The organism is Aquabacterium sp. OR-4, assembly GCF_025290835.2.
Lineage (GTDB): Bacteria > Pseudomonadota > Gammaproteobacteria > Burkholderiales > Burkholderiaceae_C > Pseudaquabacterium.
In genome coordinates this window covers 1920941-1977280 of record NZ_JAOCQD020000002.1, presented here as the reverse complement: position 1 = coordinate 1977280, position 56340 = coordinate 1920941, and the positions used below count along the sequence as shown (strand labels likewise).

Annotated in this window: 49 protein-coding genes (2 of these 49 only partly in view); 16 read left to right on the top strand and 33 right to left on the bottom strand. The window is 70.1% G+C overall.

Annotated elements, in window-relative coordinates:
* Window positions 1–80: the 3' portion of a hypothetical protein gene (locus N4G63_RS20915; protein ID WP_260786960.1), read on the top strand. The gene continues 304 nt to the left of window position 1, outside the view; 80 of the gene's 384 nt are visible here — the last part of the coding sequence; the start codon falls outside the window, past its left edge; it ends in the stop codon at window positions 78–80.
* A gap of 52 nt (window positions 81–132) precedes the next feature.
* Here the strand turns inward: N4G63_RS20915 and N4G63_RS20910 are convergent, their stop codons facing one another.
* From N4G63_RS20910 to N4G63_RS20885, 6 genes are all read right to left on the bottom strand, one after another.
* Window positions 133–1152, bottom strand: coding sequence for a glycosyltransferase family 2 protein (locus tag N4G63_RS20910; protein ID WP_260786961.1), 1020 nt, complete (start codon window positions 1150–1152; stop codon window positions 133–135).
* Window positions 1152–3575, bottom strand: a complete 2424-nt coding sequence (locus tag N4G63_RS20905) for a glycosyltransferase family 4 protein (protein WP_314600152.1) — start codon at window positions 3573–3575, stop codon at window positions 1152–1154. Before N4G63_RS20905 ends, N4G63_RS20910 begins: the two co-directional genes overlap by 1 nt.
* Before the next feature lie 31 nt (window positions 3576–3606).
* Entirely contained in the window at window positions 3607–5364 is a 1758-nt protein-coding gene (locus tag N4G63_RS20900) for an asparagine synthetase B family protein (RefSeq protein WP_314600151.1), read from the bottom strand.
* Between the two features lie 25 nt (window positions 5365–5389).
* Window positions 5390–6385 (bottom strand): glycosyltransferase, encoded by a 996-nt coding sequence (locus N4G63_RS20895; protein WP_260786964.1) that lies wholly within the window; start codon window positions 6383–6385, stop codon window positions 5390–5392.
* Window positions 6386–6446: 61 nt separating this feature from the next.
* The gene (locus N4G63_RS20890) at window positions 6447–8138 is read right to left on the bottom strand and encodes an asparagine synthetase B family protein (RefSeq protein ID WP_510182767.1); all 1692 of its coding nucleotides are present in this window, start codon (window positions 8136–8138) and stop codon (window positions 6447–6449) included.
* A 250-nt stretch (window positions 8139–8388) separates the two neighbouring features.
* Entirely contained in the window at window positions 8389–8640 is a 252-nt protein-coding gene (locus N4G63_RS20885) for an acyl carrier protein (protein ID WP_260786966.1), read from the bottom strand.
* A gap of 155 nt (window positions 8641–8795) precedes the next feature.
* Between N4G63_RS20885 and N4G63_RS20880 the strand changes: the two genes are divergently transcribed.
* The gene (locus tag N4G63_RS20880) at window positions 8796–10406 is read left to right on the top strand and encodes an acyl-CoA ligase (AMP-forming), exosortase A system-associated (RefSeq protein ID WP_260786967.1); all 1611 of its coding nucleotides are present in this window, start codon (window positions 8796–8798) and stop codon (window positions 10404–10406) included.
* Window positions 10407–10429: 23 nt separating this feature from the next.
* Here N4G63_RS20880 and N4G63_RS20875 read toward each other — a convergent pair whose 3' ends face one another.
* Window positions 10430–11437: an NAD-dependent epimerase gene (locus N4G63_RS20875; RefSeq protein WP_260786968.1), complete on the bottom strand. Its 1008-nt coding sequence runs from the start codon at window positions 11435–11437 to the stop codon at window positions 10430–10432.
* Between the two features lie 170 nt (window positions 11438–11607).
* Here N4G63_RS20875 and N4G63_RS20870 point away from each other — a divergent pair, with 170 nt between their 5' ends.
* The 3 genes from N4G63_RS20870 to N4G63_RS20860 all read left to right on the top strand — a co-directional run bounded on the left by N4G63_RS20870 (window position 11608) and on the right by N4G63_RS20860 (window position 15030).
* Window positions 11608–12960: a UDP-glucose dehydrogenase family protein gene (locus N4G63_RS20870; protein ID WP_260786969.1), complete on the top strand. Its 1353-nt coding sequence runs from the start codon at window positions 11608–11610 to the stop codon at window positions 12958–12960.
* A 26-nt stretch (window positions 12961–12986) separates the two neighbouring features.
* A complete protein-coding gene (locus N4G63_RS20865) occupies window positions 12987–14252 on the top strand; it encodes a pyridoxal-dependent decarboxylase, exosortase A system-associated (RefSeq protein WP_260786970.1) in 1266 nt (421 codons plus the stop codon).
* Between the two features lie 82 nt (window positions 14253–14334).
* The gene (locus N4G63_RS20860; protein ID WP_314600149.1) at window positions 14335–15030 is read left to right on the top strand and encodes a hypothetical protein; all 696 of its coding nucleotides are present in this window, start codon (window positions 14335–14337) and stop codon (window positions 15028–15030) included.
* A gap of 67 nt (window positions 15031–15097) precedes the next feature.
* Here the strand turns inward: N4G63_RS20860 and N4G63_RS20855 are convergent, their stop codons facing one another.
* The 5 genes from N4G63_RS20855 to N4G63_RS20835 all read right to left on the bottom strand — a co-directional run bounded on the left by N4G63_RS20855 (window position 15098) and on the right by N4G63_RS20835 (window position 20407).
* Window positions 15098–16267, bottom strand: a complete 1170-nt coding sequence (locus N4G63_RS20855; RefSeq protein WP_260786972.1) for an ABC transporter permease — start codon at window positions 16265–16267, stop codon at window positions 15098–15100.
* A gap of 13 nt (window positions 16268–16280) precedes the next feature.
* Window positions 16281–17438 (bottom strand): ABC transporter permease, encoded by a 1158-nt coding sequence (locus N4G63_RS20850; protein WP_260786973.1) that lies wholly within the window; start codon window positions 17436–17438, stop codon window positions 16281–16283.
* Between the two features lies 1 nt (window position 17439).
* A complete protein-coding gene (locus N4G63_RS20845) occupies window positions 17440–18168 on the bottom strand; it encodes an ABC transporter ATP-binding protein (RefSeq protein ID WP_260786974.1) in 729 nt (242 codons plus the stop codon).
* Window positions 18165–19490 (bottom strand): efflux RND transporter periplasmic adaptor subunit, encoded by a 1326-nt coding sequence (locus N4G63_RS20840; RefSeq protein ID WP_314600148.1) that lies wholly within the window; start codon window positions 19488–19490, stop codon window positions 18165–18167. Before N4G63_RS20840 ends, N4G63_RS20845 begins: the two co-directional genes overlap by 4 nt.
* Before the next feature lie 92 nt (window positions 19491–19582).
* On the bottom strand, window positions 19583–20407 hold the full coding sequence (locus N4G63_RS20835) for a Rossmann-like domain-containing protein (RefSeq protein ID WP_260786976.1): 825 nt from the start codon (window positions 20405–20407) through the stop codon (window positions 19583–19585).
* A gap of 134 nt (window positions 20408–20541) precedes the next feature.
* Here N4G63_RS20835 and htpG point away from each other — a divergent pair, with 134 nt between their 5' ends.
* A complete protein-coding gene (gene htpG, locus N4G63_RS20830) occupies window positions 20542–22437 on the top strand; it encodes a molecular chaperone HtpG (RefSeq protein ID WP_260786977.1) in 1896 nt (631 codons plus the stop codon).
* A gap of 88 nt (window positions 22438–22525) precedes the next feature.
* Here htpG and N4G63_RS20825 read toward each other — a convergent pair whose 3' ends face one another.
* The 3 genes from N4G63_RS20825 to N4G63_RS20815 all read right to left on the bottom strand — a co-directional run bounded on the left by N4G63_RS20825 (window position 22526) and on the right by N4G63_RS20815 (window position 25444).
* The gene (locus tag N4G63_RS20825) at window positions 22526–23584 is read right to left on the bottom strand and encodes a serine/threonine protein kinase (RefSeq protein ID WP_314600147.1); all 1059 of its coding nucleotides are present in this window, start codon (window positions 23582–23584) and stop codon (window positions 22526–22528) included.
* Window positions 23585–23648: 64 nt separating this feature from the next.
* On the bottom strand, window positions 23649–24560 hold the full coding sequence (locus tag N4G63_RS20820) for a DUF2726 domain-containing protein (RefSeq protein WP_260786978.1): 912 nt from the start codon (window positions 24558–24560) through the stop codon (window positions 23649–23651).
* A gap of 146 nt (window positions 24561–24706) precedes the next feature.
* Complete coding sequence (locus tag N4G63_RS20815) at window positions 24707–25444, bottom strand: GNAT family N-acetyltransferase (protein WP_314600146.1); 738 nt, start codon at window positions 25442–25444, stop codon at window positions 24707–24709.
* A gap of 322 nt (window positions 25445–25766) precedes the next feature.
* Here N4G63_RS20815 and rplM point away from each other — a divergent pair, with 322 nt between their 5' ends.
* The 3 genes from rplM to erpA all read left to right on the top strand — a co-directional run bounded on the left by rplM (window position 25767) and on the right by erpA (window position 27168).
* Window positions 25767–26210 carry a 50S ribosomal protein L13 gene (rplM, locus tag N4G63_RS20810; RefSeq protein WP_260786980.1) on the top strand — a complete coding sequence of 148 codons (444 nt, stop codon included), beginning with the start codon at window positions 25767–25769 and terminating at the stop codon, window positions 26208–26210.
* A gap of 9 nt (window positions 26211–26219) precedes the next feature.
* Window positions 26220–26612, top strand: coding sequence for a 30S ribosomal protein S9 (gene rpsI, locus N4G63_RS20805; protein ID WP_260786981.1), 393 nt, complete (start codon window positions 26220–26222; stop codon window positions 26610–26612).
* A 181-nt stretch (window positions 26613–26793) separates the two neighbouring features.
* Window positions 26794–27168 carry an iron-sulfur cluster insertion protein ErpA gene (gene erpA / locus N4G63_RS20800; protein ID WP_260786982.1) on the top strand — a complete coding sequence of 125 codons (375 nt, stop codon included), beginning with the start codon at window positions 26794–26796 and terminating at the stop codon, window positions 27166–27168.
* Window positions 27169–27266: 98 nt separating this feature from the next.
* Here erpA and N4G63_RS20795 read toward each other — a convergent pair whose 3' ends face one another.
* Both N4G63_RS20795 and N4G63_RS20790 read right to left on the bottom strand, forming a co-directional pair.
* Window positions 27267–28382: an anhydro-N-acetylmuramic acid kinase gene (locus N4G63_RS20795; RefSeq protein WP_260787638.1), complete on the bottom strand. Its 1116-nt coding sequence runs from the start codon at window positions 28380–28382 to the stop codon at window positions 27267–27269.
* A 68-nt stretch (window positions 28383–28450) separates the two neighbouring features.
* Window positions 28451–29833 (bottom strand): M23 family metallopeptidase, encoded by a 1383-nt coding sequence (locus N4G63_RS20790; protein ID WP_260787639.1) that lies wholly within the window; start codon window positions 29831–29833, stop codon window positions 28451–28453.
* Window positions 29834–30118: 285 nt separating this feature from the next.
* Here N4G63_RS20790 and tyrS point away from each other — a divergent pair, with 285 nt between their 5' ends.
* From tyrS to dtd, 3 genes are read left to right on the top strand one after another with little or no spacing between them, the layout of a single operon-like run.
* Window positions 30119–31375, top strand: coding sequence for a tyrosine--tRNA ligase (tyrS, locus tag N4G63_RS20785; RefSeq protein WP_260786983.1), 1257 nt, complete (start codon window positions 30119–30121; stop codon window positions 31373–31375).
* Window positions 31376–31403: 28 nt separating this feature from the next.
* Entirely contained in the window at window positions 31404–32309 is a 906-nt protein-coding gene (locus N4G63_RS20780) for a cation diffusion facilitator family transporter (protein WP_260786984.1), read from the top strand.
* A 25-nt stretch (window positions 32310–32334) separates the two neighbouring features.
* A complete protein-coding gene (gene dtd / locus N4G63_RS20775; RefSeq protein WP_260786985.1) occupies window positions 32335–32775 on the top strand; it encodes a D-aminoacyl-tRNA deacylase in 441 nt (146 codons plus the stop codon).
* A gap of 132 nt (window positions 32776–32907) precedes the next feature.
* Here the strand turns inward: dtd and N4G63_RS20770 are convergent, their stop codons facing one another.
* Entirely contained in the window at window positions 32908–33879 is a 972-nt protein-coding gene (locus N4G63_RS20770) for a tripartite tricarboxylate transporter substrate-binding protein (RefSeq protein ID WP_260786986.1), read from the bottom strand.
* Between the two features lie 232 nt (window positions 33880–34111).
* Here N4G63_RS20770 and N4G63_RS20765 point away from each other — a divergent pair, with 232 nt between their 5' ends.
* On the top strand, window positions 34112–36193 hold the full coding sequence (locus N4G63_RS20765) for a hypothetical protein (protein WP_260786987.1): 2082 nt from the start codon (window positions 34112–34114) through the stop codon (window positions 36191–36193).
* 47 nt (window positions 36194–36240) lie between these two features.
* Here N4G63_RS20765 and N4G63_RS20760 read toward each other — a convergent pair whose 3' ends face one another.
* The 8 genes from N4G63_RS20760 to N4G63_RS20725 all read right to left on the bottom strand — a co-directional run bounded on the left by N4G63_RS20760 (window position 36241) and on the right by N4G63_RS20725 (window position 44813).
* Window positions 36241–37488, bottom strand: a complete 1248-nt coding sequence (locus tag N4G63_RS20760) for a phenylacetate--CoA ligase family protein (protein ID WP_260786988.1) — start codon at window positions 37486–37488, stop codon at window positions 36241–36243.
* Complete coding sequence (locus tag N4G63_RS20755; RefSeq protein ID WP_260786989.1) at window positions 37481–37786, bottom strand: hypothetical protein; 306 nt, start codon at window positions 37784–37786, stop codon at window positions 37481–37483. The genes N4G63_RS20760 and N4G63_RS20755 overlap by 8 nt, the downstream gene beginning before the upstream one ends.
* Window positions 37783–38589 (bottom strand): ABC transporter ATP-binding protein, encoded by an 807-nt coding sequence (locus tag N4G63_RS20750; protein ID WP_260786990.1) that lies wholly within the window; start codon window positions 38587–38589, stop codon window positions 37783–37785. Before N4G63_RS20750 ends, N4G63_RS20755 begins: the two co-directional genes overlap by 4 nt.
* 90 nt (window positions 38590–38679) lie before the next feature.
* The gene (locus N4G63_RS20745) at window positions 38680–40014 is read right to left on the bottom strand and encodes an ABC transporter substrate-binding protein (protein WP_260786991.1); all 1335 of its coding nucleotides are present in this window, start codon (window positions 40012–40014) and stop codon (window positions 38680–38682) included.
* A gap of 37 nt (window positions 40015–40051) precedes the next feature.
* On the bottom strand, window positions 40052–41110 hold the full coding sequence (locus tag N4G63_RS20740; protein WP_260786992.1) for a branched-chain amino acid ABC transporter permease: 1059 nt from the start codon (window positions 41108–41110) through the stop codon (window positions 40052–40054).
* Window positions 41111–41137: 27 nt separating this feature from the next.
* Entirely contained in the window at window positions 41138–42067 is a 930-nt protein-coding gene (locus N4G63_RS20735; protein WP_260786993.1) for a branched-chain amino acid ABC transporter permease, read from the bottom strand.
* Window positions 42068–42085: 18 nt separating this feature from the next.
* Window positions 42086–42874 (bottom strand): ABC transporter ATP-binding protein, encoded by a 789-nt coding sequence (locus tag N4G63_RS20730; protein WP_260787640.1) that lies wholly within the window; start codon window positions 42872–42874, stop codon window positions 42086–42088.
* A gap of 1 nt (window position 42875) precedes the next feature.
* The gene (locus N4G63_RS20725) at window positions 42876–44813 is read right to left on the bottom strand and encodes an AMP-dependent synthetase/ligase (RefSeq protein ID WP_314600144.1); all 1938 of its coding nucleotides are present in this window, start codon (window positions 44811–44813) and stop codon (window positions 42876–42878) included.
* A 138-nt stretch (window positions 44814–44951) separates the two neighbouring features.
* On the opposite strand from N4G63_RS20725, the gene N4G63_RS20720 reads away from it, so the two are divergent.
* Entirely contained in the window at window positions 44952–45659 is a 708-nt protein-coding gene (locus tag N4G63_RS20720) for a Crp/Fnr family transcriptional regulator (protein ID WP_260786994.1), read from the top strand.
* A 48-nt stretch (window positions 45660–45707) separates the two neighbouring features.
* On the opposite strand, the gene N4G63_RS20715 is transcribed toward N4G63_RS20720, so the two are convergent.
* From N4G63_RS20715 to N4G63_RS20700, 4 genes are all read right to left on the bottom strand, one after another.
* Window positions 45708–46322: a PEP-CTERM sorting domain-containing protein gene (locus N4G63_RS20715; protein WP_260786995.1), complete on the bottom strand. Its 615-nt coding sequence runs from the start codon at window positions 46320–46322 to the stop codon at window positions 45708–45710.
* A gap of 31 nt (window positions 46323–46353) precedes the next feature.
* Complete coding sequence (locus N4G63_RS20710) at window positions 46354–49209, bottom strand: ExeM/NucH family extracellular endonuclease (protein WP_314600143.1); 2856 nt, start codon at window positions 49207–49209, stop codon at window positions 46354–46356.
* Window positions 49210–49259: 50 nt separating this feature from the next.
* Window positions 49260–49967: a PEP-CTERM sorting domain-containing protein gene (locus tag N4G63_RS20705; protein WP_260786998.1), complete on the bottom strand. Its 708-nt coding sequence runs from the start codon at window positions 49965–49967 to the stop codon at window positions 49260–49262.
* 196 nt (window positions 49968–50163) lie between these two features.
* Window positions 50164–50889 (bottom strand): PEP-CTERM sorting domain-containing protein, encoded by a 726-nt coding sequence (locus N4G63_RS20700; protein WP_260786999.1) that lies wholly within the window; start codon window positions 50887–50889, stop codon window positions 50164–50166.
* Between the two features lie 300 nt (window positions 50890–51189).
* On the opposite strand from N4G63_RS20700, the gene N4G63_RS20695 reads away from it, so the two are divergent.
* A complete protein-coding gene (locus N4G63_RS20695) occupies window positions 51190–53064 on the top strand; it encodes a diguanylate cyclase domain-containing protein (RefSeq protein ID WP_260787000.1) in 1875 nt (624 codons plus the stop codon).
* A gap of 81 nt (window positions 53065–53145) precedes the next feature.
* Here N4G63_RS20695 and N4G63_RS20690 read toward each other — a convergent pair whose 3' ends face one another.
* The 3 genes from N4G63_RS20690 to N4G63_RS20680 form a co-directional block, all read right to left on the bottom strand.
* Window positions 53146–54147 (bottom strand): AAA family ATPase, encoded by a 1002-nt coding sequence (locus tag N4G63_RS20690; RefSeq protein WP_260787641.1) that lies wholly within the window; start codon window positions 54145–54147, stop codon window positions 53146–53148.
* 188 nt (window positions 54148–54335) lie between these two features.
* Window positions 54336–55559: a type II secretion system inner membrane protein GspF gene (gspF, locus tag N4G63_RS20685; protein ID WP_314600142.1), complete on the bottom strand. Its 1224-nt coding sequence runs from the start codon at window positions 55557–55559 to the stop codon at window positions 54336–54338.
* A gap of 57 nt (window positions 55560–55616) precedes the next feature.
* On the bottom strand, window positions 55617–56192 hold the full coding sequence (locus N4G63_RS20680) for a Crp/Fnr family transcriptional regulator (protein ID WP_314600141.1): 576 nt from the start codon (window positions 56190–56192) through the stop codon (window positions 55617–55619).
* Between the two features lie 119 nt (window positions 56193–56311).
* On the opposite strand from N4G63_RS20680, the gene N4G63_RS20675 reads away from it, so the two are divergent.
* Window positions 56312–56340, top strand: partial view of an alpha/beta fold hydrolase gene (locus tag N4G63_RS20675; RefSeq protein ID WP_314600140.1) — the 5' portion only. It continues 940 nt past the right edge of the window; only the first 29 of its 969 coding nucleotides appear in the window; its start codon is at window positions 56312–56314; the stop codon falls past the right edge of the window.

Sequence of the window (56340 nt, the reverse complement as noted above, 5' to 3'; positions counted from 1 at the left end):
TGCCGCCCAACTGCTGGCTGCGGCCCGATGCCGAGAAGGCCGCCAAAGAGGCCGACTTCCTGGCCGCCACCATCCGCTGAGCGGCCGCGGGCCACGCACCGCGTCGCCGCCACGGCGCGCACCCGCAGCGCCTCAGGCGGCGCCATGACCGGCCCGCGCGCCGGCGGGCATCGACTTCAGCCGCCGCCCCAGGGCCACCAGCGGGCCGGGCAGGCTGGCCGCCAGGCCGTACAGCGCCGCGCGCCGGCTGGGCCGGGTGCGCCAGCTCTGCCGCAGCGCCAGGCGCGCCTCGCGCAGGCGCTGCTCCGAGAAATACCAGTAGCCCAGGTCGGCCTGGCAGGCGGCCACGTAGGCGTCGGGGTGCACGCCCCAGTCGAGCATGCGGTCGCCCGCCCAGTCGCGGATGACCTGCGCCATGTCCACATAGCCCTTCAACATCGGCTCGATCGAGCGGGTGACGTTGGTGTCGTGCTCAACCCGGATCTCCTGCACGCTGGGCACGCAGGCGATGGCGTGGCGCGCGGCGATGCGCAGCCACAGCTCGAGATCCTCGCCATAGCGCAGCCGCCGGTCGAAGCCGCCGAGCGACTGCAGCAGCTCGCGCCGCGCCAGCACGGTGCTGGTGTTGATGAAGTTGATCTTCAGCAGCAGGCGCGGGGCCTCGGGAATGGCGGCGCCGGCCAGGCGCTCGAACATCGCCAGCATGTCGCGCTTGGCAAAGTTGGAGTCGACCATTCGGCGGCCCTCGCCGTCCTCGATGGCCATGTCGGCGCACACCAGGGCGATGGCCGGGTCGCGCTGCATGGCCTGCACCTGCAGCATCAGCTTGTCGGGCAGCCAGCGGTCGTCGGTGTCGAGAAAGGCCACCAGGTCGCCGCGCGCCTCCTGGATGCCGCGGTTGCGCGCGGCGGACGGGCCGGCGTTGTCCTGGCGGATGTAGCGGATGCCCTCGCCCAGCGCGGCCACCACGGCGGCGGTGTCGTCGCGCGAGCCGTCGTCGACGATGACGATCTCGGCGCAGGCGTAAGTCTGGGCACGGATGCTGGCCACCGCCGCGCCGATGAAGCGCGCGCGGTTGTAGGTGGGGATGACCACCGAGACGCTGGGCGCTGCGCCGGGTGACGCGCCGGCCTGTGCACTGTGGCCGCGCATCACGACACCTGCTGCGGGCTCAGCACCCGGGCATAGACGCTTTCGACCTGGCGCACATGCTCGCTGATCGCGAACACGCGCAGCGCCTGGGCGCGTGCCGCCTGGCCCAGCGCGGCGCTGAACGCCGGGTCGTCATGGGCCTGGGCAATCTTGGCCGCCAGGTCGTCGGCGTCACCGGGGGCAAACAGCAGGCCGGTGCGGCCATGGTCGATCATCTCCACCGCGCCGCCGTGGTTGGGTGCCAGGATCGGCCGGGCCATGGTCATGGCCTCGATGATCATGGTGCCCAGCGGCTCGGGCGAGGTCGAGGCCGAGAGCACCACATCGAGCCCGTTGTACACCTGGGCCATCTGGCTGACATGGCCGGTGAACACCACGCGGCCCTTGAGGTGCGGCTGCTCGGCCAGCTGGCGCAGCTCGGCCTCGAAGTACTGGCATTCGTCGGGCGTGCCGCCGACGATGGCAAACACCACATCGGGCAGGCGCGCGGCCAGCCGGTCCATCGCCTCGAAGAACAGGCGCTGGCCCTTCCACGGGATCAGCAGGCCCACCAGGCCCACCACGTAGGCCTGGGGCGGCAGGCCGTGGCGGGCACGGAAGGCCTGGCCATCGGCCTGGGTGTCGAGCTTGTCGAGCTCGATGCCGTCGTAGATGTAGCTGCGCGCGCGCTCGGGCACGCCGATGCGGCCGATGCTGTCAGACACCCAGCGCGACACGGCGATGAAGTAGTCGGGCAGCTTGAAGAACGAATGCATCATCAGCGAGCCCTGCTGGTCGCCGCGCACATGGGCCACCACCGGCACGCGCATCAGCTTGCCGGCCAGGATGGCGGCGCGGTTGCACAGCGGCTCGTTGTTGACGTGGATCAGCGCGGGCCGGAAGCGCAGCACCGTCCACAGCGTCTGCAGAAACGACGGCAGGAAGTTGCACACATCGTCCAGCCGCGCCAGCACCTGGTTGGTGGCCCAGCGCAAGCCGGGCACGGCATCGGGCCAGGTGGCGGCGGCCAGCCGGCGCTTCATCGAGACCACGTCGACACGGCGGTCGGGGATGTGCCGCCACTTGGCTTCGCCGGCAATGTCCTGGTACTTGCTGTCGCCCAGGCCGGTGATGACCATCGGGTCGAAGCGCTGGCGGTCGAGGTTGCGCACCAGGTGGCGCAGGCAGATGATGGCGCCGCCGTAGCCAATGCCGTTCTCGACATACAGCACACGGGTGCCCGCACCTGCACCTGCACCGGCACCCAGCAGGCGGGTGTAGATGGCCTCGTAGCGCGTGGCCACGGCACCGATCGCGTAGCGCTCCAGCGCCGTCTGGCGGGCCGCGGCACCGAGCGCCGGGGCGGCGTCGGACAGGCAGCGCTGCACCGCCACCGCCAGTTCGTCGACCTGGTCGGGCGCATAGGTCCAGCCGGTGCGGCCATCGTCGATCAGCTCGCGGCTGCCGCTGGTGCGGGCGGCCACGCAGGGCAGGCCGCAGGCCATGGCCTCGAGCACCACGTTGGGCAGGCCTTCCTTGTACGAGGGCAGGATCAGCACATCGGCGGCCTGGTAGTAGGGCAGCACGTCGGCATGGAAGTCGTGCAGCACAAACCACTGCGGCTGGGCCGCGGCCAGCGCGGCCAGGCGGCGGCGCAGCGCACCGTCGCCATCGTCACGGCCCTGCGGGCCCACGGCCAGCAGCAGCGCGCCGGTGCCGAAGCCCTGGTGCGCGACCCACTGCTCGGCCAGCCAGGCGATGTTCTTGCGCTGGTCGAGCACACCCACGAACAGGGCGATGCGGCGGCCATCGGGCAGGCCCAGCTGCTGGCGGCTGGCCATGCGCTGGGCGGGCGGCAGGGCCTGGAAGCGCGCGGTATCCACCCCGTTGGACACATGGTGCACCTGGGCCGAGGGCAGACCGCCCACGCGGAACTCTTCCACCAGATCGTGGCTGATGGCCACGCAGGCGTCCACGCTGCGCAGCATGGCCTGGTGCAGGCGCCCCACCACCGGATGGCCCAGGCCCTGCAGGTCGTCGCGCGCCAGGCTGGCCTTGATCAGCGACTTCATGCCCACCAGCCGCGCCAGCGGGCCGATGAAGGCATTGGTGAAGTAGGCGCCGTGGCTGTGCAGCACATCGAAGTCGTGCCGGCGCGACCACACATAGCGCGCCAGGTTGAACCACAGCCTGAACTCGCGGTGCTTGCGCATGCGCCCGGGCTGCAGGCGCTGCACCTGGAAGCCGTCGACCTCGCAGTGCGCATCCAGCCCCGGCCAGCGGTTGGTGACGAACTCGACCTGGTGGCCGCGGCCGCGCAGCTCGCGCGCCAGGGTCAGGGCCTGCAGCGCCGCGCCGCTGTACTCGGGCGCGAAGTAGGCCGTGTACATCAGGATGCGGGCCGGACGGGCCGGCGTGGGGGCGGATCGGTCGGGAGAACTCATGCGGCCGGACAGCAATCTGGGCAACGGGGCGTCAAGATGGGGTGGCGGGTTCGGGCAGCGCGCTGTCGGGCGCCAGCCAGGCGCTCAGCATCACCAGGGCCCAGACGCGGAACATCAGCGTGCGCTCACCCGCCACAAAACGCCGGCCCAGCGCGTCAACGCCATCGGCCGACAGCAGGCCCAGGCGCTGCCAGCGTGGCGCCGCCAGGTGGTGGCGGACCAGGGCATGGTCGTTCGCGGCAAGAAATGCCTGCAGCGGAAAATCGAAACCATGCTTCGGGGCGTCCCAGATTGCGCGAGGCACGTAGCGTGCCAGAACTGCGCGCAGGATCCGCTTGGGCTGGCCCGGCAAATAGCGGAAATCGGGGCGTAGTTGGCGCATGTGGCCGGCCACCGCGTGCTGCCAGAACGGATAGCGCAGCGCCAGGCCGCTGATGCGCGCACCCTGGTTCAGCCGTTCACTGGGCATCACGTTCATCAAGGCACTGTAACGCTCGAAGTGCGCCGCCCGCGGGAAGCTGTCGAAGCAGCGGTAGAAGCGGGTCTGGGCCAGATCCACCGGCACGCCGCACAGGGCCTCGATCTCGGCGCGTCGAAAGCCCCGCCAGCGGATCAGGGTCTCGGCCGCATGCTCGAAGTCGAGCAGCGGCGCCTGCCCGGCCAGCGCCGGCACCCGGCGCACCAGGCCCAGCAGGCGCTGGCGCCAGGCCGCTGGCAGCCGGCTGCCCCAGGCCACCGCCAGGCGCACATGGCGCGGCGGCAGCAGGCCCACGATCTCGTCGGCGCCGCTGCCTTCGAGTGCCAGGTCGTGGTGGGCGCGGGCGTGGTCGAAGGCCAGCACCGTGGCCAGCGTGGCCGGGTCGGCCATCGGCTGCTCGATGTGCCGGGCCACGCGCGCCAGCGTGGCCAGGTACTGCGCATGGCTGAAGCGCAGCACCTGGTGGCGCAGGCCCAGGTGCGCGGCGATGCGCGCCGCGGTGGGCGTCTCGTCGAAGGTGTCGCCATCGAAGCCGACGGTCAGCGCTGCCAGATCGGGGCGCTGGCGTGCGGCGATGGCGGCCAGCAGCGCCGAGTCGACGCCGCCGCTGAGCATCACCACCGGCCGCTGCGCACCCGCCAGGCTGGCAGCCACGGCGGCCTGCAGGCGCTGGTCGACCGCGTCAACGGCGGCGTCGAAGCTTGCCTCGGCGGTGTGGATGGCGGGCACCGATGCCGGCGCGGCCTGCAGCGCTCCGGCCTGCCAGTGCAGCCACTCGCCGGCATCCACCGCCTGCGCATCTTGCAGCATGCAGTGCGGCGCGCTGATGTCGAGAAAGCGCAGGTACTCGTGCAGGGCCGGCGGCGAGACTGCGCTGCCCACGCCCGGCAGGGCGCGCAGCTCGGGCAGGCTGGCCGCAAAGGCGATGCGCCCGGCGGTGGCCAGGCAGAACAGGTTCTGCAGGCCCGAGCCATCGCGCAGCAGGCGCAGTTGCGGCCCGTCGCGCAGGGCCAGGGCGTACACGCCGTCCAGCTGGGCCGGCAGCGCCTGGCCCCAGCGCCGCCAGCCGGCCAGCAGCAGGGCGGGCAGGGCGGTGTCGTCGGGCAGGCCGAGCTGGCGCGCCAGCGCGTGGCGGTTGACGATGTCGCCCCACACGCCCAGGCTGGTGGCGCCATCGTGCACCCACGGGCCGTGGCACTGGCTCAGCGTGCCGGGGTCGGTGCCCGCCGGTGTGGCGTGGCCCGCGCCGACGCTCAGCACGCCAGCCAGGCTGGCGCCCGGCGGTGTGGCGTGGGCGTTGGCGGCGGCCATGGCGGGGGCTGGGGCCGGTGCGGCCTCAGCGCTGCCCGCCGGCCAGGTAGGCCTCGAGCCGCTGCTTGAAGTCGGCGCCGCGGCGCAGTTCGTCCCAGCCGCGCAGGTAGCCCAGGTTGGTGGCCAGGTTGCGGGCCATGGCGATCAGCGGCACATGGACGAAACGGTCGGCCGCCACCCCCGGCGCATGGCGCAGCAGCGCCAGATTGGGGGCCACCAGCGTGCGGCCCAGCTGCGCCGCGGCGGCGGCGGCCAGCAGCAGCAGCCAGGGCTGCCAGGGCGACAGCAGCAGCGCCACCGCCAACAGCGCGTGGTAGCGCAGCCAGTACAGGCTGCCGCTCAGGTTGCCGTTGGCGATGCGGCCATTGCCGCGGCCGTACAGGTAGAACATCTTGGTCAGCTTGCGCAGCGTGGGCCGCGGCCGCCACGACAGCAGCGAGTCGGGCGCGTAGACCACGTCATGGCCGCCCAGCTTGCCGGCGGCGATGGCGAACAGCGTGTCTTCGCCGGTGTAGAGCCACTCGGGGTAACCGCCCACGCGCTCCCACACCACCCGCCGGAAAGCCGACGAGCGGCCGTAGAACATGCCGCGCTGCAATTCGCCGCCCAGGTCGGGCACCGACATCAGGCCGGCATAGAACTCGAAGCGGTTGGCCGCCACCGGCACGAAGCGGCCGCCCACGGCGCCCACCGTGGGGTCGTCGCGCAGCGGCTGCAGCAGCGCGGCCAGCCAGTGCACATCGGGGCGGCAGCCGCCGTCGGTGACCGCCAGCACATCACCACTGGCCAGGCCGATGGCCAGGTTGCGCCCGCGCGAGATGTTGACGCCCGGCGCCACATGCACCTTCACGCGTGCGTCACGCGCCGCCCAGGCCTGCAGGCGCGCCAGCGTGTCGTCGCGCGAGCCGCCATCGACGATCACGATCTCGTCGGGCGGCGTGCTCTGGGCCAGCAGGGCGTCGAGCAGCTCGTCCATGCCCGGGCCTTCGTTGAGCACGGTGAGGATGACGCTGACCTTCATCGCCTGCCCCTGTTCGCGCCGCTGCGCGCTACGCCGCCGTCGATCACGCGCTGCGCCACGCTCAGGCCGCGGCAGTGTGGCGGCGGGCGTCCCAGGTCTGCAGCCACTGCTCCAGCATCATCAGGATCCACACCATCTCGCCGTAATAGCCGGGGTGCTCCGCCAGGTGGCGTTCCAGCAGCGCGGTGATGAACTCGCGCCGCACGATGCCGCGGCCAGCCAGGCTGTGCAGTGAATCCGTGGCCAGCTGCTTGAGGCCCGCATGGCGGTTGGCCCACACGCCGAAGGGCAGGCCGAAGCCCTGCTTCTTCTTGGTGATGATCTCGTCGGGCAGGAAGCCACGCAGCGCCTCCTTGAAGAACCAGCGCAGCTTCAGGCCCTTGAGCTTGTAGGCGGTGGGCAGGCGCAGCGAGAAGTCGACCAGCGCCTCGTCGAGGAATGGAAAGCCCACCGCCACGCCGGCCAGCGCGGTGGTGCCGCAGACCTTGGGCAGATCGGCCTCGGCCAGCGTGTAGCGCCAGTCGAAGGCCAGCATGCGGTTGAGCGCGCTGGCGTCGCGCACCAGGTTCCACACGCCCTGCTGCTGGTGCAGCGGGCCGTCCAGATCGACGCCCGACAGGAAGTCGGCGGTGAACACGTCGCGGATGCCCAGGCGCAGCAGCAGGTTGTACATCTGCATGCGGTCGGGCAGCGGCACCTTGGCCTGCTCGACATAGCTGCGCCCCTTGCGCGCCAGCGGCAGGCCGCCCAGCGGCGTGCGTTCGAGCAGCGGCTCGAGCAGGCCACTGCGCAGCGGCGCGGGCACCGCGTCGTACCAGCCGAACACACGCTGCTTGGCATAACGCGCATTGCCGCCGAACAGCTCGTCGCCGCCATCGCCGGCCAGCAGCCGGGTGACGCCGTCCTCGCGCGCCATCTTGGCGCAGTAGTAGGCCGGCAGCGCCGACGAGTTGCCGAAGGGCTGGTCGTAGTGCGCGGCCACCGTGGGGATGCTGCGCACCAGGTCGTCGGGCGTCACGTAGTACTCGTGGTGCTCGGTGCCGAAGCGCTGCGCGGCCAGGCGCGCAAAGGCCATCTCGTCGTAGCCCTCGGCCTCGAAGCCGATCGAGTAGGTGGCCGCGGGCCGGCCGGCGGCCAGACCGATCATGCCGGCCACCGTGGAGCTGTCGGTGCCGCCACTCAGAAAGCAGGCCGGCTTGCCGCCGTCGAGCTGGCGGCCGACGGCATCCTTGACGGTGCTGCGGAACTCGTCAGCCAGCGCCGCAAAGTCGGGCTGGCGGGTCTCTTCGAAGCGCGGCACCCAGTAGGGCTGCACCGCGAGCTGGCCGTTCCTGAACACCGCGACATGCCCCGCCGGCAGCCGCTGCACACCGCGGAACACGGTGCGCGGCGAGGGCACGACATGGAAATACAGGTAATCGAACAGTGACTGCGGATCGACCTCGGCCACCGGCGGCAAGGCCGCCAGCGTGTCGGCACGCTCGGCCACATGCAGCTGGCCATTGATCACGCGGTAGCACAGCGACTGGATCGCAAAACGGTCGACGGCCAGGGCCGTGCTGCCGTCGGTCAGGGTGCCCGCCACGGCAAACTGGCCCCGCATCGAGGCTGCTGCCGCACCCGCGCCCAGCCGCGAAGCACCCTCGCACCAGGCGGCGAGGGCCCCACTTGAGCGCGCCGCTGAGGCCATGCCGGTATCGGTGAACTGCGGGTGGCCAAGCGCCAGGCTCACGGGGGACTCAGTGGGGGTCATGCTCAATCGTGGGGCGGGCCGGGCAAAACCAGGGCGGGGGCCGGGCGCCGGCCGCTGGGTGACATCCGCCCTGTGCCAGGCGCCCGAACGGCGCGAATGCGGTCCGATGGCGTCTGGGCAGGGCGCCCGCATGGTAACGGGAGCTTCTTGCGGCAGCGTGCCGGCGGCTGTGCGAATAGTCCGCTGGCGGCGCGATTTGCCCGCCCGGCGAGCGGGCAAGCTGCCGTGTCACTCGACCGGCAGGGGCCGCTCAGGCGTCGAGCTTGGATGCGATGAGATTTGTTAGGCTGTCGACCGTGGCAAAGGTCTCACCGCTGATCTCATCATCATCGAACATGATGCCGAAACGAGATTCGAGCGCACTGATCACGGTGACGATGGCCATCGAATCCAGCTCGGGCAGCGCTCCGAGCAGCGGGGTATTGCCGTCAAAGCCACTCGTGCGGCCGTCCAGCGCGAGGGCTTCGTCGAGAACGCTCAGGACATTGGCTTGAAGATTCACGGACGGTTCCTCGCAGCATCACAGAAGGCGTTCAATTCTAGTCTTGGCGCCCTCTTCGGCTGAAGCTTCCGGCTGACCGCCTGCCAGGCTGACCGAGTGTCAGATTGCGCGGAAAGCACCTCTCTACCGGTACTCACTTGATGGGCGAAACCTCCATGCGCGACAGCACCCTTCTCCACGAACTGCCGCTGATGAGCGCCGAACGCAATGCGCAGGCCGAGGCCCTGATCTGCGGCGCCGAGCAGGTGCGGTATGCCGAGCTGGCGCTGGCCATTCAAGCTGCGGCCAGCGGCCTGCTGGGCCTGGGCTTGCGTCGGGGCGAGCGCGTGGGCGTGTACCTGGAGAAGCGCCTGGAGACGGTGGTGACCAGTTTTGCCGCGCCAGCCGCTGGTGGGGTGATGGTTCCGATGAATCCCCTGCTCAAGCCGGAGCAGGTGGCCTACATCGTGCGGGATTGCGAGGTGCGGGTGCTGGTCACGTCGCCCGAGCGCCTGCCATTGCTGGCGCCGGTGCTGGCCGGCTGTCCGTCGCTGCGCCATGTCGTGCTGACCGATGCGTCAACCGCGCCGCCCGCCGGGGCCGACGGCCCGGCCGTGCTGCCATGGAGCGACCTGCTCATGGCGCCGCCGGCGCCAGGCCACCGGGTTGTCGACACGGACGTTTGCGCCATTCTCTACACCAGTGGTTCCACCGGACGGCCCAAGGGCGTGGTGCTGAGCCACCGCAACATGGTGGCCGGCGCCAAAAGCGTGGCCAGCTATCTTGAAAATCAACCAGGCGACACCCTGCTGGCCGCGCTGCCCTTGAGCTTCGATGCAGGCTTCAGCCAGCTCACCACGGCCTTCCACACCGGCGCGCGCGTGGTTCTGCTGAACTACCTGTTGCCGCGGGACGTGCTCAAGGCCATGGTCAGGCATCGGGTCACCGGTTTGACGGCCGTGCCGCCGCTGTACATCCAGCTGACACAGCTGGAATGGCCGGCCGAGATTGGCGAGCACCTGCGCTACTTTGCCAACACCGGGGGGCGCATGCCGCGCGAGACGCTCGACAAGCTGCGGGCGCGTGTGCCCGCGTCCAGGCCCTATCTGATGTACGGGCTGACCGAAGCGTTCCGCTCCACCTACCTGCCGCCCGAAGAGGTGGATCGGCGCCCCGACTCGATCGGCAAGGCCATCCCGAACGCCGAGATCCTGGTGCTGCGCGAGGACGGCACCGAGTGCGGCCCCGATGAGCCCGGTGAACTGGTGCACCGTGGCGCGCTGGTCGGTCAGGGCTACTGGAACGATCCCGAGAAGACGGCCGAGCGCTACAAACCCTTGCCCAATGGCGCGGGCGGCCGCGAGCCGGGGCTGCAGCTGCCCGAGTACGCGGTGTTCTCGGGCGATACGGTGCGGCGCGACGCCGAAGGGTTCTTGTACTTCATCGGTCGGCGTGATGAGATGATGAAGACCTCAGGCTACCGGGTCAGCCCCACCGAGGTGGAGGAGGTGCTCTACGCCACCCAGATGGTGGGCGAGTGCGCCGCCTTTGGCGTCGACCACCCGATGCTGGGCCAGGCCATCCAGGTGATTGCCACGCCAGCGGCTGGCGGCCAGGCGGTCGACGTGCCCGCCTTGCTGGCGCAGTGCAAGCTGCGCATGCCAGCCTACATGGTGCCGCATGGCGTCGAGTCGGTGACCGGGCCGCTGCCGCGCAATCCGAATGGCAAGATCGATCGCAAGGCGCTGGCCACGCAATGGGTCGAGCGCCACCCTCCGGCGGCTTGATCTGGCGCGTGGCCGACGGTGGCTCAGACCTTGTAGTACTCGCGGTACCAGCGCACAAAGCGCCCCACGCCCTCGTCGATCGAGGTGCCGGGGTGAAAGCCAGTCCAGCGCGCCAGTTCCGACACGTCGGCAAAGGTGGCCGGCACGTCGCCGGGCTGGATGTCGCGCAGTTCCTTGATCGCGGTCTTGCCGGTGTGGCGCTCGATGGCGGCGATGAAGTCGACCAGCTGCACCGGGTTGTTGTTGCCGATGTTGAACACCCGGTACGGGGCCCAGCTGCTGGCGGTGTCGGCCTGCGCCTTGTCGTACGCGGCATCGGCCTCGGGCGGACGGTCGAGCGTGTGCACCACGCCGGTGGCGATGTCGTCCACGTAGGTGAAGTCGCGCACCATCTTCCCGTGGTTGAACACCTGGATCGGCTCACCGGCCAGGATGGCCTTGGTGAAGAGGAACAGCGCCATGTCGGGCCGGCCCCAGGGGCCGTACACCGTGAAGAAGCGCAGGCCCGTGGTGGGCAGCGCGAACAGATGGCTATAGGTGTGGGCCATCAGCTCGTTGGCCTTCTTGGTGGCCGCGTACAGGCTCACCGGGTGGTCGACGCCATGGTGCTCGGAGAACGGCATCTGGGTGTTGCCACCGTAGACGCTGGAGCTCGAGGCATACACCAGGTGCTGCACGCCGCTGTGGCGGCAGCCTTCCAGGATATTGGTGAAACCGACCACGTTGCTGTCGATGTAGGCGTGCGGGTCGATCAGCGAGTGGCGCACACCGGCCTGTGCCGCCAGGTGCACCACGCGGTCGAAGCGCTCGCGCTGGAACAGCGCGGCCATGCCCGGGCGGTCGGCCACATCGAGCTTGACGAAGCTGAAGCCCTTGTCGCCGGTCAGGCGCGCCAGGCGGTCGTGCTTGAGTTGCGGGTCGTAGTAGGCATTCAGGTTGTCCAGGCCGACGACGGTGTCGCCGCGGTCAAGCAGGATGCGGGCGACGTGCGAGCCGATGAAGCCGGCAGCGCCGGTGAGCAGGATGTGCATGGTGGGCGTAGGCTGAAGCGACGCGGATTGTCTGCCAACTGCCCGGCCCCGCCGCCGCGGTTTCGTGTCAGGCGCCACGCCCGCGCCCAGACCGCACGGGCTTGTCACGGCGGCGCGGGCAGAATTCGCCGCTTCGGGGCGCCGTCCGGGTGCCCGGTAGAGGTGGGCGTATGAAGATCACCGTGGTCGGTGCAGGCTATGTGGGTTTGGTGACGGGCGCCTGCCTGTCGGAGATGGGCAACCACGTGATGTGCGTGGATGTGGATGCGCGCAAGATCGAGATGCTCCAGCGCGGCGAGGTGCCGATCCACGAGCCGGGTCTGGACGCGCTGATCCAGCGCAATGCCGCCGCCGGCCGCCTGCAGTTCACCACCGATGTGGCCGCCGCCGTGGCCCACGGCACCATCCAGTTCATCGGCGTGGGCACGCCGCCCGACGAAGACGGCTCGGCCGATCTGCAGTACGTGCTGGCCGCGGCGCGCAACATCGGCCGCCACATGACCGACTACAAGGTGATCGTCGACAAGAGCACGGTGCCGGTGGGCACGGCCGACAAGGTGCGCGCGGCCATTGCCGAGGTGCTGGCCGAGCGCGGTGTCGAGCTCGAGTACGCGGTGGTCAGCAACCCCGAGTTTCTGAAGGAAGGCGCGGCCATCGACGACTTCATGAAGCCCGACCGCATCGTGATCGGCAGCGACAACGAGCGCGCCACGCTGCTGATGCGCGCGGTGTACTCGCCCTTCATGCGCAACCACGACCGCCTGGTGGTGATGGACGTGCGCAGCGCCGAGTTCACCAAGTACGCTGCCAATGCCATGCTGGCCACGCGCATCAGCTTCATGAACGAGCTGGCGCTGCTGGCCGACCGCGTGGGCGCCGACATCGAGTGGGTGCGCCGCGGCATCGGCAGCGATCCGCGCATCGGCACGCATTTTCTGTATGCCGGCACGGGCTACGGCGGCAGCTGCTTTCCCAAGGATGTGAAGGCGTTGATCCGCACCGGTGCGCAAAACGGCATGACGCTGGGCGTGCTCACCGCGGTGGAAGAGGCCAACGAGCGCCAGAAGCTGGTGCTGGTGGACCGCGTGGTCGAGCGCTTCGGCGAAGACCTGACGGGCCGCACCTTCGCCGTCTGGGGCCTGGCCTTCAAGCCCAACACCGACGACATGCGCGAGGCGCCCAGCCGGGTGATCGTGGCCGAGCTGGCGCGGCGCGGCGCGCGCATCCAGGCCTATGACCCGGTGGCCATGCCCGAGGCGCAGCGCGTGCTGGGCGATGTGGCCGGCCTGAGCCTGGTGGCCAGCCAGCAGGCGGCGCTGGAAGGCGCCGACGCGCTGCTGCTGGTGACCGAGTGGAAGGAGTTCCGCAACCCCGACTTCGACCACCTCAAGGCCACGCTGAAGCAGCCGGTGATCTTTGACGGGCGCAACCTGTACGAGCCGGCGCTGATGAAGTCGTTCGGGATCGAGTGCCAAGGCATCGGTCGCGGCTTGGCGCCCACGATGCGCGGTTCACAATCCTGAACCAACGCTACCGGGTCGAGGTCGCCATGTCTGAACCGCTTGACGCAGCGCAGCCCGCCAGACGGCTGCCGGAACATGCCCCGATGGATCAGTTCCAGGTGGCGGGGGGTGAGTTGGTGGTGGGTGGCATGGCCGTGTCGCTGCTGGCCGAACAGGTGGGCGCCACGCCCTTTTTTGCCCTTGACCGCGCGCTCATCCGGGCGCGGGTGGCCGAGCTGCGGCAGGCCTTGCCGACCCAGGTGAAGCTGCACTTCGCGATGAAGGCCAACCCGATGCCGGCCGTCGTGGGCCTGCTCGCGGGCCTGGTCGACGGCATCGATGTGGCTTCAGCGGGTGAGTTGAAGGTGGCCCTGGATGCCGGGGCAAATCCGGCCGAAGTCAGCTTTGCCGGCCCCGGAAAGCGCGATGCCGAGTTGCGGCAGGCGGTGGCCGCTGGCGTCCTGATCAATGTGGAATCCAATCGCGAACTCGCGGTACTGGCCCAGGCGTCGCAGGATCTGGGCCGGCCGGCGCGCGTGGCCGTGCGCGTGAACCCCGATTACGAGCTCAAGGGCTCCGGCATGAAGATGGCTGGCGGGCCCAAGCAGTTCGGCATCGATGCGGAGGCGGTGCCAGAGGTTCTCGCCCGGGTGGGGGCGTTGGGCCTGTCGTTTGAAGGCTTCCATCTGTTTGCCGGGTCGCAGAACCTCCGCGCCGAGGCCATCTGCGAAGCGCAGCGCAAAAGCTACGAACTGGCCTTGCGCCTGGCGGAATCGGCCCCGTCGCCGGTGCAGTTCCTGAACCTCGGGGGTGGATTCGGCATCCCCTACTTCCCTGGTGACACCCGGCTGGATCTGGCGCCAATCGGCGCCAATCTTGCCGCGCTGGCGGCGCGTGCGGCGTCGGAGATGCCGATGGCGCACATCGTCATCGAATTGGGGCGCTACCTGGTCGGCGAGGCGGGTGTGTACGTGACGCGCGTGGTCGACCGCAAGGTCTCGCGCGGCCAGGTCTTTCTGGTGTGTGATGGCGGTCTGCACCACCACCTTGCAGCCTCGGGCAACTTTGGTCAGGTGCTTCGGAAGAACTACCCGGTCGCCATTGCCAACCAGGCCGATCGTCCGGCGGACGAGTCGGTCAACGTGGTGGGCCCCTTGTGCACGCCGCTCGACATCCTGGCCGATCGCATGTCGCTGCCTCGGGCCGATGTGGGTGATCTGGTGGCGGTCTTTCAGTCCGGCGCTTACGGCCGCTCGGCCAGTCCGCAGGATTTTCTGGGCCACCCGGCCTGCACCGAGGTCCTGGTCGGTTGAGCCTGGCGCCTTGGGCGCCCCCCGTTTCGGGGCCGAGTCGCGCTTGGCAGGCCGATGGCCCAGCCCGCACAATCCGCCTTGGTTGCAGAAGGTGTTGTCGGTGTTCAAGAAAAGCAAGAGTGAGATGGCCAGGCGGCCTGGTCTGCACAGGCCTGCCTTGATGGCCACCAGGGCCTGGGTGACGGTGGTGCTGATCGGCATTGGCGCGGTTCAGGCCGCGCCGGTCACCGGATCGGCCGACACCGGCAGTGATCAGGCTGGCCACCGGGCCAACGGGGCTTTGGGCGGGGCGCCTCAGATCAGCACCGGCAACCGCAATCTCGACATCCTGCTCGATGCCAGCAGTTCAAGCGCGGTGGGGCCCAACGGCGCCGCTTCCGGCGCGCGGGCCAAGGCTGGCGACCGCGCCGCTTCGGCGCCAGGCATTCGAGAGGCCGACCTGCGCCAGGCGATCCGTGCCGATGCCGCGGTTCAGGCCGAGGCCAAAGCGGCAAAGCGCGGTGACGCCAGGATGTCGGTCATCGGTCTGGGCGAGTCCGAGCTCCAGGCCGATGCGAGCGAAGCCGATCCCACGACGCAGCGTCAGTGGGAAGGCCAGCCCAAACCTGGCCCCACGTCCACCGGCAGCAAAGCCAGCGGAGGTGAATCGGCGACGGCGCAGGCCATGCGCGAAGCCATTGAGTTCCTGCGCAGCCACCGCATCGAGCTGTTCTCGGGCATCGCCCTGCTGGCGCTGGCCGGGGTGCTGCTGCGGATGTACTCGCGCAGCCGCGAGTAGCCGCAGGCGGGCGCGTTGCCGGACTGGCGCGCTGCCGGACTGGCGCGCCATCACGGGTGGGGCCGGGTCAGGCGGCGCGCAGGCAGGCCACGATCTGCATGCGCGCGGCGCGCCAGGCGGGGATGAAGCCGCCCACCACGCCCATGGCCAGCGCGAACAGCATGCTTTGCAGCGCGATGCGCGGGGTCAGCACGAAGCGGAAGGCAAGCTCTGAGAAGGTCTGGAAGTTGGTGGTGGAGATGTTCACCGCCTGCATCGCACTGGCCGCGGCCAGGCCGGCCAGCCCGCCCAGTGCGGCCAGCAGCAGCGATTCGGCCAGAAAGGCGGTCAGCACAGCGCCCCGGCGAAAGCCCAGTGCGCGCAGCGTGCCGATCTCGCCGATGCGCTGGGCCACGGCGGCGAACATGGTGATCATGGCGCCCACCACCGCGCCGATCGAGAAGATGATGGCCAGCGCCAGGCCCAGGATGCGGATGAAGGTGGCCAGCGCCTCGCTCTGCTCGGCATAGAACTGCACCTCGGGCTTGGCTTCCACGGTGAGCCGCGGGTCGGCCTCGATGCGGGCCTTGGCGGCCTCGAACAGGCTGGCGTCGGCCAGGCGCAGCAGCACCACCGAGAACGCGCCGCGCCGAAAGGCCTGCAGCATCTGCTCGGCATCGCCCCAGACCTCGGAGTCGAAGCCCGAGCCGCCGGCCTCGAAGCGGCCCACCACGTGCCAGTCGCGCCCGGCAAAGCGCAGCTGCTGGCCGATTTCCACGCCGCGAAAGCCCTTGGCCGTGGCCTGGCCGACCACGATCTCCGCGGTGCCGGGGCGGAACATGCGGCCTTCGACGATCTTCACCGTGGGGCGCAGCTGCGCGCCGATGTCGGAGGTGCCGCGCACCGTCACGTTGCTGGGCTTGCCGTTGCTGCGCTTGGGCAGGCTGATCAGCACCACCGGCTCGGCGCTCACCAGGGCCCGGCCCTGGGCGTCGGTGGCAATGCCGGGCAGCGTGGCCAGGATGGCGGCGTCGGCGCGTGCGATGCCGCTGTTGATCTCGGCGCCGGCGCCCTTGCGCAGCAGCATCAGGTTGTCGGGCTGGCCGGTGGCCACCAGGGTGGCGCGGATGCCCTCGCTCATCATCAGCACGGTGGCGAACACGTACACCACCAGGGCCATGCCGCCGGCGGTGAGCAGGGTGGTCACGCGCCGCACCCACAGGTTGCGGGCGATGTAGGCCAGGGGCAGCTGCGCCATGTGGATGAGCCGCTCAGGCCACGTGCCGCAGGCCGTCGACGATGTCGATGCGGCTCATGCGCCAGGCGGGCCAGGCGGCGGCCACCGCACCCACGCCCAGCGCGGCGGCCAGCTGCAGCGCCATGGTCAGCGTGGACACCTGGAACACCGGAAACAGCGTGCCCACCGCGGCGCGAAAGGCCGCCGCCAGCGGCAGCGTGAGGGCCAGGCCGGCCACGCCGCCGATGGCCGCGATCAGCAGGCTCTCGCCGAACAGCAGGCGCACCACGAAGCCGGGCGAGAAGCCCAGCGCCTTCAGCGTGGCGTATTCGGCCAGGCGCTCGCGGGCGGTCATGGTCATGGTGTTGGCCATCACCGCCATGATGATCACCACGATGATCAGGCTGACCGCCTGCACCGCCACCAGGATGGCCTCGCTCATGGCCACGAAGCCGAGCTGGAACGCGGCCTCGGTCTCGGTGAGGGTTTCGGCCACCGAGTTGGCGAACAGCGTGTCGACGCGCTGGCTCACCAGTGCGGCATCGTCGGGCGCGTCGATGCCCAGGATAAGCACGCCCACCTGGTCGGCGCTGCCGCGGTAGCGGGCGCGCAGGCTTTCGTTCAGGTACTGCCAGTGAAACAGCAGCTGGCTTTCGTCGGTCTTGGCCTCGGCGCCGTCCCAGATGCCGCGCAGCGTGAAGGTCCAGGTGCCCGGAAAGATGGTGCCGCGCAAGGGGATCTGGTCGCCCACTTTCCAGCCGAACTTGTCGGCCAGCTTGCGGCCCACGATGGCACCCTGGCGGTCGCGCAGAAAGGCCAGGCGCTCGTCGTCGCTCAGGCGGTACTCGGCGTACAGCGGCAGGTAGGTGGCGGCATCCACCGCAAACTGCGGAAAGAAGTTGCGCTCGGTGATGTAGATGCCGCCAAACCAGTTGCTCCAGCTCACCTGGCGCACGCCGCTCACCGCGCGCAGTCGCTCGGCATAGCCCAGCGGCAGCGGAAAGGTCAGCGAGCTGCTGTTGCGCACCACCAGCCGGGTGCTGGAGCTGCCCTCGACACCGGCATACCAGGCGTCGACGATGGTGCGCAGCAGGCCGAAGGCGCAGATCGCCACCACCAGGCCCACCATCGTCAGCAGCGTGCGCAGGCGGTGGCGGAAGGCGTTCTTCAGCAGCAGCTTCAGCAAGAACATGTCAGCCAGCCACCGCGTCGACCAGCACACCCTTTTCCAGATGCACCATGCGGTGCGCGCGTGCCGCGGCCTTGGGGTCGTGCGTGACCATCACGATGGTCTTGCCCAGCTGCGACACCAGCTCATCCAGCAGGCCCAGCACTTCTTCGCCGGTGACGCGATCCAGGTCGCCGGTGGGCTCGTCGGCCACGATCAGCGCCGGGTCGCTGACCAGCGCGCGGGCAATCGCCACGCGCTGCTGCTGGCCACCCGACAGCTCGTTGGGGTAGTGGTCGGCGCGGTCGCTCAGGCGCACCAGATCGAGCGCGGCGGCCACGCGCTCGTGGCGCTGGCGCGCGCTCAGGCCGGTGAGCAGCAGCGGCAGCGCCACGTTGTCAAAGGCGCTGAGCACCGGCATCAGGTTGTAGAACTGGAAGATGAAGCCCACGTTGGCGGCGCGCCAGTCGGCCAGCGCACCTTCACCCAGCGTGGCGATGTCGACGCCGCCGATCGCGATGGTGCCGGCGCTGGGCTGGTCGATGCCGGCGATCAGGTTCAGCAGCGTGCTCTTGCCCGAGCCGCTGGGCCCCATCAGCGCCACGAACTCGCCGCGCGCCACGTCGAGGTTGATGTCCAGCAGCACCGGAATGTCCTGACCGCCGCGGCGGTAGGCCTTGCCGAGGTGGCGCACGCGGATCAGCGGCGCCTCACCGGCGCTGGCGGGCGCGGGCGTTGCGGGTGCGGGGCTCACTTGCCGGCCACCGTCACGCGTGCGCCCGGCTTCAGGCCCTCGGGGGGGGTGAGCACCACGCGCTCGCCGCTCTTGAGCGCCGGGTTCAGCAGCTCCTGCACATCGCCCAGCATGCGGCCGGGCGAGACCGGCACGGCCTCGGCGGTGCCGGCGGTGCTGATGCGAAACACCAGCTTCCGTCCTTCGCGCGTGGTGATGGCCTTGGGGTTCACCGCGGTCACCGCCTGCTGGTCGGCGGCCGTGGCCGGGCGCGACAGGAAGCTCACCTTGGCGCTCATCTCGGGCAGGATGCGCGCGTCCAGCGCGTCGAAGCGGATCTTGGTCATCACCGTGGCCTTGGCGCGGTCGACCGTGGGCACGATGCGCGAAACGCGGCCGGCAAAGCGTGCATCGGGGATGGCGTCGAGTGTGATCTCCACCGGCTGCTCGGGCTTGACCTTGGCCACATTGCTCTCGGAGACATCGGCCTCGACCTCCAGCGTGCCCATGTCGGCCATGGTGACCACCGCGCCCGAGGTGCCGCTGGCCGACGAGAAGGGCGTGATCATGTCGCCGACGTTGGCGTTCTTGACCAGCACCACGCCGTCAAACGGCGCACGGATCTCGGTGTTGCTGCGGTTGACCTGCTGCACCTGCACCTGGCTGCGGGCAGTGAGCACCGCACTGTGCGCCGCCGCCACGGCCGCCTGCTGGGTGGCCAGGGCCGAGCGGGCCACGGCCAGGCGGCGCTCGGCGCTGTCGACCACCTGCGGCGACACGAAGCCCTGGGCGCGCAGCTCTTGCTGGCGGCGCAGTTCCAGCTCGGCATGGGCCAGCTCGGCCTGGGCCTGGCCCAGCGCGGCGCGCGCCTGGGCCGTGCCGGCCTCGGCCTGCTGCACGCCGGCCTGCACGGCGGCCAGCGCGGCCTGCACATCGCTGTCGTCAAGCCGGCCGATCAGCTCGCCGGCCTTGAGCACGCTGCCCTCGCGCACGCGCAGCTCGATCAGGCGACCGGTGCCCTTGCTGGCCACCGCCGCACGGCGCTGCGCCACCACATAGCCCGAGGCGGTGAGCTGGGCCCATTGCTGCGAGGGATAGGCCGCCAGCACCGAGCCGGCCTGCACCTCGGTGCTGCGCGGCGCCAGCGCCGCTGCAGCCGCGCCCAGCAGCACCAGCGCGCCCAGCACCCAGGGCCAGCGGCGTCGGCGGCGCTTGAGCGCCGGTGCGCCGCGGTCGATGCGCAGGCCGGCCAGCGAGCGCGGTGGCGCGGCGGCCGGGCCGGTGGCGGCCGCGGCGGTGGCCGTGGCGTTGGCAGACGGATCGGGATCGGTGGCGTTGGCCATGGGCATTGGCACGGCGCGCCGGTGCGCGCAGGTGGTGGTGCGCCAAGCATGCCATGGCCCCGCGGCACGGGCCGCCGCGGGGCGGTGTGGCATCAGGGGAGGCCGGGCCAGGACGCGCGGGTCCAGACGAACTTGCGTGCGCTGGCGCCCCAGGACCGGCCTTGCGCCAGGGCGGTCTTGAACGCGGCGCCGTCAACGATCCAGCTGCCGCCCACCGCGGTGACGCCGCGGGCCAGCAGCGCGTCGGGCAGCAGCCCGGCGCCCGGGCCGATCATCGCGATGGCGCTGGCGCCGCTGCAGTGGGCCAGCACCGTGTCCAGCGTGTGGTTCAGCAGCACGGTGCTGGTCATCAGCACCTGGCTGCAGCTGCGCAGCGCAGCCGGATCCAGTGTCACGGTGCAGTCGGGGTGGCTGCCGGCCAGCTCGGCGCGCAGCTCCAGCACGGTGAGGCGGGCGCCGCGGGCGGTGACCTGCTTCACCAGCGGTGGAAAAAAGCCCACCATGCCGATGTGCTCACCCGGCTGCGGCGCCAGGCCGCCGATCGAGTCGGGCGCATCGGGGGGCGCCAGGCCGGCGGCGTCCTGCAGGTGGCGGCTCAGCGCGTTCACCGCGGCAAAGCCCAGTGCGCGGTCGGCCGGGGTGTCGCCGTCGGCCCAGCGGCGGGCCAGGGCCAGGGCGTCCTGCCCGGCCAGTGCGGCCATCGCGCTGGCGGGCTGGCCGGCCAGTGCGGCCAGGGTGCCGCCCAGCATCAGGTAGCTCAGGCCCAGCGCGCCGCTGTCAAGCTCGATGGCGCCGAACTCACCGTCCTTGTGGCCGGTCCACAGCGCCGGTGGCAGGTGCAGCGCGCGCACCCGCGGCACGGGGGCGCCGGCCAGGGCCGACGCAAGCTGCTGGAGGATGTGATCTGCAATGCCCATGGGCCTGCATCATGCCGCGTCGGCGGGCGGGCCTTGAAAGCCCGGCCGTGGCCCCAAAATCCCGCAGCGCGCGCCGGGTTTGACGCCGGCGCACCGTGGGCACACGCCCTCCCGATCCGAACAGACAACACACCATGACCAAGCAGACCCATGCCTTCCAGGCCGAGGTGAAGCAGATCCTGCACCTCGTCACGCACTCGCTGTACTCCAACAAGGAGATCTTCCTGCGCGAGCTGGTCTCCAACGCGTCGGACGCCTGCGACAAGCTGCGCTTCGAGGCCCTGGACAACGCCGCGCTGTATGAAGACCAGCCCAACCTCGAGGTGCGCGTGTTCTTCGACACCGCCGCCAAGACCCTGACCATCCGCGACAACGGCATCGGCATGAGCGCTGACGAGGCCGCCGCGCACCTGGGCACCATCGCCAAGAGCGGCACGCGCGAGTTCATGGCCAAGCTGGAGGGCGAGCAGAAGAAGGACGCCAACCTGATCGGCCAGTTCGGCGTGGGCTTCTACTCGGGCTTCATCGTCGCCGACCGCATCACGGTGGAGAGCCGCCGCGCCGGCCTGCCCGCCGAGCAGGGCATGCGCTGGAGCAGCGAAGGCACCGGCGAGTACGAGCTCGAGGCCATCACCCGGGCCGAGCGCGGCACCGATGTCATCCTGCACCTGCGCGACGAGGATGCCGAGGAGTTTCTGAAGACCTGGCGCGTCAAGAGCACCATCGCCAAGTACAGCGACCACATCTCGCTGCCCATCCTGATGAACAAGGAGACCTGGGACGCCGACAAGGGCGAGCAGGTGGCCACCGACGAATGGGAGACGGTGAACAAGGCGGCCGCGCTGTGGACGCGCAGCAAGAGCGACATCACCGACGCCGAGTACCAGGACTTCTACCAGCAGATCAGCTACGACCAGGCCGCACCGCTGGCCTACACGCACAACCGCGTGGAGGGCCGCAGCGAGTACACCCAGCTGCTGTACGTGCCGGCCAAGGCGCCGATGGACATGTGGAACCGCGACAAGCGCGGTGGCGTCAAGCTGTACGTCAAGCGCGTGTTCATCATGGACGACGCCGAGGCGCTGATGCCGGTGTACCTGCGCTTCGTCAAGGGCGTGATCGACTCGGCCGACCTGCCGCTCAACGTCAGCCGCGAGCTACTGCAGGAAAGCCGCGACGTGAAGGCCATCCGCGAGGGCAGCACCAAGCGCGTGCTGGGCATGCTGGAAAGCCTGGCCGACAGCGACAGCGCGGACGAGAAGGCCAGATACCTGGCCTTCTGGAAGGAGTTTGGCGCCGTGCTGAAGGAAGGCCTGGGCGAGGACTTCCAGAACCGCGAACGCCTGGCCAAGCTGCTGCGCTTTGCGTCCACGCACGGCGAAGGCGCCGAGCAGAGCGTGAGCCTGGCCGACTACGTGGCGCGCATGAAGGACGGCCAGGACGTGATCTACGTGATCACCGCCGACACCCTGGCCGCCGCCAAGAGCAGCCCGCAGCTCGAGATCTTCAAGAAGAAGGGCATCGAGGTGCTGCTGCTCACCGACCGCGTGGACGAGTGGATGCTGAGCCATCTGCACGAGTTCGAGGGCCACGCGCTGCAAAGCGTGGCCAAGGGCGCGGTCGACCTGGGCAAGCTGCAGGATGAAGCCGAGAAGAAGCAGGCCGAAGAAGCCGCCGAGACCTTCAAGCCCACGCTCGACAAGCTGAAGGAGTCGCTCAAGAGCCGCGCCAAGGACGTGCGCGTCACCACCCGTCTGGTCGATTCACCGGCCTGCCTGGTGGTGGAAGAGGGCGACATGAGCGGCCACCTGGCGCGTCTGCTCAAGCAGGCCGGCCAGGATGCCCCGGCCAGCCAGCCGATCCTGGAGGTGAACGCCGAGCACGCCCTGGTCAAGCGCCTGGGCGCCGACGGCGCGCCGTTCGACGATCTGGCGCACATCCTGTTCGACCAGGCCCTGCTGGCCGAAGGCGGGCAGCTGGAAGACCCGGCCGCTTACGTGGCCCGCGTCAACAAGCTGCTGACCGCCTGACGACATGGCGCACCCGGACTCGCGGGTACGCGAGTCCACCCGCCGGGCGGATGCGGGCCGGCTTGGGGCGGCCCGGCGCTCGGCCCGCTCAGTCGAAGAGGTCGAGCGCGAACGGATCGAGCGGTGGCTGGCCCATCGCGTCGATCTGCTCGCGCAGCTGCTGCGCCTGCTGGCCCCAGTAGCCCGCATTGCCGAACCACGGAAACGCCGCCGGAAAGGCCGGGTCGCACCAGCGCTCGGCCAGCCAGGCGCTGTGGTGCAGCATGCGCAGCGTGCGCAGCGGCTCCACCAGCGCCAGCTCGCGCAGGTCAAAGCGGCGGAACTGGCGGTAGCCCTGCAGCACCGCTGCCAGCTGCGCGGCCATGGCCTCGGGTTCGCCTGACAGCAGCATCCACAGGTCTTGCACGGCGGGGCCCATCACCGCGTCGTCCAGGTCCACCAGGTGCGGGCCCTGGTCCGGCCCGCTGGCGCCCGCCTGCGGGTCGCGCCACAGGATGTTGCCCGGGTGGCAGTCGCCATGGATGCGCAGCGCCTGCGCCGGGCAGGCGGCCAAGGCGGCATCCACCAGCACCAGCGCGCGCTCGGCGGCATCGCGCCAGGCCGGCAGCTGGGCCGGCGGCACGGCATCCAGCGCCAGCAGGCGGCGCACCGCGCTGTGGCCGAAGGTGGCCGCATCCAGCGTGCGCCGCTGGGTGAAGGGCCGCTGCTCGCCCACCGCATGCAGCCGGCCGATGAAGCGACCCAGCCAGCGCAGCGTGCCGGCGTCGTCCAGCTCGGGGCCGTGGCCCGAGCGACGCGGGTAGGCGGCCACGCGAAAGTCCTGGCCCTCGATCTGCACCGTGGCCAGCGTGGCGCCCGCGGGCCCATGGACGGGTGCGAGCCGCAGCGGCGCCACCACCGGCACCTCGGCCGCCACCAGGTCGGCGGCAAAGGCGTGCTCCTCGGCGATCTGGGCGTCGCTCCAGCGCTCGGGGCGGTAGAACTTGGCCACCACCACGCCGCCGTCTTCCAGGCACACCTGGAACACGCGGTTCTCGTAGCTGTTGAGCTGCAGCAGGCGGCCGTCGCCGCGCAGACCGCAGGCGTCCAGCGCATCCAGCACGGCCTGCGGCGTGAGCCGGTCGAAAGGGTGTCCGCTGCTGCTCATGCCCGGGCTCCTCGCTCGCCCGACCGCCCGGCGCGCACGGCGGTGCGTGAGTGCGACGCTGTGCTCAAGAAGTCAGCGCGCGCGCGCCGCCATAGGTGCCGGTGGCCGGCGCTGGGGCTGTGAGCGGGGCGGGCCCGGTACTCTCGGTCGCAAAGGCCGGGTCGGGATCGGCCTGCACCAGCGACAGCGTGGGCGGGCTGGGGGTGGCCGCGCCGGGCTGGGTGGGCGTGGGCGTGGGCGTGGGCGCCAGGGTGGCCGCGGCATGGCCCGGCTCGACGCCTTCGACCTCGGGCTCGCTTTCGCACAGGCCGGCGGCCTCGAAACGCCGCTCGGGCATGAAGAACGAATCGGTGAACGGCAGCGAGTCCTGCCACAGCGCAGTGCGCTCGCGGCGGCGCGAGCCGCTGGCGGCGCCAGCGGCCGGCAGGGCCCCCGCCTGGCCAGACTCGGCGGCCTGGGCCGGTTGCGGGCCACGGTTGGCGCTGGCACTTTGCGGCACCAGCAGCTGCAGCTCGGCCACGCTGGGCAGGTGATCGGCCGGGCAGCGCAGGTAGCGCACCCGGCACGCCCCCAGCGCCGATTGCTTGATGCGCGTGGCACGGGCTGGCGGGCCGCCGCGGTCATAGTGCAGGTCGATCGCGGCGAGCACGCGGCCGTTCAGGCTGCACACCGCAAAGCTCACCTGGATGGCGCCCAGCAGCTCGTACCAGTCGCGCACCTTCTCGGGATCGGCCGGCTGGCAAAAGCGCACCAGCGGCAGCTTGGCCAGGATCACATGGTGCGGCAGCGCCTCGCGCAGCTGGCGGTACATGCGGCGTTCGTCGGCCGTGAACACCGGCCGCGGCAGCAGATCCCAATCGACCGGCAGCGGCGCCGGGCCGGCGGCCGGCCGCGGTGCGCGCAGCCGCCAGGCCAGCACGGCTGCCAGCGCGCCGATCGCGATCACAGCCAGGATCCAGGGAAGGTTCGACAACATCGGTGCTCGCGGCGCTGCATCGCGACAGATGCCGCACCCGGCAACACCTGCCAAAACTGAAAAACTCGCTCGAACCGATATTACAGCGCGCCCGGCCTGGCTGGCCTTCGCGAGGCGAAGTTCGCGCCGATGTCAGCGCGTGGCGCTCAGTCGCTGCCGCTCTTGCCGGTGCGCGCGACGCCGGTGCGCACCTCGCCGATGGCGTCGATCAGCGTGCCCACGCGCCGGGTCTGGCGCTTGAGCTGGTAGTCGAGCGCGGCAGCGCCTTCGCCCACCCATTGCTCGACCTGCGAGGCCAGGGTTTCGGGCGGCAGCCGCAGGTAGGCATCCGATTCGCTGCCCGAACGCTGCACGATGGCGCCGGCCCTGCGTGCAATGCGCAGCATCACCGTGTTCTCTGACAGGGCGTGGATGTAGAGCGTGTCCATGTGTCGATTGCGGGCATGCAGCATGGCGTGCTCGAAAAGCCGCGCACCGTAGCCGCGGCCACGGGCATGCGGCAGCACCGATCCGCCAAACTCGGCGCCCGGTCCGCTGGCCCCGCCCTCGGGGGCAAAGGCCAGGTGGGCCAGGGCGATCAGCTGGATGTGGCGGTTGTAGACCCCGAACACCTCGTCGCGCTCGAAGTTCAGCGTCTCGACGTAGCGGTTGATCTGCGCGTCGCTGGCCGGGTAGCCGAAGCGCAGGTAGCGGTCGCGCTCGGGCATGGCCAGCAGGTGCGCTAGGATGCGGTGCCGGTGCTTGGGCGCCAGCGAGCGGATCGGCACCCAGGTGGGTTGCGGCGTCACATCGTGGTTCAGCGCAGGCACGGCCGCGTTCAGCACCGCGTGCCGGTCGGCGAGCGCAGGGTCCTGCGGCGCGTGCGGGGGAGGGGTCGGGTGCATGAGGCGTCCTAGTGGTTAACCCGTATTTTACGGGTCTTGCCTGAATCGTGCTGGCCGGATGAACGGGTGGCTTGACAGGCAGTTCACATCCCGGCGTCGGCTATGGCTATAATTGTCGGTTCCCCGAAGCTGGCGGGGTGGCGTGCCGCCTGTGCGGCGCCCGGTGGGCTCTCGGGTCGACAGGGTGCGGTGCAGGTCAGGCGGCGTGGGTTTCGAGAGGCTGCAGCTTCAAGCAGTGCCGAGAAACGACGCCGTGGCACGACGAACAGCCAGCGCTTGTGCCGGACGCTCCAGATCGGGGTGCCGGCTTGAAAGACCTCTCATGAAGACCTTCAGCGCCAAGCCGGCCGAGGTTGTGCACGAGTGGTTTGTGCTTGATGCCACCGACAAGGTGCTCGGACGTGTCGCCAGCGAAGTGGCACTCCGTCTGCGCGGCAAGCACAAGGCCATTTACACGCCTCACGTCGATACCGGTGATTTCATCATCGTCGTCAACGCCGACAAGATTCGTGTCACCGGCAACAAGGCCGAACAAAAGGTGTATTACCGTCACTCGGGTCACCCGGGCGGTATCTACGGCACCAAGTTCAAGGACATGCAAGCCAAGCATCCGGGCCGCGCCCTGGAAAAGGCCGTCAAGGGCATGCTGCCCAAGGGTCCGCTCGGCTACGCGATGATCAAGAAGCTGAAGGTGTACGCCGGTGTCTCGCACCCGCATACCGCCCAGCAGCCGAAGGTGCTGGACATTCCAGCCCTGGCAACCTAAGGAGCGGCGATGATCGGCAATTGGAATTACGGCACCGGCCGCCGCAAGTCGTCGGTGGCCCGTGTGTTCATCCAGAAGGGTGACGGCCAGATCGTGGTCAACGGCAAGCCCGTTGGCGACTACTTCGGCCGCCAGACCTCGATCATGATCGTCAAGCAGCCGCTGCTGCTGACGAACCATGAGGGCACCTTCAACATCAAGGTCAACGTGCAGGGCGGCGGCGAAAGCGGCCAGGCCGGCGCGGTGCGCCACGGCATCACCCGTGCGCTGATCGACTACGACGCGACGCTCAAGAGCGAACTGAGCCACGCCGGCTTCGTGACGCGCGACGCGCGTGAAGTCGAGCGTAAGAAGGTCGGCCTGCACGGCGCCCGTCGCCGCAAGCAGTTCAGCAAGCGCTGATGCCTTCGGCCGGCGGCGGTCTGCGTGCCGCCGCTGTTGCGCCAAAGCCGCCTGCGGGCGGCTTTTTCATGCCCAAAGCCCACGGGTGCAATGCGGACAAGGCGGTCGCCACGCCGTCCGGTGGACAATTCGAACCTTGCAGCGTCTGCCGTGGCCTGCACCCATTCCTGGAGTCCCGTTGATGAACGCCGTTGCCGAATCCCTTGCCGCCGACACCACCGAGATGCCGGCTCCCCTGGTCTTCACCGACAGCGCCGCCGCCAAGGTGGCCGACCTGGTGGCCGAAGAAGGCAATCCCGACCTGAAGCTGCGCGTGTTCGTGCAGGGTGGTGGCTGCTCTGGCTTCCAGTACGGCTTCACCTTCGACGAGGTGGTCAACGACGACGACACCGAGATGAAGAAGAACGGCGTCACCCTGCTGATCGACGCGATGAGCCTGCAGTACCTGCTGGGCGCCGAGATCGACTACAAGGAAGACCTGCAGGGCGCGCAGTTCGTGATCAAGAACCCCAACGCCTCCACCACCTGCGGTTGCGGTTCGAGCTTCTCGGTCTGAACGCCGGCTGAACGGCGTTGCGGGCGCTTGACGCCTGCTGCGCCGGTTGCCGCCAGCCTGCCTGTTGTTGCGGCCGCCTTCGGGCGGCCGCGCTGTTTTCAGCGTGCCGGATGCAGGCATCCCAGGCGCCGCAGGCCTGCCGCGCCAGTGACGGCCGGCAGATTGCCGGGCCGGCCGTTGACGAAGGCCCAGGCCAGCCAGGCGAAGGCTGCCGCCTCCACCTGCAGCGGTGGCAGGCCCGCGCTGGCGGTGCTGGCCACGGCCACGCCCGGCAGGCGGGCAGTCAGGCGGGCCATCAGGTCGTTGTTGAGCGCGCCGCCGCCGCACACCAGCACCCGCTGTGCGGCGGGCAGATGGGCCTGCAGCGCCAGCGCGGCGGCGCGCACGCTGAACTCGGCCAGCGTGGCCTGCACCGCCACCGGCGCCAGCGTGCCGAAGCCGTCCAGGCGCTGAGCCAGCCAGTCGGCATGGAACAGGTCGCGGCCGGTGCTCTTGGGCGGGCTGCGGTGCAGAAACGGCTCGTCGAGCAGGCGCGCCAGCAAGCGCTCATGGACCAGGCCCTGGGCGGCCCAGGCGCCGCCTTCGTCAAAGGGCGTGCCGCAGTGCCGCTCGCACCACAGGTCGAGCAGCACGTTGCCGGGGCCGCAGTCGAAACCGCTCACGGCGCCATCGGCGGCCAGCAAGGTGATGTTGCCGATGCCGCCCCAGTTCAGCACCGCCTGGGCCAGGCCGGCCTGGCCAAACACCGCGGCATGGAAGGCCGGCACCAGCGGCGCGCCCTGGCCGCCGGCAGCCACATCGCGGCTGCGCAGGTCGGCCACCACATCGATGCCGCAGCGCTCGGCCAGCAGCGCGCCGTTGAGCAGTTGCGCCGTGTAGCCGGTGCCGTCGAACTCGCCGGGCCGATGGCGCACCGTCTGGCCATGCGCGCCCACGGCGCACACGCTGTCAGCCGCCCGCCCGGTGGCACCCAGCAGGGCCTGGATGGCCAGCGCATAGGCCTGGGCCACGGCATTGGCGGCCAGCGCGGCGCGGTGCAGTTCGTCGGCGCCGCTGCGGTTCAGGGCCAGCAGCTCGGCGCGCAGGGGCGGCGCAAAGGCCTGGTGCACATGGCCCAGCACGGCCATGCCCCCGGACGCGCTGAACTGCGCCAGCACGGCATCCACGCCATCCAGTGAGGTGCCCGACATCAGGCCGATGCAGAGGCTGGGCATGGCGCTGGTGGAAGTGGTGGCGGGCGCGGCGGGCGCCGGCAGCGGCGTGCTCACGCCGGCGGCGCGGCTTATTCGGCGTCGCCGCGGAAGCCGCCCACCGTGGTCACGGCGGTGGCCAGCTGGCTGCGGGCGGCGCTGGCCATGCGCTGGAACTGCGGCCGCGCCTGGGCGTCGATGGTCACGGCCTCGGCGGCGCGCGCCACCTTCAGCGGATCCTGGAAGGCGCCGTTGATGCGGTATTCAAAGTGCAGGTGCGGGCCAGTGGCCCAGCCGGTGGCACCGACCGCGCCGATGCGTTGGCCCTGCTCGAGCTTCTGGCCCTGGCGCACATCAATGCGGCTGAGGTGGGCGTAGACGGTGGATTTGCCGCCGCTGTGCTGAACCTGCACCACGTTGCCATAGCCGTTCTGGCGGCCGGCGAACTCGACCACGCCGTCGCCCACGGTCTTGACCGGCGTGCCGGTGGGCGCGCCGTAGTCGACGCCGTTGTGCGCGCGCCAGCTCTGCATGATGGGGTGGAAGCGCATCGCGAAACCCGAGGTCACGCGCGAAAACTCGAGCGGGCTGGCCAGGAAGGCGCGGCGGCGGCTCTGGCCGTCCAAGCCGAACCAGTGGCCCTTGCCGGTGCGTGCATCGGCAAACCAGAGCGCCTGGTGGGTCTTGCCGTTGTTGGTGAACTCGGCGGCCAGGATGCGGCCGGTGGCGTCGTTCCAGGTGATCGGCTGATCGTCGGCGGTGAGCGCCTCGAACACCACGCTGAAGCTGTCGCCCTTCTTGAGCTCGCGGTGGAAGTCGATGTCGCCCGAGAAGGCCTCGATCATCTGGCTGGCGATGGCGTCGGGCAGCCGGGCGTCGTCGGTGGCGGCAAACAGCGACGAGCGGATCGTGCCGCTGCCCAGGCGCACCTGCGGCTGCAGCGCGGCGGTCTCGAGCGTGGTGGTCAGGCGCGCGCCATTGCGGCGCAGCGTCAGGCGGGTGAAGTGGCTGCCGGCCTGGCGTTCATCCAGGGCCGGAAAGCGCGCAACAAGCTCGAGCAGCGTGCCGTCGGCCGCGGTGCGCACCTGCACCATCTTGCCGCCGCGGCCGTCGAGCAGGCGGCGCGCGTCGCGGTCGACGCGCAGCACGGCGGCGGCCAGCGGATCGGTCACGCCCAGGCGGCGCAGCAGGGTGTCGGCGGTGTCGCTGGCGCGGGTGACGTCGCCGTGCGACAGCTCCAGGCTCTGGTCGGCCAGCGCATCGACCTGGGCGCCGAGGCCCGGGATCTGCAGTTCTTCGGTGACCAGCCGGCGCGGCAGCTCGGCCGCATCGGGGGCCAGCGGTGCAATGCCGAAGGCCGTGACGCCAAAACCGGCCAGCAGCGCCACCACGCCAGCGGTCAGCCGGCGCGGGTGGCGGCGCAGCGTGGCATCGCAGGTGGACAGCAGGTTCAGCGCAGCAGCTTTTGCGGACAGCAGGTTCAAGCCTTGAGTTCCAGACGGCCCGCAAAGGGCTTGATGGCGAGTGGCTGCCTGTGAAGGGCGCCACCCCGGAAGCCGGTCGGTCGAGCAGGTGTCGCCGTAGAATCCGACGCCTGCGTCGACCCGACTGGGGAGTGAATAGTTCACGCCCCCCGCCGACGATCGAACACGCAGTATACCAAGCACCCTTCAGCCGCAGACCCGGGTCAGACCGGAGTGCCGGACGGGTGCCAACGACGCCAGGGCCGTTGGGGCCCGAGCTCCCGATCCGGCCCCGCCATGACCCAAGCCCACCCCGCCGCTGCCGCCGTCGCGGCCCCTGCCCACCCTGTCACCGACCGCACCCGCGAGGCGCTGGCGATCAGCCTGCGTGGCTGCGACGAGCTGATCCCCGAGGCCGACTGGCTGAAGAAGCTGGCGCGCAGCGAGGCCACCGGCGTGCCGCTGCGCATCAAGCTGGGCCTGGACCCCACGGCGCCCGACCTGCACCTGGGCCACACCGTGGTGCTGAACAAAATGCGCGCGCTGCAGGATCTGGGGCACCAGGTGATTTTTCTGGTGGGTGACTTCACCAGCATGATCGGCGACCCCTCGGGCCGCAACACCACCCGCCCGCCGCTGACGCGCGAGCAGATCGAGGCCAACGCGCAGACCTACTACGCCCAGGCCGCCCTGGTGCTGGACCCGGCGCGCACCGAGATCCGCTACAACAGCGAGTGGAGCGACCCGCTGGGCGCGCGCGGCATGATCCAGCTGGCCAGCCGCTACACGGTGGCGCGCATGATGGAGCGCAACGACTTCCACGACCGTTTCCATGCCGGCACCAGCATCAGCGTGCACGAGTTCCTGTACCCCTTGATGCAGGGCTACGACTCGGTGGCGCTCAAGAGCGACCTCGAGCTGGGCGGCACCGACCAGAAGTTCAACCTGCTGATGGGGCGCCACCTGCAGCAGGAATATGGCCAGGAGCCGCAATGCATCCTGACCATGCCGCTGCTCGAAGGCCTGGACGGCATCGAGAAGATGTCCAAGAGCAAGAACAACTACATCGGCCTAACCGAGGACGCGGCGACGATGTTTGCCAAGGTGCTGTCGATCAGCGACACGCTGATGTGGCGCTGGTACACGTTGCTGAGCGCCCGCGCCGAGCGCGAGATCGAGGCGCTGAAGGCCGAGGTGATGGCCGGCGCCAACCCGAAGGCCGCCAAGGTGGCGCTGGCGCGCGAGATCGTCACGCGCTTTCACAACGCGGCGGCGGCCGATGCGGCGCAGGCCGATTTCGACAACCGCGCCAAGGGCGGCATCCCCGACGAGATCCCTGAGCTCACCCTCAGCGGCGCGCCGCTGGGCCTGGGCGCCCTGCTCAAGGCCGCCGGGCTGGTGCCCTCCAGCAGCGAGGCCATGCGCATGGTCGAGCAGGGCGGCGTGCGCATCGATGGCGCGGTGGTGTCCGACAAGGGCCTCAAGCTCGAGGCCGGCACCGTGGTGCTGCAGGTCGGCAAGCGCAAGTTCGCGCGGGTCACGCTCACCGCCTGAGCGCGGCGGCCACGGCAAGCCCCCGACGATGCAGCTGGCCTCCTACCTGAAGCTGTCGGTGGCGGTGGCGCTGGCCACCATCGTGCTGAAGACCGGCGCCTGGTGGCTCACCGGCTCGGTGGGCCTGCTGTCGGATGCGCTGGAATCGCTGGTCAACCTGGCCGGCGCGATGTTTGCGCTGGCCATGCTGACGGTGGCGCAGTCGCCGCCCGACGCCGACCACCCTTACGGGCACCACAAGGCCGAGTATTTCTCGTCGGGCTTCGAGGGGGTGCTGATCCTGGCTGCAGCGCTGGCCATCCTGTGGGCCGCGGTGCAGCGCCTGCTGAGCCCGCAGCCGCTCGACGCGCTGGGCCCGGGCCTGGTGCTGTCGGTGCTGAGCTCGGCGCTGAACGGCGCGCTGGCCTGGGCCATGCTGCGCAAGGCGCGCGAGCACCGCTCGGAGGCGCTGGAGGCCGATGCACGCCACCTGTTCACCGATGTCTGGACCTCGGCCGGCGTGGTGCTGGGCCTGATCGCGGTGCATGCCACCGGCTGGCTGTGGCTGGACCCGGTGATCGCCATCGGCGTGGCGCTGAACATCGTGCGCGAAGGTCTGCACCTGATCCGCCGCTCGACCGACGGCCTGATGGACCGCGCGCTCGAGCCCGAGGTGCGCGACCAGATCCGGCGCGTGCTCGACGGCTTTGACCAGCACAGCATCCGCTTCGACCACCTGGTGACCCGGCGCGCCGGCCAGCGCCGCCACTTGGAGCTGCACATGCACATGCCGGCCGACTGGACGCTGGGCCGGGTGGCGGCCGAGCGCGGCGAAGTGGAGCAGGCCCTGATGCGGGCCGTGCCGGGGCTGCGGGCCACGATCCAGCTGCTGCCGATGGACGTGGAGACGCATTTCGACGATGCCGAGCCGGCAGCGGCCGGGCCGCCGCGATGAGCCGCGCGCAGGGCGAGGTGCCGGCGTGATCGGTCTGATCCAGCGGGTGCGCGAGGCGCGGGTGAGCGTGGCCGGCCAGGTGATCGGCGAGATCGGCGCCGGGGCGCTGGTGCTGGTGTGTGCCGAACCGGCCGATGGCGAGGCGCAGGCCCGCCGCTTTGTCGACAAGTTGCTGAAGCTGCGCATCTTTGCCGACGCCGCCGGCAAGATGAACCGCAGCGTGGCCGATGTGGCCGGTGGCCTGCTGATCGTGAGCCAGTTCACGCTGGCGGCCGATTGCACCGGCGGCAACCGCCCCAGCTTCACCGGCGCCGCGGCCCCCGAACAGGGCCGCGCGCTCTACGAGCAAGTGCTGGCCCTGGCCCGTGCGGCCCACCCGGTGGTGGCGCAGGGCGAGTTTGGTGCCGACATGCAGGTGGCGCTGGTCAACGACGGGCCGGTGACGATCCCCCTGCGCATCGCCTGAATCCAGATGCGTTGAAGGCGTGCAGGAACCGTCGCGGGCGGGTCGAGGTTGTGCCGGGCAGCACAGCCGTACTCCCGTACGGCGAGCAGCGCAGGCCCAAGATCGGCCCGCGCAGCAGGTTCATGCGTGCCTTCAGTCGGCGTACTGGCCGGCGGCCTTGATGACCGGGCCCCACTTGCCGATCTCGGCCTCGACGAACTTCTTGTGCTCGGCGCCGCCCACGCGGGTGTCGGTCACGATCACGGCGCCCAGGGCTTCCTGGCGCTTGTGGAAGTCGGCATCGGCCAGGGCCTTGCGCAGTGCGGCGTTGAGGCGGTCGGTCACCGGCTTGGGCGTGCCCTTGGGCGCGTACAGGCCGTGCCAGATCGACACGTTGAAGCCCTTCATGCCGGCCTCGTCCAGCGTCGGCAGCTTGGCCAGCACGGGCGTGCTCAGGCGCTTGGTGGTGGTGACGGCGAAGGCCTTGATCTTGCCGGTCTCGATCTGGCCGGTGGTGTTGGTGGTCTGGTCGCACATGATGTCGACCTGGCCGCCCAGCAGGTCAGTCATGGCCGGCGCGGTGCCCTTGTAGGGCACGGTGGTCATGTCAACCGCCATGGCCTGCTGGAACAGCAGACCGCACAGGTGCGAGGCAGCGCCCAGGCCGGCATTGGCCAGGTTGATCTTGCCCTTGTTGGCGTTGATCCACGTGCGCAGGCTGGCGAAATCGGTGGCCGGCAGCGTGCTGCGGCCCACCAGGGTCATCGGCACTTCGTTGATCAGGCCCAGGTACTCGAAGTCGCCCAGCGTGTCGTAGGGCAGCTTGCGGTACAGCGCTGGCGAGGTGGCCATGCCGATGTGGTGCAGCAGCAGGGTGTAGCCATCGGGCGCGCTCTTGGCCACCTTGGCCGCGCCCAGCGTGCCGCCGGCGCCGCCCACGTTCTCGATCACCACGCTCTGGTTGTTGAGCTGCTTGCGCAGGGTTTCGGCCAGGTCGCGCGCCACCTTGTCGGTGGGGCCGCCGGCCGCAAAGGGCACGACGATGGTGACCGGCTTCTCCGGGTACTCGGCCAGCGCGAAGGTGGCGGTGGCGGCCAACAGCAGGGCGGTGGTCAGCTTCTTCATGGGGCTCTCCAGGCAGAGGGGCAGGATGTTCGGGCGCCGATCTTAGGGGGTGCCGCCGCCTTGCCAACGCCGGTTTCTACGTAGGTGTTCACGGTGCCGCGCCGCACGCGCCGCATCCGCGCCCGCACATTTCGCGGCCTAAAGCCGCCGCGCCGGCGGTCGATACCGCAAGGGTGTGGGTTGCCGGCTTGCCATGCCTGCCGTCGATCCGGTTTCTCGAACAGGACATCGAATGCGCGCCACTTCCGCCCTTCTTCCGCCCCTGCTGGCCCTGGCCGCGGCCGCCCTGACCGCCTGTGGCGGCGGTGGCGGCGGCGCCGACGCCAGCGTGCAAAGTGCACAGCTGCAGGGCACTGCCGCCACCGGCGCCGCGCTGGCCAATGCGCAGGTGCAGATCGTCAACGCCGCCGGGCAGTCGCCCTGCGTCGAGACCAGCATCACCACCAGCGCCACCGGCAGCTACACCTGCACGCTCAAGGCCGGCGAGGCGGCACCGTTCTTCGTCTCGGTGCTTGACCCGGCGGGCATGGTCAAGCCGCTGGTCAGCGTGGCCACCGCCACGCCGGCCTCGGGCGGCGCGCTGGTGGTCAACGCCACGCCGCTGACCACCGCCATCGTCGGCCAGCTGACGCCCGACCGCGACGCACAGAGCGTGTTCAATGCCAAGGCGGTGGATGCCACCGCGCTGGCCCAGGTGACGCGCAACGTGCTGGCGCAGATCGCGCCGGTGCTCAGCGGCATCGACGCGCCGGCCGGCTACGACCCCTTCAGCACCCGCATCACCGCGGCCAGCAGCGCCGCCGCGGGCAATACCGCCGATCTGGTGCTGGATGTGCTGGTGGTGGGCGCCGATGCCGCCGGCAACACCACGCTGGGCACGGTGGACAACCCGGCCGGCGTGGCCATGGCCACCGCGGCCGGCGCCGGCGCCACGCTGGCGGCCGCGCCCGCGGCGGTGGCGGCGCTGTCGATCGCGGCGCGCACGCTGTCGATCGGCTTCGAGCAGTGTTATGCGCTGCCGGTGGCCCAGCGCGTGCTGGCCGCCGATGCCAGCATCCCGGCCCACCTGGGCGGGCCCAAGGTGACCAGCGCCCATGCGCGCTGCGCGGGCCTGACCGATGCCGCCTTCCTGCACCAGGGCTACAGCGCCGGCCAGCTGTTCCATGGCCTGCTGACCAGCGAGGCGATGACCGGCGCACGGTTCAGCGTGCCCGAGGTGATGCACTACAGCCCGACGGCGCAAAGCCGCAACGGCCGCGACAGCGCGGTGCTCAACTTCCGCTACCTTGACGCCGCCGGCCAGCCCGGCCACACCGTCGTGCTGGCCGTCAACATGGCGGCCGGCGGAGCGGCGCCCAGCTGGGTGCTGCTGGGTGACCAGGCGCCGGTGGACATCGCCGTGCGCAGCACGCTGTCGCGGCTGCAGCATGTCGGGCCGGCCAAGGCCAACCTCACGCAAAGCCTTGGCGAGTACGCCAGCGGCATCGAGTTCTTCGTGCGCAAGGACGGGCCGGGCAGTGCCGGCCTGACCACGGCGCGGGTCACCGGCCCCGGCCTGCCGGCCGCCGGCCTGATGCTCAACCGCCCGCTGCCGGCCTACGAGGCGCAGCAGAGCTGGCTGAATATCGTGGACAAGCGCGATGTCGATCCGGCCGAGGTGGCCACGCGCCAGGCGGCCAGCGGCGGCAGCGTCTTCTGGCTGGCCCGCACGCAGGATCTGGCCGGCAGCGGCGCCACCACGCTGGCCGACAATCCGAACGCCAGCACGGTGTTCAACACCAGCATGCAGTGGGCGCACCCGCTCGACTACGGCGCGCCGCTGGGCCAGGCGGCCTCGCTGTACGTACCCTTTGCCGAGCTGGGCCGCGGCGCCAGCTACAAGATCGAACTGTTCTACGACGGCAGCGCCACGCCGCGGCACACCGTCTACAAGACGCTGCTGACGCCGGTGATCCCGGCCACCCGTGGCTCGGCGATGGCCTGGAACACCCCGGGCGCCGACCTGCTGGCGCTGGTGGACGTGACCGGCGGCACACTGGCCGGTGCGGCGCGCTACGAGTTCACGTGGACGCAGAACCCGGTGGCCGAGCAGGTGGGCAGCACGCAGATGTTCTCGAGCAACAACGCACTGGTGGTGAACCAGGGCGTGCCGGCGGCCGTGGCGCGTGGCGTGACCCGTTCAAGCGCCAGCGCGCCCGACGGTGCCGCGTTTGCCACGCTCGACAGCACCGCGCGCAGCGCGCGCAGCATCGTGCTGAACTACCGCAGCTTCGATGGCGCCGCCAAGCGCGCGGTCTACGCCGCCAACTACTGAGCAACCGCCCCGGGCCCGGCCCGCAGCACCCGCCGCCGGGCTGGCGATCAGAGCTTGCGCCGGTCCTCGATCACCTTGCCGTCGTTGGGCAGGCTGCCGGGGCTGGCCAGCAGCACCTCGCCGCGCAGCTTGGTGACCTCGCGCAGGCTGTTGATCACCGCCTCGACCAGGCCCTCGGGGCGCTGGCCGGCCTCGGCATGCAGGGTCATGCGGTCATCGGCCATCTCGCCTTCCACCACCAGGCGGCCACGGCCCAGCTCGGGATGGCGGCGCAGCACTTCGGCCACCTGGCCGGGGTGCACGAACATGCCGCGTACCTTGGCGGTTTGGTCGGCGCGGCCCAGCCAGCCCTTGATGCGCTGGTTGCTGCGCCCGGTGGGGCAGGGCCCGGCCAGCACGGCCGACAGGTCGCCGGTGCCAAAGCGCACCAGCGGGTAGTCGGGGTTCAGCACCGTGACCACCACCTCGCCCACCTCGCCGTCAGGCAGCGGCTGGCCGGTGCCGGGACGCACGATCTCGACGATCACGCCCTCGTCGACGACCAGGCCCTCGCGTGCCGCGGTCTCGTAGGCGATGAGGCCGCAGTCGGCGGTGCCGTAGCTCTGGTAGGCGTGGATGCCGCGGGCACTGAAGACATCGCGCAGCGCGGCCGGAAAGGCCTCGCCGCCCACCGAGGCCTTGCGGATCGGCAGCGCCTGCGACAGCGCATCGGCCTTCTCGAGCGCGATGCGCAGAAAGCTGGGCGTGCCGGCGTAGGCCTGGGGCTGCAGCTCGGCCATGGCCTGCAGCTGCAGCTCGGTATTGCCCACGCCGCCCGGAAACACCGTGCAGCCCAGCGCATGGGCGCCGGTCTCCATCATCGAGCCGGCCGGCGTGAGGTGGTAGCTGAAGCTGTTGTGCACCAGATCGCCGGCCCGGAAGCCGGCGGCGTAGAAGGCGCGCGCAAAGCGCCAGTAGTCGGGCGCGGAACCTTCGGGCTCGTAGATCGGCCCGGGCGACTGGAACACCCGCCGCGCACCGCGCCGCTGGCCCCAGCCCACGGCCGAGAAGCCGCCGAAGGGGTCGCTGGCGCGCTGCGCCTGCTGCCGCGCCAGCAGCTCGTGCTTGCGGATCACCGGCAGCGCGGCCAGCGCCGTGCGGCTGCTCACCGCGGCGGCGTCCACCCCGGCCAGCAGCTCGGCAAACGCGCCGGTGGCGCCCTGGGCATGCGCCACATGGCCCGGCAGCGCGGCCAGCAGCTGCGCCTCGCGCGCTGCGGGGTCGCGCGTTTCCAGCGCGTCGTAGAACTCAATCATCGGAGTCGCTCCACTGCGCCAGCTGGCGCTTGAGGTCGGCCACGAAATCGCGCACGTCGCTGCTCTGGCGTGCGGTCTTCTCCAGCCATTCGGGGCTGGTGCGCGACGGGCGCCTGACGCGCGCCAGCTTCAGCGTGCCCGCGTCCACCGCGGCACGCGCCAGCACCGTGCCACGGCGCTCGAAGCGGCCCTCGCGCTCGGTGAGGCCGGCCTCGCGCAGCTCGCGCTTCAGGCGCTGCAGGGCTTCGTCGGGCTGGAAGGCCGGCAGGGCGAATGAGAAGTCGTCGTCCGTGCTCATGCGAGCCAGCGCTTTCTGCGTTTGTAGGATTTGACGTCCTTGAAGCTCTTGCGGTCGCCGCCGCCCATGCCGAGGTAGAACTCTTTCACGTCCTCGTTCTCGCGCAGGGCCTTGGCCTCGCCGTCCATCACGATGCGGCCGTTTTCCAGGATGTAGCCGTAGTCGCTGTAGCGCAGCGCGATGTTGGTGTTCTGCTCGGCCAGCAGGAAGGTCACGCGCTCCTTGGTGTTGAGGTCCTTCACGATCTCGAACACCTCTTCGACGATCTGCGGCGCCAGGCCCATGCTGGGTTCGTCGAGCAGCACCATCTTCGGGTTGGCCATCAGCGCGCGGCCGATGGCGCACATCTGCTGCTCGCCGCCCGAGGTGTAGGCCGCCTGGCTGGTGCGCCGCGTCTTGAGCCGGGGAAAGTAGTTGTAGACCTTCTCCAGCGTCTGCGCCACGGCGGCCTTGCCGTCCTGGCGGGTGTAGGCGCCGGTGAGCAGGTTCTCCTCGATGGTGAGGTGGGCAAAGCAGTGCCGGCCCTCCATCACCTGGATCACGCCGCGCTCGACCATCTGCGCCGGGCTGAGCTTCTCGATGCGCTCGCCGCGCAGCTCGACCGAGCCCTTGGTGACCTCGCCACGCTCACCGGCCAGCAGGTTGCTCACCGCGCGCAGCGTGGTCGTCTTGCCGGCCCCGTTGCCGCCCAGCAAGGCCACCACCTGCCCTTCAGGCACTTGCAGGCTCACGCCCTTGAGCACCAGGATCACGTGGTTGTAGATGACCTCGATGCCGTTGACGTTGAGAAGGATGTTGGACATGCCAGAGTCTCACTAAAACCCCCTCCGCTCGGCGGAGGGGGCAGGGGGGAGGTGCCCCAAAGGGTCAGCGCAAAGCTGACGGCCAGGCCATCAGGACTGGCAGTCCGCTGGCGTGCGCCGCTCGATCTTCTTCTCGGCCGCGTACTTGTCGGCCGCCGCGCGCACCATGGGCTTGAGGATCGATTCGTCGGCCTGCAGCCAGTCGGAGCTGAAGGCCCACTTGGCGCCGTCCCAGGTGTGCACGCGGGCCCAGTTGGCGCCCATGTGGTCGGCGCAGCTGGTGGACACCGGGCGCATCACGCCGGCGAAGCCCAGCGCGTCGAGCTTCTTCTGGTCGAGCGCCAGGTTCTCGTAGCCCCAGCGCGCCTGTTCGCCCAGCATCACCTTGCCCTTGCCAAAGCGCTCTTGTGCGCGCTTGACGCCTTCCACCGCGAACATCGCGCTCATCAGGCCGCGCATGTAGAGCACCTGGCCCACTTCTTCCTTCGGGCCGGTGCCCAGGTTCTTGGCGTGCAGCTCTTTCAGGATGTCTTGCGCGATCTTGGAGTTGGTCTCGGTGCCGTGCTGCATGGTCACGGCGTTGTAGCCCTTGGCGCCCATGCCCACGTCCTTGACGTCGGGTTCGGCGCCGGCCCACCACACGCCGTACATCTTCTCGCGCGGGTAGCCGGTGGCCACCGCCTCCTTCAGCGCGGTGGAGTTCATCACGCCCCAGCCCCACAGCAGGATGTAGTCGGGTCGGCTCTGGCGGATCTGCAGCCAGGTGCTCTTTTGCTCCACGCCCGGGTGGGCCACCGGCAGCATGGCCAGCTCGAAGCCGTGCAGCTTGGCGCGCTCCTGCAGCAGCGGGATCGGCTCCTTGCCGAACGGGCTGTCGTGGTAGACGAGCGTGATCTTCTTGCCCTTGAGCTTGTCGAGCCCGCCTTCCTTCTTGCCCAGCTGCTGGATCAGCGCATCGGCGGCCACCCAGTAGGTGCCGGCGATCGGGAAGTTCCACTTGAACACCATGCCGTCCTGGCTTTCACTGCGGCCGTAGCCGGCGGTGATCAGCGGGATCTTGTCGACCGGGGCCTTCTCGGTCAGCGCGAAGGTGATGCCGGTGGACAGCGGCTGGAACACCGTGGCGCCACCGTTCTTGCCCTTCAGGCGCTCGTAGCACTCGGTGCCCTTGTCGGTGGCGTAGCCGGTCTCGCATTCCTCGAACACCAGCTTCACGCCATTGATGCCGCCGCGCGCGTTCACCAGCTTGAGGTAATCCACATAGCCGTTGGCAAAGGGCACGCCGTTGGGCGCATAGGGGCCGGTGCGGTACACCAGCACCGGAAAGAACTGCTCCTTGGCCTGCGCCAGCGCCGGCGTGGAGAAGGTGGCGCCGATGAGCGCGGCCGCCGCGGCGGTTCCAACGACGAGGGTCTTCAGCTTCATGCTTGTCTCCGGTTAACAGGTTGGCAGGGGAACAACTTCAATGGGGGAAGGGCCACAGGCGAAGCTTTTCCTTGCCGATGGACCACAGACGCGCCAGGCCATGCGGCTCGACGATCAGGAAGAACACGATCAGCGCACCGAACACCATGAAGGTGAGGTGCGAGGCCAGCGCGGTGTTGAAACCCACCGCCACGCCCAGGATGTCGAGCAGGATGGGCAGCACCACGATGAAGGCGGCGCCAAAGAAGCTGCCCATGATCGAGCCCAGGCCGCCGATGATGACCATGAACAGCAGCTGGAACGAGCGGTCGATCGAGAACGCCGCCGGCTCCCACGAGCCCAGGTGCACAAACCCCCACAGCGCGCCGGCCACGCCGATGAAGAACGAGCTCACCGCAAAGGCCGTGAGCTTGGCGTAGACCGGGCGGATGCCGATCACCGCGGCGGCCACGTCCATGTCGCGCATGGCCATCCATTCGCGGCCGATGTGGCTGCGCACCAGGTTCTTGGCCACCAGCGCAAACAGCAGCACGAAGCCCAGGCAGAACAGGTACTTGTCGGCGGGGGTGTCGATGGTCCAGCCCAGCAGGTGCAGCTCGGACACGCTGACCGAGCCCGACGACGAATCGTTGGTGAACCACTTGATGCGCAGGAAGGCCCAGTCGCAGAAGAACTGCGCCGCCAGCGTGGCCACCGCCAGGTACAGGCCCTTGATGCGCAGCGAGGGGATGCCGAACAGCACACCCACCGCCATGGCGCACACGCCGCCCATCAGGATGGCGGCCACCGCCGGCATGCCGTCGATGCGCACCAGGAAGTTGTAGGCCGCGTACGCGCCCACGGCCATGAAGCCGCCGGTGCCCAGCGAGATCTGGCCGCAGTAGCCGACCAGGATGTTGAGCCCCAGCGCCGCCAGCGACAGGATCAGGAACGGGATCAGGATGGCGCGAAACATGTACTCGCTGGCCACGCCCGGCACCAGCACAAAGGCCGCGGCCACCAGGGCCAGGATCAGGTAGCGGTCTTGCGCGATCGGAAAGATCTGCTGGTCGGCCGCATAGCTCGTCTTGAACTGGCCGTTCTCACGGTAGAGCATGTGTGTCTCCTTGTGGGGGCTTGGCGTTCAGACGCGGTCAATGATCTTTTCGCCGAAGAGGCCCTGCGGCCGCACCAGCAGGAAGAACAGCGCCAGCACATAGGCAAACCAGATCTCGATGCCGCCGCCCAGCATCGGGCCGATGAACACCTCGCTGAGCTTCTCGCCCACGCCGATGATCAGCCCGCCGATGATGGCGCCGGGCACGCTGGTGAGCCCGCCCAGGATCACCACCGGCAGCGCCTTCAGCGCCACCAGCGAGAGCGAGAACTGCACGCCCAGCTTGCTGCCCCAGATGATGCCGGCCACCAGGGCCACGAAGCCGGCCACGCTCCACACGATGACCCAGATGCGGTTGAGCGGGATGCCGATGGACTGCGCGGCCTGGTGGTCGTCGGCCACCGCGCGCAGGGCGCGGCCGGTGCCGGTGTACTGGAAGAAGGCGGCCAGCACGGCCACCAGCGCCGCGGCCACCAGCGCGGCCACCAGGTCTTCCTGGCTGACCAGGATGCCGCCCTGGAACATGCCCTCGAGCAGGAAGATCGGGTCCTTGGGCATGCCCACGTCGATCTTGTAGATGTCGGAGCCGAACACCGTCTGGCCGAAGCCGTCCAGGAAGTAGGTGATGCCGAGGGTGGCCATCAGCAGCGTGATGCCCTCCTGGTTGACCAGCTTGCCCAGCACCAGGCGCTCGATCAGCCAGCTCACGCCGATCATCACCACCATGGCGCCGGTAAAGGCCACCAGGTTGATCAGCAGCTTGTTGCTGATGCCGCTGTACTGGGGCAGCCACTCGGCAAAGCGCGCCATGGCCAGCGCGGCAAACAGCACCATCGCGCCCTGCGCGAAGTTGAAGACGCCGGAGGCCTTGAAGATCAGCACGAAGCCCAGCGCCACCAGCGCGTAGAGCATGCCGCTCATCAGGCCGCCGATGGTCGCTTCAAGAAAGAATTGCATCGTCTTCTCCAGGCGGGCTCAGTGGCTGGTGCCGAGGTAGGCGCGGATCACGTCCTCGTTGGCGCGCACCTCGTCGGGCGTGCCGTCGCCGATCTTCTTGCCGTAGTCGAGCACCACCACGCGGTCGGAGATGTCCATCACCACGCCCATGTCGTGCTCGATCAGCACGATGGTGGTGCCGAACTCGTCGTTGACGTCAAGGATGAAGCGGCTCATGTCCTGCTTCTCCTCGACGTTCATGCCGGCCATCGGCTCATCGAGCAGCAGCACCTGCGGCTCCATGGCCAGCGCGCGCCCCAGGTCCACGCGCTTTTGCAGGCCGTAGGGCAGGCGGCCCACGGGGGTCTTGCGGTGCGCCTGGATCTCCAGGAAGTCGATGATGCGTTCGACAAAGGCGCGGTGCTCCATCTCCTCGCGCTGCGCCGCACCCAGGCGCAGGGCCTGCTGGAAGATGTTGGTCTTCATCTTCAGGTTGCGGCCCGACATGATGTTGTCGATGACGTTCATGCCCTTGAACAGCGCCAGGTTCTGGAAGGTGCGGGCCACGCCCATCTCGGCCACCTGGCGCGAGTTCATGTGCGCAAAGCGCTGGCCGCGAAAGGTGATCTGGCCTTCCTGCGGCGCGTAGACGCCGTTGATGCAGTTGAGCATCGAGCTCTTGCCCGCGCCGTTGGGGCCGATGATGGCGCGCACCTCGTGCTCGCGCACGTTGAAGCTGATGTCGGTGAGCGCCTTCACGCCGCCGAAGCGCAGGCTGATGTTCTGAACGTCGAGGATGACGTCGCCGATCGCTTTGTCTGTGGACATGTCAGGCTGCCTTCTTCGTGACTGCAGGGAAGGTCTTCACGTCCGCCAGCTTCAGCGTGGCCGAGACGCTGCCCGAGCGGCCGTCCTCGAACTTCACCGCGGTCTCGATGAACTGCTCGCTCCGGCCGGCATACAGCGCGTCCACCAGCACCTGGTAGCGCTCGTTGATGAAGCCGCGCTTGACCTTGCGGGTGCGTGTCATCTCGCCGTCGTCGGCATCGAGTTCCTTGTGCAGCACCAGAAAGCGGCTGATCTGGCTGCCGGCCAGCAGCGCATCGCGCGCCAGATCGGCATTGACCTTCTCCACGCACTCGCGGATGAGTTCGTAGACCTCGGGCTTTTGCGCCAGATCGGTGTAGCCGGCATACGGCAGGTTGCGCTTCTCGGCCCAGTTGCCCACGGCCTCGAAGTCGATGTTGACGAAGGCGCAGACCTTGTCGCGCTTGTCGCCGAAGGCCACCGCCTCCTTGATGAACGGAAAGAACTTGAGCTTGTTCTCCACGTACTTGGGCGCGAACATCTCGCCGGCCGCGGTGCGGCCCACATCCTTGGCGCGGTCGATGATCTTGAGGTGGCCGCCGGCATCCAGAAAGCCGGCATCGCCGGTGCGGTACCAGCCGTCGTCGGTGAGCACCTCGGCGGTGGCCGCGTCGTTCTTGTAATAGCCCTTGAGCAGCCCCGGGCTCTTGACCAGGATCTCGCCCGAGTCGGTGACCTTGATCTCCACCCCCGCGGCGGGCACGCCCACGGTGTCGGCCTTGGCCTCGTGGTCGGGCTGCAGGCACACGAACACGGCCGTCTCGGTGGAGCCGTAGAGCTGCTTGAGGTTGACGCCGATCGAGCGGTAGAAGGTGAACAGGTCGGGGCCGATGGCCTCGCCAGCGGTGTAGGCCACGCGCACCCGGCTCAGGCCCAGGGTGTTGCGCAGCGGGCCGTAGATGGCCAGGTCGCCCAGCCACCAGGCCAGGCGGTCGAATACGCCGACCGGCCGGCCGTCCATCAGCGCCGGGCCCACGCGCTGGGCCACCGCCATGCAGCGGCGGAACAGGCCGCGCTTGATGGCGCTGGCGTCCTCCATGCGGATCATCACGCTGGTGAGCAGGCCCTCGAAGATGCGCGGCGGCGCGAAGTAGTAGGTGGGGCCCACTTCCTTCAGGTCGATGGTCACGGTGCTGGCCGACTCGGGGCAGTTCACCACGTAGCCGCAAGCCAGCCACTGGGCATAGCTGAAGATGTTCTGGCCGATCCAGGCCAGCGGCATGTAGGCCAGCACTTCCTCGCTCTCGGTGAGCTGGTCGAAGTCGGCGCCGGCCTTGGCGCGGTCGAGCAGCGAGAAGTGGGTGTGCACCACGCCCTTCGGGTTGCCGGTGGTGCCCGAGGTGAAGAACATCGCCGCCTCGTCGCGCGCCTGGCCGGTGGCCACCTCGGCCTCGAAGAACTTGGGGTCGCGGGCATGGCGCGCCTGGCCATCGGCGATCAGCGTGTCGAGCGCGGCCAGTCCCGGCGCCTCGTACTTGCGCAGGCCGCGCGGGTCGTCGTACCAGATGTGGGCCAGCTTGGGGCAGCGGTCGCGGATCTCGAGCAGCTTGTCCACCTGCTCCTGGTCTTCCACCACCGCGAAGCCGATCTCGGCGTTGTTGATCGGGAACACCATCTCGGCGGCCGCCGCGTCCTGGTACAGCGGCACCGGCACCGCGCCCAGGCTTTGCGCGGCCAGCATGCAGGCATACAGGCGGGGGCGGTTGTCGCCAATCACCACCAGGTGCTGGCCGCGCTGCAGGCCGGCCTCGGCCATGCCGCAGGCCAGCAGCCGCACCTGATCGACCAGTGCGCGCCAGGTGGTGGTTTGCCAGATGCCCAGATGCTTCTCGCGCAGCGCCGGCGCATGCGGCCGCTGCCGGGCGTGTTCAAGCATCAAGCGGGGAAAGGTGGTCTGCACCGCAACATCTCCTGCTGGGTCTGCCAGCACCGGTGGCTGGGCAGATGGCCGCATCGTAGGAAGATGTTTGACGCCAAGTTGTCGGTACGACGACAATTTGCGGGAGAGTCCTGAGCGGACATTCCCGAGGGTTTGACCTTGAGCAAGCTTCGGCTGCGCGAGCGCGCACGGGCCCCCACCGACGAAGAACTGCGCGGCATTCCGTGGCTGTGGCAGCTCGACGAGGCTGATCGCCAGGAGGCGCTGGCCCACCTGTCGGTGGGTGAGGCCCAGCCCGGCGAGCGCATTTGCCGCACCGGTGCGCCATCGAACTTCTGGTTCGGCGTGGTCGGTGGGTTGCTGAAGATGAGCAACGACACCCGCGAGGGCGGGCAGATCACCTACACCGGTGTGCCACCGGGCGCCTGGTTCGGCGAGGGCACGCTGCTCAAGCGCGAGATCTACCGCTACAACATCGAGGCGCTGCGGGTCAGCACCGTGGCCGGCCTGCCCTGCGAGGTGTTCCACCGCCTGCTCGACCGCAGCATCCCGTTCAACCGTTTCGTGATGAACCAGATCAACGAGCGGCTGGGCCAGTTCATCGCCGCGCGCGAGATCGACCGCGACAACCAGCCCGATGCCCGCGTGGCGCGCAGCCTGGCCTCGCTGTTCCACCCGGTGCTGTACCCCGGCGTGGGCCAGCTGCTGCGCATCACGCAGCAGGAGCTGGCCTGGCTGATCGGCCTGTCACGCCAGCGCGTGAACCAGGCCCTCACGGTGCTGCAGGCCGCCGCCCTGATCCGGGTGGAGTACGGCGGCGTGCGCGTGCTCGATCTGGACGGCCTGCGCCGCTACCGCATCGGGTGAGCGGCGCCGGGCCGCCATGGGCCCGCGCAGCAGGTTCGTCACACCTTGTCAGGCGCGGCGGCGGCGCGCCATGAAGCCCACGGCGCCCAGGCCGGCCAGCAGCAGGGCGTAGGTGCCGGGCTCGGGCACGGCCGGGGTCACGCTCAGGTTCGACACGGTCAGCGTGCTCACGCCCACCACGTCGCCCACGTCCAGCACCGCAAAGGCCAGCGTGTGGCTGCCGCCGCTGGCCAGCGTGATCTGCAGGCCGCCGCCTACGGTGCCTACCGAGGCGAAGGCCGTGGCCACGCCGTCCAGCACGTAGTAGGCGCGATCCAGGCAGTCGGGGCAGGCCGCATCGGCGGCTGCGCCGTTGAAGCTGAAGTCGATGTTCAGCCGGCTGCCGGCGGCGGCGACAAAGCTGGTGGCAACGGCCGAGCCCTCGACGGTATCGGCGTCGAAGATCGTGCCCAGGCTGGTTTCGAGGTCGGACGCCAGCACGGCGCTGCCGCCGAACTGGGCGTCGCCGTCGTCGGCAAAGCCGGTCGACAGGCTGGCGCTGGTGGCGCCGAGCTGGGTGTCGCCCAGCGCCGTCCAGGTGCCAAAGTCGGCCGATTGGGCCTGGGCCGGCAGCGCGGCTGCGGCGGCCAGGGCCAGGCCCGCGAGCTTGAGGGTGTGCAACATCAGAAAACTCCGTTGAATGGGGGGCAGGGGCTCAGCGCGCGATCAGGCTGGGCTGGGTGCTGAACGCTGCGGGGCTGACATTGGCAAAGGTGACCAGGCCACGCCAGCCACCGGCGCCGGCGGGGCCGTCGGCGTCGATCTCCAGCGCGGTGCCGGTGCCCGAGGCGACAAAGCGCACCCGGCCTTCGGCCACCGGGTTGCTGCCGGTCCAGCCCAGGCCGGCCAGCAGCTGGCGCAGGTCGACCCAGTCCTTGCCCGGCACGAAGTCGGTGATCAGGTCACCGGCGTCGCGCATCGAGTTGTAGATGTACAGGTTGGTGCCGGCGCCGCCGGTCAGGGTGTCGGCGCCCACGCCGCCGGTGATCAGGTCGTCGCCGGCGGTGCCGGTGAGGGTGTCGCGCGCAGCGGTGCCGGTGATGTACTTGTACAGGCCCAGGCCCAGCACCACCGGGTCATGGTCGGACGAGCGGTACACCGTGGCGGCATACGGATCGGTCGCGCAGGTGGCGCAGGCCGGCTGCTTGAACTCGCGGTTGTAGTCGTGGGCCAGCGACTCGTCGGCATTGATGTGCCAGTGCGCCACGCCGCTCACCTTGGCTGACAGGGCGGCCGAGGTGATGGCGTGGTCCAGGCGGCCGGCGGCGCCATCGAACACGTACGAGTAGCCGAAGCTGTGGAAGCGGCCGATCTGGTCGACGAAGCCGTTGCTGGTGAGGGCGTAGACCGGGTCTTCCTGGGCGTAGGCGTTCAGGTCACCCACCACCACCACGTTGGCGCTGCCGCTGGCGCTGGACTGCAGCTGGCCCACAAAGCTGCGCAGGCGGTTGGCCTGCTGCGTGCGCAGGCCGTTCCAGCACCCCTGGCCGTCACCGGCGTCGAAGTTGCCGGCGTAGTCGGCGTCGCCGGCCGACGGGCAGCTGCCCTTGCTCTTGAAGTGGTTCACCACCAGCGTGAAGCGCTCGCCGTTGGCCGTGGCGAAGTGCTGGGCCAGGGTGGGGCGGTTGTTGACCTCGTCGGTGTCGGTCACCGAGTTGCCCACCGGCGCCAGCTTGGCCGGCTTGTAGATGACCGTGGTCTTGATCGCGTCGGTGCCCACCACGCCGGCCGCCGCACCGGGGGCCACGGCATAGGTGCCGGAGCCCATCTGCGTGTTCAGCGCGTGCACCAGGTTCTGGGCCGCCACGCTGTTGTTCTGGATCTCCATCAGGCCCAGCGCGTCGGCGTTGATGCTGCTGATGGCGGCCACGATCTTGGCCTGCTGGCGCTGGAACTCGTCCAGGCTGTTGGCGCCGCGGCAGTTGCTGGTGGCGGTGGCGCCGCCCAGCGTGCAGCCGGCGCTGGTGGTCTGGGCGCCGGTGGCCGTCACCGCATTGCCGTCGGTGAAGCTGGTGAAGTAGTTCAGCACATTGAAGCTGGCCAGCTTCACGTTGCCGCCCACCGCCGGTGCCGTGGCCAGGCGCGGATGGCTGTTGCTGTAGGTCAGCGTGCTGTTGTTCAGCGGCAGGATGCGGTAGTCGCCAATGCCGCTGGCGGTGGCGGTGGAGGGGCCGTAGTCGATCACGCCGGTGATCGCGCTGAAGCTGTCGCCGCCGCGCGGCGCCGCGGCGATGCCGTTGAAGCTGGTGAAGGCGGTGGGGTTGACGTTCTGCAGCGAGCTGCCGTCGTCCAGCACCACGCGGCGCGCCGCGTTGTCGGCCATCAGGGCCTGGGCCTGGGCGCCCGGGCGGTGGCGGTTGGTGGGCACCTCGAGGCGGCCGCCGGCCGACAGCGTGAGCTGGCCGTAGCGCGCCTGGAAGTAGTTCTGGTTCACCGTCAGCGGGCCGCTCAGCGTGACCAGCATGCCTTCGAAACGCTCGAGGCCGCCGGCCACCGGCAGCGTCACCGCCGTCGGCGCAATGGTGTAGCCGTCGCCCTGCACGACGACGCTGGGGCTGGTGAGTTCGGTGACGGTGCTGCTGCCGGTGGCGAATTCGGTCACCGTGGCCGTCACCTGCACCAGCTGGCCCGGGCTGACCGTGGGCGCGCTGCTGGTGAACACCAGGATGCCGTCGGAGGTGGCATCGTTGCCATCGCCGGTGAGCGATTGCATGAAGAAGCCGGTGTTGGTGAGCTTGGTCACCACGCCCGAGCTGCGGACCAGCTTGCCCACATGCGGGCTGGTGCCCGATTCGCCCTGGATGGCGCCGATCGTCAGGTCAACCGGCGTGGTGCCGGTGCCGCCGCCACCCGAGCCGCCACCCGAGCCACTGCAGGCCGTGGCCGTGGTGGCGCTGTTGCGCGCGGCGGGCGTGCCGGTGCTGAAGTCGGCCGAGTTGCTGCCGGTGTCGGTGCAGCCGGCGTTGCTGCGCAGCGCGGCCAGCATGTTGGTCAGCGCCGGCGTGGCCGTGCCTTCGGCGCAGTTGGCGCTGCCGTAGCCCACCAGGTCGAGCACATTGGCGGTGGGGCAGGCGCCCGACAGCGCGGAGGTGCCGTTCACCAGCGCCACCTTGCCGTTGCTGGCGCTGAGGTTCAGGCCGTTGGTGGCCGACAGGTCCGGCGTGGGCAGGTCGGCGCCCAGCGTGCCGGTGGTGTTGGTGCGCACCAGGAAGAAACCATGGGCCGGGATCGTGCCCGACAGGCTCAGCGAGCTCCAGCTGCCCGTGCCGGTGGACGAGCCGTACTGCAGCGACAGGCCGCTCAGCGACACCGCCTCGGCGCCCGTGTTGCGCAACTCGATGTAGTCGTGCTTGTACGACGGGCTGCCGGAGGTGGCAGCGCCGCCGCCATAGACCTGGCTGATCAGCACCGCGGCCGAGGCGGTATCGGCCAGCATGACCAGCGGCAGGGCCAGCGACAAGCTGGCCAGCAGACGGCGGGGCGACGAAGGCGGGAGTTGGCGTGAGCTCATGGGGAGGTGGGGTGGATCAGGTGAAGGGATCGCCTTGGCGCGCAGGCGCTTCAGCGGCGGCTGCGGCGGCGGGCCAGCAGGCCGATGGCGGCCAGGCCGCCGAGCAGCAGGGCGTAGGAGGCGGGTTCGGGCACCGGGGCCATGGCCACGGTGACATTGTCGATACGGCTGGTGCCGCCAGCGCCGACCACACCGCCGCTGGTCGAGGTCGTGGCGGTGTCGACCAGGCGGATGACGACCAGGCCCTGGTTGTCGAGTGCCGACACGGCCGACAGGTCGAAGCTGAACGAGTACACGCTCGAGACGGAGGACGCGCTCCACACCGGGTTGGGCGAGCTGTTGATCAGCACCACGTAGCTGCCGAAGGTGCTGAAGCTCACCCCGTCGGTGCTGTAGGCCAGCGCGAAGCTGCGCGGGCCGGTGCCGCTGCCGGTCTGGTCAAAGCTCAGCAGCATGTCGGCGTGGCCGGTGGTGGCAAAGCTGAACTGGTAGTAGTCGCCCACCGCCCAGGTGTTGCTGCTCATGGCGTTGGCCGAGCCATTGCCGACCGGCGTCGTCCAGTCGGTGGCGGCAGAGGCGTGGTAGCCGCTGGCCGTGCCGCTGCCGGTGGAGGCGGCCACCGCGGGCGACGCGGTGGCGTTGTTGAGGTCGGCGAACGGCGTCTCGAAATCCCATTGCACCAGCGTCAGCGCCTGGGCGGGCAGGGACAGCGAGGCGGCGGCAAACAGCGCAGCGGTGACGGGCAGCAACTTCTTCATGCAATGCACTCCGGTGGTGTGTGGAAAAACGCGATGCGGTGCCGGGAGGCGCGCCTTCGTGGGGCGCCGTCACCCGATCACCGCATCGTCGCTTCCGTCATGCAGAAGCCGCGCCACGCGGGCCCCTTGAACCCGGGGCGTGCATGCCCGAAATTGACCGTTTGGTCAGGCTAGAGTAGGGCGGTTTGCCCGCCACTCAGCCGCGGCGGCGGCGGGCGATGAAGCCCAGGCCCACCAGGCCGGCCAGCATCAGCGCATGGCTTTCGGGCTCGGGCACCGGGGCGAACACGGTGGTGTCGGGCACCACGCCAACGCCATTGCCACCCACGTTGATGGCCCAGTTGGCGGCGTTGTTCACCAGCGGCTGGTAGGCCGCAAAGCTGGCGGCGCCGGTGCGGGCGCCGGTGTAGCCGGCGAAGTCGGCACTGCTGGTCAGCTTGACGGCGTTGGTGCCGGCGGTCAGGCCCACGGCGGTCAGCGCGTTGGCATTGGCTTCCGACGACACGGCCGTCAGCATGGTGCCCACCGAGGTGGCGCTGCTGCCCAGAAAGGCGTAGACCGTCTCGGCCGTGGCGCTCAGGCCGAGGTTGCTGCCGTGGATGACGCTGAAGCTGCCCACCGAGGCCGCGCGGGTGGTCGCGTCGATGGCCGAGAAGCGCACCACCGTGCCGGCCGAGATCACGCTGGCGCCGGTGTTCCAGCTGAACGAGGACTCGCCGGTGCCGATGGTGGTGGCACTGGTCGCGGTGCTGTCCGAGAAGAAGATCTGAGTGCCGGCCGCGATGTCCACGAAGGTCACCAGGCTCCAGCCGTCTTCATCGGCGTTGAAGGCGGTGAAGGCGATGTCGCCGGTATTCAGGGCGGCCTGAGCCGGAAGTGCCACGGCGGCCGCGGCGGCCAGGGCGAGAAGGTGCTTGAACATGGGGCTGACTCCAGCGGCGTTGATCGATCCGGGTGCTTCGAGTCCCGGTGCCCCGACGGTAGGCAGTGCCGATGAATATCCAGTGACACCCGGCCCGGCGGGCGCGTTGCCGAGCCGGCAAACCCCGTGAATGCAGGGGAGAAGGGCCAGGTTCAAGTTGGCCGCGGACGGGCCGATACACAGGGCCACCAGTCAGATGCGAATCGCCCGGGGCAGTTGCGGGCCAGCCATGCCATGCCCCCGAGCCTGCCCCACCATGCCCCGAGCCACGCCCGGCCGACCCAGCGGTCGAGCGGCCGCGTGGCGGCGCCTGGCGCGGCCATCCAGGCCGGCGCGGGCGCAGGGGCCCGGGCCTGGCGCGCCGCCGGTCGGGTGGTGGCCTGCCTGCTGTGCTGGCTGGGCCTGATCGGCGCCGTGGTGGCGGCCGAGGGGCACGCCGCGCCCGCATGGGCCGGCCTGGGCTCTCCAGCGCCCGCATGGGCCGGCAGCGCACCCGCGCTGGTGCTCGACGACCGGCGCCCCGACATCGCCGCCTGGCCCGCCGTGCGCCTGCTGTCCGACCCCGAGCACCGGCTGAGCCGTGACCAGGCGCTGCAGCGCCGGCCCGACTTTCGCCCGCCCGGCGGCCCCGCCGGCAACCTGGGCGTGCGCCGCGACACGGTGTGGCTGCTGCTGCCGCTGCAGGTGGCCCAGGGCGATGGCCAGTGGCTGCTCAACATTGACTACCCGCCGCTGAACGATCTGCGCGTCACGCTGCTGCGCGACGGCATGCCGGTGCTGGAGCGCCAGCTGGGCAACCTGCTGCCCTATGCCGAGCGTCCGGTGCGGGCCCGCCCGCATGCGCTGCGCCTGGCGCTGGAGCCCGGCGTGCGCTACGAGCTGCTGCTGCGGGTGCAGACCACCAGCTCGATGGTGCTGCCGATCTCGCTGGTCAAGCCCGATGCCTTCCAGGACCATGAAAGCAGCATGCAGCTGCAGCAGGGCCTGCTGATCGGCGTGGCGGTGGCGCTGCTGCTGTACAGCCTGTCGCACTGGGTGAGCCTGCGCGAGGCGCTGTTTCTGTACTACGCCGTGCTGCTGGTGGGCGTGACCACCTTCTTCATCGCCTACTTCGGCATCGGCCAGCAGCACCTGTGGAGCGAGCAATCCGGGGCGCTGGACAAGATCGCGCCGCAGGCCATCTTGCTGGCGCTGGCGGGCGGCGGCCTGTTCGTGGCCGGGGCGCTGCGCACACGCGAGCGCAACCCCTGGACGCACCGCGGGCTGCTGGCCGTGGCCGCGCTGTCGGCACTGGGCCTGGTGGCTTCGCTGGCCGGTGCGCTGGACTACCGGCTCACCCAGGCCACGGCCACGCTGCTGGGCCCGCTGCCGATGCTGATCGCCATCCCGGCGGCCTACCGCCTGGCCCGCAGCGGCGACCGCGGGGCGCTGTTCCTGCTGCTGGGCTGGAGCGCCTACATGGCCGGCGCGCTGTGCATCGCCGGCCTGCTGCGCGGCCTGCTGCCGGTGACCTACTGGACGCAGCACCTGTTCCAGCTGGCCTCGGTGGTCGAGATGGTGGTGTGGACGCGCATCCTGGCGCTGCGCATCGAAGGGGTGCGTCGCGATGCCGAGCGCACCGAGGTGGAACGCCAGGCGCTCGAGTCGCTGGCCTACACCGATGCCTTGACCGGCCTGCCCAACCGGCGCGGGCTCAACCAGGCGCTGGCCGCCGCGCTGGCCGCCAGCCGGGCCGATGCGCGTGCCGGCAGCGAGCGGGTGCTGGCGGTGTTTCTGCTCGATCTGGACGGCTTCAAACCGGTGAACGACCGGCTGGGCCACGATGCCGGCGACGAGCTGCTGGTGCAGGTGGGCCAGCGCCTGAAGCGCAACCTGCGCCACAGCGACCTGGTGGCACGCCTGGGCGGCGACGAGTTCGTGATCGTGGCCTCGGGCCTGGCCGGCGAGGCCGAGGCGCAACTCATCGGCCGCAAGCTGCTGGACGCCTTTCGCCAGCCCTTTGCCGTGGCCGGCCAGTCTTGCCACGTGGGCCTGACCATCGGCTTTGCGCTGGCGCCGCACGACGGCCACGAGGCCGACGACCTGCTCAAGCGCGCCGATGCCGCGATGTACGCCGGCAAGCAGGCCGGGCGCCACACGCTTCGGCGCGGCCAGGCCTCGCAAGGCCTGACCTAGCCCGCGGCCGCCCAGCCAGGTGTGAAGGAACCGCCGCGCAGGGCCGCCATGTGCCCGCGCTGCAGGTTCATCCACACCGTGTCAGTTCAGAAAGCCCATCGCCCCGCGCTTGCCGCCGCTGCCGGGCAGGTCGGCGGCCTGGATCTCGTCGCGGCCGGCCAGGCGGGCATTGCCGAAGGCGGTCATCCAGGCACGGCGCATCTCGCGCGGGGCCAGCTCGGCCAGGCGCTCCAGCACGGCCTCGGCCGGCTCGGGCTGGAAGCGCTGGCCCCAGTCGTGCTCGGCACGAATGCCCTGGTACAGGCGCCGCGCGATGGCCCTGGCCGCGTCGCGGCCGGGCATCTCGATCTGGTAGACGTTCACCCGGTTGAGGATGGGCTCGGGAATGGCGCGCTCGTCGTTGGCCGTGGCCACCCAGATCACCTGGCTGGCATCCACCGGCACCTCGGCGAACTCGTCGATGAACTGGCCGGCGGTGTCGTGCTCGAGCAGGCTGTACAGCGCGCCCAGCGGGTCGTAGGCGTGCTCGCCGCGGGCCTTGTCGATCTCGTCGACCACCATCACCGGGTTGGCGTACTGGCCGTCCACCAGGGTTTCGAACACCTTGCCCGGGCGGGCCCCTTTCCACTGGCTGCTGGCACCGCTGAGCACCCAGCCGGCGGTCAGCGAGCTCATCGACACAAAGCCCATGCCGGTGCCCAGCAGCTGCGCCACCTCGCGCGCAAAGTGGGTCTTGCCCACGCCCGGCGGGCCCAGCAGCAGCATCGGCGTGATCTCGAGCGCGTCGCGGCTGTCGTGGCACAGCGCCAGCTGGCGGCGGATGTCGTCGAGCACCTCGTGGAAGTTGGGCAGCTCGTCGTACAGGTGGGCCATGGCCGGCAGGCCCGAGGGCTTGACCTGAAACCGCTCGGCGCCTTTTTCGAGCATGCGCTCGTAGGTGCTGCGCAGGGTCTCGTGCTCCTTGGGCGGCAGCTTGTGCAGGCGCTTCTGCACATCGGCGCAGCGGTACACCGGGCGCATCTGGGCGATCGGGATGCCGGGTTGCGACGCAATGGCGACCAACTCGGTCGATGACGACGACATGCGGGCCATGCACACCTCCACGAACGATGAATGCACCTTGCCAGCCCGCCGCGCCGTCGATCCCGCGATCAACCCGGCTTCGGCCTGGCAATTGACTCGGTTCAAGCGTAGCAAGACCCGCGCCGCGCCGCACGCCCACCCCGTCCCCAGGGGGACAGGCCGCGCAGCCGCATCGGGGGGGGGGGGGACTACCTGACCCAGCTGTTGAGCTGGATGATCGGCAGCATCACCGCCAGCACGATCAGCATCACGATGCCGCCCATGGCCACGATGAGCAGCGGCTCCAGCAGCGTGGCCAGGGCCATGGCGCGGCGCTGCACCTCGCCGGCCAGCTGGCGCGCGGCGCGGTCGAGCATCTGCGGCAGCTGGCCGGTCTGTTCGCCCAGGCGGGCAAACATGGCCAGCAGGCCCGGAAAGCGCTTCTTGGCCGCCAGCGCCGCGGCCAGCGGCGCGCCTTCGCGCACCTGGGCCAGCGCATCCAGCGCATCGGCGCGCAAGGCGCGGTTGCCCAGGGTTTCGGCCGCCGCCTGCAAGGCCTTCAGGATCGGTACACCGGCGTTCGCCAGCATGGCCAGCGTGCCGGCAAAACGCGCCGCGTTGTAGCCGCGCGCCAGCCGGCCCAGCAGCGGCAGGCGCAGCCAGGCGGCGTCAAAGCGCTGGCGGAAGGCCTCCGAGCGCAAGGCCATGGCCAGCGCCACGCCGCCACCGGCCAGCGCCAGCACCACCAGCCAGCCCCACTGGCGCACGAAGGCGCTGATGGCCAGCATGGCCACGGTGATGGTGGGCAGCGCCTGCTTGGTGCTGCTGAACACGCCGGCCACCTGCGGCACCACGTAGGTGACCAGGATGATCACGATGCCCAGCGCCACCAGCGACACGATGGCCGGGTACAGCGCCGCGCCCAGCAGCTTGGCGCTGAGCGCCTGGCGCTCTTCCAGGTCGTCGGCCAGGCGTTCGAGCACCGGGCCGAGCGCGCCGCTCTGCTCGCCGGCGGCCACCACGGCGCGGTAGACCTCGTCAAACTCGCGCGGCGAGCCGCCCAGCGCGCGGGCAAAGGCCGAGCCGCCGTTGACCTCGGCGCGCAGGTGGGCCACCAGCTCGCGCTGGCCGGGGTCTTCGGCCTCGTCGGACAAGGCGGTGAGCGCGCGCTCGAGCGGCAGGCCGGCCGCCACCAGGCCGGCGAGCTGGCGGGTCCATACCGCCAGGCCGCTGCGGTTGAACACCCGGCGCTGGAACAGCGGGCGCGGCGCACCCTCGGCGCGCTGCTGGCCGGCGGCCACCAGCGCCACGCCCATCGGCACCAGGCCCTGGCCGCGCAGCTGGCCGCGCGCGGCCTTGGCGTTCTCGGCCTCGACGATGCCCTTGCGGGCCTTGCCGTCGGCATCGAGCGCTTCGTAGGTGTAGGCGGGCATAGGAGCGGAAGTATCCGGGAGTTTGCAGACAGAGAGGATGACGGGTGGGGTGCTGGCTCAGCGCGGGCGCGCCTGGGCGCGCAGCCGGCTCAGGCTGACCGGCGTGATGCCCAGATAGCTGGCGATGTGGCGGTGCGCAATGCGCTCTTCCAGTCCCGGAAACTGACTGCGGAACTGTGCCAGCCGCTGCGCTGCCGGCAGGGCTGCCAGCGCCCACTCGCGGTCGGCGCGGCGCAGCAGCTCGGCGCGCAGCACGCCATCACCCCAGCGCTGGATGGCCGGGTGGCGCAGCATGCAGTCCAGCAGCGTGGCGGCTGGAAACTCGGCCACGCGCGCGGGCGTGAGCGCCTGGCAGTGCACGCGCGAGCACTGCTGCGCCACGCGGCCCACCGCCGGGGGCAGCGCGGTGGGCCCCTCGTGCAGCGCCAGCGTCACCGCACGGCCCTGGGCATCGCCAACCCAGGTGCTGATGATGCCGTGCAGCACGAAGAACTCGCGCTCACCCGGCTCGCCCATGTGCAGCAGTGCCTCGCCGGCGGCCAGGCTGCGAAAGCGCAAGGCCTGCAGCACCGGCGCGAAGGCGGCGTGGTCGTCTGCGGTCAGCGGCGCCAGGCTGGCGGCGATGTGCAGCACGGCCTGGTGCTCGTCGGTGGCGGCCGTGGCGTCCGGCCGAGCCGCGTTATCCGATGTTGTCGCGGGCGGCGGCGCCATCACGAAGCATGGGGGCATGTTGTCCACCGCACGCGCCTGACATGTCTTTTCTCGCCCGCATCCTTGCCCT

What these genes read in the sequence shown, in the direction of transcription:
- N4G63_RS20910 (WP_260786961.1), bottom strand. Translation starts at nt 1,152, where the DNA reads ATGCGCGGCCACAGTGCACAGGCCGGCGCGTCACCCGGCGCAGCGCCC.
- N4G63_RS20905 (WP_314600152.1), bottom strand. Translation starts at nt 3,575, where the DNA reads ATGAGTTCTCCCGACCGATCCGCCCCCACGCCGGCCCGTCCGGCCCGC.
- N4G63_RS20900 (WP_314600151.1), bottom strand. Translation starts at nt 5,364, where the DNA reads ATGGCCGCCGCCAACGCCCACGCCACACCGCCGGGCGCCAGCCTGGCT.
- N4G63_RS20895 (WP_260786964.1), bottom strand. Translation starts at nt 6,385, where the DNA reads ATGAAGGTCAGCGTCATCCTCACCGTGCTCAACGAAGGCCCGGGCATG.
- N4G63_RS20890 (WP_510182767.1), bottom strand. Translation starts at nt 8,138, where the DNA reads ATGACCCCCACTGAGTCCCCCGTGAGCCTGGCGCTTGGCCACCCGCAG.
- N4G63_RS20880 (WP_260786967.1), top strand. Translation starts at nt 8,796, where the DNA reads ATGCGCGACAGCACCCTTCTCCACGAACTGCCGCTGATGAGCGCCGAA.
- N4G63_RS20875 (WP_260786968.1), bottom strand. Translation starts at nt 11,437, where the DNA reads ATGCACATCCTGCTCACCGGCGCTGCCGGCTTCATCGGCTCGCACGTC.
- N4G63_RS20870 (WP_260786969.1), top strand. Translation starts at nt 11,608, where the DNA reads ATGAAGATCACCGTGGTCGGTGCAGGCTATGTGGGTTTGGTGACGGGC.
- N4G63_RS20865 (WP_260786970.1), top strand. Translation starts at nt 12,987, where the DNA reads ATGTCTGAACCGCTTGACGCAGCGCAGCCCGCCAGACGGCTGCCGGAA.
- N4G63_RS20855 (WP_260786972.1), bottom strand. Translation starts at nt 16,267, where the DNA reads ATGGCGCAGCTGCCCCTGGCCTACATCGCCCGCAACCTGTGGGTGCGG.
- N4G63_RS20850 (WP_260786973.1), bottom strand. Translation starts at nt 17,438, where the DNA reads ATGTTCTTGCTGAAGCTGCTGCTGAAGAACGCCTTCCGCCACCGCCTG.
- N4G63_RS20840 (WP_314600148.1), bottom strand. Translation starts at nt 19,490, where the DNA reads ATGGCCAACGCCACCGATCCCGATCCGTCTGCCAACGCCACGGCCACC.
- N4G63_RS20835 (WP_260786976.1), bottom strand. Translation starts at nt 20,407, where the DNA reads ATGGGCATTGCAGATCACATCCTCCAGCAGCTTGCGTCGGCCCTGGCC.
- htpG (WP_260786977.1), top strand. Translation starts at nt 20,542, where the DNA reads ATGACCAAGCAGACCCATGCCTTCCAGGCCGAGGTGAAGCAGATCCTG.
- N4G63_RS20825 (WP_314600147.1), bottom strand. Translation starts at nt 23,584, where the DNA reads ATGAGCAGCAGCGGACACCCTTTCGACCGGCTCACGCCGCAGGCCGTG.
- N4G63_RS20820 (WP_260786978.1), bottom strand. Translation starts at nt 24,560, where the DNA reads ATGTTGTCGAACCTTCCCTGGATCCTGGCTGTGATCGCGATCGGCGCG.
- N4G63_RS20815 (WP_314600146.1), bottom strand. Translation starts at nt 25,444, where the DNA reads ATGCACCCGACCCCTCCCCCGCACGCGCCGCAGGACCCTGCGCTCGCC.
- rplM (WP_260786980.1), top strand. Translation starts at nt 25,767, where the DNA reads ATGAAGACCTTCAGCGCCAAGCCGGCCGAGGTTGTGCACGAGTGGTTT.
- rpsI (WP_260786981.1), top strand. Translation starts at nt 26,220, where the DNA reads ATGATCGGCAATTGGAATTACGGCACCGGCCGCCGCAAGTCGTCGGTG.
- erpA (WP_260786982.1), top strand. Translation starts at nt 26,794, where the DNA reads ATGAACGCCGTTGCCGAATCCCTTGCCGCCGACACCACCGAGATGCCG.
- N4G63_RS20795 (WP_260787638.1), bottom strand. Translation starts at nt 28,382, where the DNA reads ATGCCCAGCCTCTGCATCGGCCTGATGTCGGGCACCTCACTGGATGGC.
- tyrS (WP_260786983.1), top strand. Translation starts at nt 30,119, where the DNA reads ATGACCCAAGCCCACCCCGCCGCTGCCGCCGTCGCGGCCCCTGCCCAC.
- N4G63_RS20780 (WP_260786984.1), top strand. Translation starts at nt 31,404, where the DNA reads ATGCAGCTGGCCTCCTACCTGAAGCTGTCGGTGGCGGTGGCGCTGGCC.
- N4G63_RS20770 (WP_260786986.1), bottom strand. Translation starts at nt 33,879, where the DNA reads ATGAAGAAGCTGACCACCGCCCTGCTGTTGGCCGCCACCGCCACCTTC.
- N4G63_RS20765 (WP_260786987.1), top strand. Translation starts at nt 34,112, where the DNA reads ATGCGCGCCACTTCCGCCCTTCTTCCGCCCCTGCTGGCCCTGGCCGCG.
- N4G63_RS20760 (WP_260786988.1), bottom strand. Translation starts at nt 37,488, where the DNA reads ATGATTGAGTTCTACGACGCGCTGGAAACGCGCGACCCCGCAGCGCGC.
- N4G63_RS20755 (WP_260786989.1), bottom strand. Translation starts at nt 37,786, where the DNA reads ATGAGCACGGACGACGACTTCTCATTCGCCCTGCCGGCCTTCCAGCCC.
- N4G63_RS20750 (WP_260786990.1), bottom strand. Translation starts at nt 38,589, where the DNA reads ATGTCCAACATCCTTCTCAACGTCAACGGCATCGAGGTCATCTACAAC.
- N4G63_RS20745 (WP_260786991.1), bottom strand. Translation starts at nt 40,014, where the DNA reads ATGAAGCTGAAGACCCTCGTCGTTGGAACCGCCGCGGCGGCCGCGCTC.
- N4G63_RS20740 (WP_260786992.1), bottom strand. Translation starts at nt 41,110, where the DNA reads ATGCTCTACCGTGAGAACGGCCAGTTCAAGACGAGCTATGCGGCCGAC.
- N4G63_RS20735 (WP_260786993.1), bottom strand. Translation starts at nt 42,067, where the DNA reads ATGCAATTCTTTCTTGAAGCGACCATCGGCGGCCTGATGAGCGGCATG.
- N4G63_RS20730 (WP_260787640.1), bottom strand. Translation starts at nt 42,874, where the DNA reads ATGTCCACAGACAAAGCGATCGGCGACGTCATCCTCGACGTTCAGAAC.
- N4G63_RS20715 (WP_260786995.1), bottom strand. Translation starts at nt 46,322, where the DNA reads ATGTTGCACACCCTCAAGCTCGCGGGCCTGGCCCTGGCCGCCGCAGCC.
- N4G63_RS20710 (WP_314600143.1), bottom strand. Translation starts at nt 49,209, where the DNA reads ATGAGCTCACGCCAACTCCCGCCTTCGTCGCCCCGCCGTCTGCTGGCC.
- N4G63_RS20705 (WP_260786998.1), bottom strand. Translation starts at nt 49,967, where the DNA reads ATGAAGAAGTTGCTGCCCGTCACCGCTGCGCTGTTTGCCGCCGCCTCG.
- N4G63_RS20700 (WP_260786999.1), bottom strand. Translation starts at nt 50,889, where the DNA reads ATGTTCAAGCACCTTCTCGCCCTGGCCGCCGCGGCCGCCGTGGCACTT.
- N4G63_RS20690 (WP_260787641.1), bottom strand. Translation starts at nt 54,147, where the DNA reads ATGTCGTCGTCATCGACCGAGTTGGTCGCCATTGCGTCGCAACCCGGC.
- gspF (WP_314600142.1), bottom strand. Translation starts at nt 55,559, where the DNA reads ATGCCCGCCTACACCTACGAAGCGCTCGATGCCGACGGCAAGGCCCGC.